This is a genomic window from Arcobacter caeni, assembly GCF_003063245.1.
Classification (GTDB): Bacteria; Campylobacterota; Campylobacteria; order Campylobacterales; family Arcobacteraceae; genus Aliarcobacter; species Aliarcobacter caeni.
In genome coordinates this window covers 1-57,671 of record NZ_MUXE01000002.1, presented here as the reverse complement: position 1 = coordinate 57,671, position 57,671 = coordinate 1, and the positions used below count along the sequence as shown (strand labels likewise).

57 protein-coding genes (1 of these 57 running past the window's edge) are annotated in these 57,671 nt (G+C 27.9%); 39 read left to right on the top strand and 18 right to left on the bottom strand.

Going from position 1 to position 57,671, the window contains the following annotated elements; all coding sequences use genetic code 11:
* From B0174_RS01595 to B0174_RS01585, 3 genes are all read right to left on the bottom strand, one after another.
* Positions 1-1,086, bottom strand: partial view of a hypothetical protein gene (locus B0174_RS01595; protein WP_108557894.1) — the 5' portion only. It extends 147 nt beyond the left edge of the window; 1,086 of the gene's 1,233 nt are visible here — the first part of the coding sequence; it begins with the start codon at positions 1,084-1,086; the stop codon falls past the left edge of the window.
* A gap of 25 nt (positions 1,087-1,111) precedes the next feature.
* Entirely contained in the window at positions 1,112-1,726 is a 615-nt protein-coding gene (locus B0174_RS01590) for a hypothetical protein (protein WP_108557893.1), read from the bottom strand.
* Positions 1,727-2,158: 432 nt separating this feature from the next.
* Positions 2,159-3,052, bottom strand: a complete 894-nt coding sequence (locus B0174_RS01585; protein ID WP_108557892.1) for a glycosyl transferase — start codon at positions 3,050-3,052, stop codon at positions 2,159-2,161.
* Between the two features lie 142 nt (positions 3,053-3,194).
* Here B0174_RS01585 and napA point away from each other — a divergent pair, with 142 nt between their 5' ends.
* From napA to B0174_RS01545, 8 genes are read left to right on the top strand one after another with little or no spacing between them, the layout of a single operon-like run.
* Positions 3,195-6,005, top strand: a complete 2,811-nt coding sequence (napA, locus tag B0174_RS01580) for a nitrate reductase catalytic subunit NapA (RefSeq protein ID WP_108557891.1) — start codon at positions 3,195-3,197, stop codon at positions 6,003-6,005.
* 29 nt (positions 6,006-6,034) lie between these two features.
* Complete coding sequence (gene napG, locus B0174_RS01575; RefSeq protein ID WP_108557890.1) at positions 6,035-6,847, top strand: ferredoxin-type protein NapG; 813 nt, start codon at positions 6,035-6,037, stop codon at positions 6,845-6,847.
* Positions 6,848-6,855: 8 nt separating this feature from the next.
* A complete protein-coding gene (gene napH, locus B0174_RS01570; RefSeq protein ID WP_108558066.1) occupies positions 6,856-7,677 on the top strand; it encodes a quinol dehydrogenase ferredoxin subunit NapH in 822 nt (273 codons plus the stop codon).
* Positions 7,664-8,269 (top strand): nitrate reductase cytochrome c-type subunit, encoded by a 606-nt coding sequence (locus B0174_RS01565; protein WP_108557889.1) that lies wholly within the window; start codon positions 7,664-7,666, stop codon positions 8,267-8,269. Before napH ends, B0174_RS01565 begins: the two co-directional genes overlap by 14 nt.
* Positions 8,269-8,748 carry a ferredoxin-type protein NapF gene (locus B0174_RS01560; protein WP_108557888.1) on the top strand — a complete coding sequence of 160 codons (480 nt, stop codon included), beginning with the start codon at positions 8,269-8,271 and terminating at the stop codon, positions 8,746-8,748. Before B0174_RS01565 ends, B0174_RS01560 begins: the two co-directional genes overlap by 1 nt.
* 10 nt (positions 8,749-8,758) lie before the next feature.
* Positions 8,759-9,718, top strand: a complete 960-nt coding sequence (locus B0174_RS01555; RefSeq protein ID WP_108557887.1) for a hypothetical protein — start codon at positions 8,759-8,761, stop codon at positions 9,716-9,718.
* 17 nt (positions 9,719-9,735) lie between these two features.
* A complete protein-coding gene (locus B0174_RS01550) occupies positions 9,736-10,122 on the top strand; it encodes a chaperone NapD (RefSeq protein ID WP_108557886.1) in 387 nt (128 codons plus the stop codon).
* A 1-nt stretch (position 10,123) separates the two neighbouring features.
* Positions 10,124-10,567: a PAS domain-containing protein gene (locus B0174_RS01545; RefSeq protein WP_108557885.1), complete on the top strand. Its 444-nt coding sequence runs from the start codon at positions 10,124-10,126 to the stop codon at positions 10,565-10,567.
* Between the two features lie 25 nt (positions 10,568-10,592).
* Here B0174_RS01545 and B0174_RS01540 read toward each other — a convergent pair whose 3' ends face one another.
* From B0174_RS01540 to B0174_RS01530, 3 genes are read right to left on the bottom strand one after another with little or no spacing between them, the layout of a single operon-like run.
* On the bottom strand, positions 10,593-10,892 hold the full coding sequence (locus tag B0174_RS01540) for a metal-sulfur cluster assembly factor (RefSeq protein ID WP_108557884.1): 300 nt from the start codon (positions 10,890-10,892) through the stop codon (positions 10,593-10,595).
* 4 nt (positions 10,893-10,896) lie between these two features.
* Positions 10,897-12,132, bottom strand: a complete 1,236-nt coding sequence (locus tag B0174_RS01535) for a hypothetical protein (protein ID WP_108557883.1) — start codon at positions 12,130-12,132, stop codon at positions 10,897-10,899.
* A gap of 3 nt (positions 12,133-12,135) precedes the next feature.
* Positions 12,136-12,480, bottom strand: coding sequence for a hypothetical protein (locus B0174_RS01530; protein ID WP_108557882.1), 345 nt, complete (start codon positions 12,478-12,480; stop codon positions 12,136-12,138).
* A 119-nt stretch (positions 12,481-12,599) separates the two neighbouring features.
* Between B0174_RS01530 and B0174_RS01525 the strand changes: the two genes are divergently transcribed.
* The gene (locus B0174_RS01525; protein ID WP_108557881.1) at positions 12,600-12,977 is read left to right on the top strand and encodes a hypothetical protein; all 378 of its coding nucleotides are present in this window, start codon (positions 12,600-12,602) and stop codon (positions 12,975-12,977) included.
* A 316-nt stretch (positions 12,978-13,293) separates the two neighbouring features.
* Here B0174_RS01525 and serS read toward each other — a convergent pair whose 3' ends face one another.
* From serS to B0174_RS01510, 3 genes are all read right to left on the bottom strand, one after another.
* The gene (gene serS, locus B0174_RS01520) at positions 13,294-14,532 is read right to left on the bottom strand and encodes a serine--tRNA ligase (protein ID WP_108557880.1); all 1,239 of its coding nucleotides are present in this window, start codon (positions 14,530-14,532) and stop codon (positions 13,294-13,296) included.
* A gap of 75 nt (positions 14,533-14,607) precedes the next feature.
* Positions 14,608-14,814 carry a hypothetical protein gene (locus tag B0174_RS01515; RefSeq protein ID WP_108557879.1) on the bottom strand — a complete coding sequence of 69 codons (207 nt, stop codon included), beginning with the start codon at positions 14,812-14,814 and terminating at the stop codon, positions 14,608-14,610.
* 64 nt (positions 14,815-14,878) lie between these two features.
* The gene (locus B0174_RS01510) at positions 14,879-15,820 is read right to left on the bottom strand and encodes a cation diffusion facilitator family transporter (protein ID WP_108557878.1); all 942 of its coding nucleotides are present in this window, start codon (positions 15,818-15,820) and stop codon (positions 14,879-14,881) included.
* A gap of 95 nt (positions 15,821-15,915) precedes the next feature.
* Here B0174_RS01510 and B0174_RS01505 point away from each other — a divergent pair, with 95 nt between their 5' ends.
* Both B0174_RS01505 and trpS read left to right on the top strand, forming a co-directional pair.
* Positions 15,916-16,455, top strand: coding sequence for a manganese efflux pump MntP (locus B0174_RS01505; RefSeq protein ID WP_108557877.1), 540 nt, complete (start codon positions 15,916-15,918; stop codon positions 16,453-16,455).
* A 43-nt stretch (positions 16,456-16,498) separates the two neighbouring features.
* Positions 16,499-17,461 carry a tryptophan--tRNA ligase gene (trpS, locus tag B0174_RS01500; RefSeq protein ID WP_108557876.1) on the top strand — a complete coding sequence of 321 codons (963 nt, stop codon included), beginning with the start codon at positions 16,499-16,501 and terminating at the stop codon, positions 17,459-17,461.
* A 61-nt stretch (positions 17,462-17,522) separates the two neighbouring features.
* Here trpS and B0174_RS01495 read toward each other — a convergent pair whose 3' ends face one another.
* Genes B0174_RS01495 through B0174_RS01475 form a run of 5 tightly spaced genes read right to left on the bottom strand, consistent with a single transcriptional unit; the run spans position 17,523 to position 20,409 of the window.
* Positions 17,523-18,122 (bottom strand): FmdE family protein, encoded by a 600-nt coding sequence (locus tag B0174_RS01495; protein WP_108557875.1) that lies wholly within the window; start codon positions 18,120-18,122, stop codon positions 17,523-17,525.
* Between the two features lie 57 nt (positions 18,123-18,179).
* Positions 18,180-18,878 (bottom strand): class I SAM-dependent DNA methyltransferase, encoded by a 699-nt coding sequence (locus B0174_RS01490; protein WP_108557874.1) that lies wholly within the window; start codon positions 18,876-18,878, stop codon positions 18,180-18,182.
* A complete protein-coding gene (gene hisG, locus B0174_RS01485; RefSeq protein ID WP_108557873.1) occupies positions 18,878-19,486 on the bottom strand; it encodes an ATP phosphoribosyltransferase in 609 nt (202 codons plus the stop codon). The genes B0174_RS01490 and hisG overlap by 1 nt, the downstream gene beginning before the upstream one ends.
* Positions 19,464-20,108: a type III pantothenate kinase gene (locus B0174_RS01480; RefSeq protein ID WP_108557872.1), complete on the bottom strand. Its 645-nt coding sequence runs from the start codon at positions 20,106-20,108 to the stop codon at positions 19,464-19,466. The genes hisG and B0174_RS01480 overlap by 23 nt, the downstream gene beginning before the upstream one ends.
* Positions 20,077-20,409 carry a hypothetical protein gene (locus tag B0174_RS01475; RefSeq protein WP_108557871.1) on the bottom strand — a complete coding sequence of 111 codons (333 nt, stop codon included), beginning with the start codon at positions 20,407-20,409 and terminating at the stop codon, positions 20,077-20,079. Before B0174_RS01475 ends, B0174_RS01480 begins: the two co-directional genes overlap by 32 nt.
* Positions 20,410-20,515: 106 nt before the next feature.
* Between B0174_RS01475 and B0174_RS01470 the strand changes: the two genes are divergently transcribed.
* A complete protein-coding gene (locus B0174_RS01470) occupies positions 20,516-21,289 on the top strand; it encodes a threonine/serine exporter family protein (protein WP_108557870.1) in 774 nt (257 codons plus the stop codon).
* On the top strand, positions 21,290-21,760 hold the full coding sequence (locus tag B0174_RS01465) for a threonine/serine exporter family protein (protein WP_108557869.1): 471 nt from the start codon (positions 21,290-21,292) through the stop codon (positions 21,758-21,760).
* Positions 21,761-21,783: 23 nt separating this feature from the next.
* On the opposite strand, the gene B0174_RS01460 is transcribed toward B0174_RS01465, so the two are convergent.
* Entirely contained in the window at positions 21,784-23,595 is a 1,812-nt protein-coding gene (locus tag B0174_RS01460) for a menaquinone biosynthesis decarboxylase (RefSeq protein WP_108557868.1), read from the bottom strand.
* A 92-nt stretch (positions 23,596-23,687) separates the two neighbouring features.
* Between B0174_RS01460 and B0174_RS01455 the strand changes: the two genes are divergently transcribed.
* From B0174_RS01455 to B0174_RS01360, 20 genes are all read left to right on the top strand, one after another.
* Positions 23,688-24,863 (top strand): MalY/PatB family protein, encoded by a 1,176-nt coding sequence (locus B0174_RS01455; protein WP_108557867.1) that lies wholly within the window; start codon positions 23,688-23,690, stop codon positions 24,861-24,863.
* A 129-nt stretch (positions 24,864-24,992) separates the two neighbouring features.
* Complete coding sequence (locus B0174_RS01450; protein ID WP_108557866.1) at positions 24,993-25,355, top strand: NADH-quinone oxidoreductase subunit A; 363 nt, start codon at positions 24,993-24,995, stop codon at positions 25,353-25,355.
* Positions 25,346-25,861 carry an NADH-quinone oxidoreductase subunit B gene (locus B0174_RS01445; RefSeq protein WP_108557865.1) on the top strand — a complete coding sequence of 172 codons (516 nt, stop codon included), beginning with the start codon at positions 25,346-25,348 and terminating at the stop codon, positions 25,859-25,861. The genes B0174_RS01450 and B0174_RS01445 overlap by 10 nt, the downstream gene beginning before the upstream one ends.
* Positions 25,854-27,488 (top strand): NADH-quinone oxidoreductase subunit D, encoded by a 1,635-nt coding sequence (locus B0174_RS01440; RefSeq protein ID WP_108557864.1) that lies wholly within the window; start codon positions 25,854-25,856, stop codon positions 27,486-27,488. The genes B0174_RS01445 and B0174_RS01440 overlap by 8 nt, the downstream gene beginning before the upstream one ends.
* Positions 27,488-27,967, top strand: a complete 480-nt coding sequence (locus B0174_RS01435) for an NADH-quinone oxidoreductase subunit NuoE family protein (RefSeq protein WP_108557863.1) — start codon at positions 27,488-27,490, stop codon at positions 27,965-27,967. The genes B0174_RS01440 and B0174_RS01435 overlap by 1 nt, the downstream gene beginning before the upstream one ends.
* Entirely contained in the window at positions 27,964-29,214 is a 1,251-nt protein-coding gene (nuoF, locus tag B0174_RS01430) for an NADH-quinone oxidoreductase subunit NuoF (RefSeq protein WP_108557862.1), read from the top strand. Before B0174_RS01435 ends, nuoF begins: the two co-directional genes overlap by 4 nt.
* A 26-nt stretch (positions 29,215-29,240) precedes the next feature.
* On the top strand, positions 29,241-30,527 hold the full coding sequence (locus tag B0174_RS01425) for a citrate synthase (RefSeq protein ID WP_108557861.1): 1,287 nt from the start codon (positions 29,241-29,243) through the stop codon (positions 30,525-30,527).
* A 32-nt stretch (positions 30,528-30,559) separates the two neighbouring features.
* The gene (locus tag B0174_RS01420) at positions 30,560-31,996 is read left to right on the top strand and encodes a 2Fe-2S iron-sulfur cluster-binding protein (protein WP_108557860.1); all 1,437 of its coding nucleotides are present in this window, start codon (positions 30,560-30,562) and stop codon (positions 31,994-31,996) included.
* Entirely contained in the window at positions 31,993-33,276 is a 1,284-nt protein-coding gene (locus B0174_RS01415; RefSeq protein ID WP_108557859.1) for a complex I subunit 1/NuoH family protein, read from the top strand. Before B0174_RS01420 ends, B0174_RS01415 begins: the two co-directional genes overlap by 4 nt.
* Position 33,277: 1 nt before the next feature.
* Positions 33,278-33,784 carry a NuoI/complex I 23 kDa subunit family protein gene (locus B0174_RS01410; RefSeq protein ID WP_108557858.1) on the top strand — a complete coding sequence of 169 codons (507 nt, stop codon included), beginning with the start codon at positions 33,278-33,280 and terminating at the stop codon, positions 33,782-33,784.
* Positions 33,777-34,304, top strand: coding sequence for an NADH-quinone oxidoreductase subunit J family protein (locus tag B0174_RS01405; protein WP_108557857.1), 528 nt, complete (start codon positions 33,777-33,779; stop codon positions 34,302-34,304). Before B0174_RS01410 ends, B0174_RS01405 begins: the two co-directional genes overlap by 8 nt.
* Positions 34,301-34,615 (top strand): NADH-quinone oxidoreductase subunit NuoK, encoded by a 315-nt coding sequence (nuoK, locus tag B0174_RS01400; protein ID WP_108557856.1) that lies wholly within the window; start codon positions 34,301-34,303, stop codon positions 34,613-34,615. The genes B0174_RS01405 and nuoK overlap by 4 nt, the downstream gene beginning before the upstream one ends.
* A complete protein-coding gene (nuoL, locus tag B0174_RS01395; RefSeq protein ID WP_108557855.1) occupies positions 34,612-36,498 on the top strand; it encodes an NADH-quinone oxidoreductase subunit L in 1,887 nt (628 codons plus the stop codon). Before nuoK ends, nuoL begins: the two co-directional genes overlap by 4 nt.
* A gap of 1 nt (position 36,499) precedes the next feature.
* Entirely contained in the window at positions 36,500-37,987 is a 1,488-nt protein-coding gene (locus B0174_RS01390; protein WP_108557854.1) for a complex I subunit 4 family protein, read from the top strand.
* Positions 37,984-39,504: an NADH-quinone oxidoreductase subunit N gene (locus tag B0174_RS01385; protein WP_108557853.1), complete on the top strand. Its 1,521-nt coding sequence runs from the start codon at positions 37,984-37,986 to the stop codon at positions 39,502-39,504. The genes B0174_RS01390 and B0174_RS01385 overlap by 4 nt, the downstream gene beginning before the upstream one ends.
* Before the next feature lie 210 nt (positions 39,505-39,714).
* Positions 39,715-40,515, top strand: coding sequence for a fumarate reductase cytochrome b subunit (locus B0174_RS01380; protein ID WP_108557852.1), 801 nt, complete (start codon positions 39,715-39,717; stop codon positions 40,513-40,515).
* On the top strand, positions 40,515-42,500 hold the full coding sequence (locus tag B0174_RS01375) for a fumarate reductase flavoprotein subunit (RefSeq protein WP_108557851.1): 1,986 nt from the start codon (positions 40,515-40,517) through the stop codon (positions 42,498-42,500). Before B0174_RS01380 ends, B0174_RS01375 begins: the two co-directional genes overlap by 1 nt.
* Positions 42,500-43,231 (top strand): fumarate reductase iron-sulfur subunit, encoded by a 732-nt coding sequence (locus B0174_RS01370; RefSeq protein ID WP_108557850.1) that lies wholly within the window; start codon positions 42,500-42,502, stop codon positions 43,229-43,231. The genes B0174_RS01375 and B0174_RS01370 overlap by 1 nt, the downstream gene beginning before the upstream one ends.
* 101 nt (positions 43,232-43,332) lie before the next feature.
* Positions 43,333-45,687 carry a dynamin family protein gene (locus tag B0174_RS01365; RefSeq protein WP_108557849.1) on the top strand — a complete coding sequence of 785 codons (2,355 nt, stop codon included), beginning with the start codon at positions 43,333-43,335 and terminating at the stop codon, positions 45,685-45,687.
* The gene (locus B0174_RS01360; RefSeq protein WP_108557848.1) at positions 45,687-47,714 is read left to right on the top strand and encodes a dynamin family protein; all 2,028 of its coding nucleotides are present in this window, start codon (positions 45,687-45,689) and stop codon (positions 47,712-47,714) included. The genes B0174_RS01365 and B0174_RS01360 overlap by 1 nt, the downstream gene beginning before the upstream one ends.
* 24 nt (positions 47,715-47,738) lie before the next feature.
* Here B0174_RS01360 and B0174_RS01355 read toward each other — a convergent pair whose 3' ends face one another.
* Positions 47,739-48,812 (bottom strand): GGDEF domain-containing protein, encoded by a 1,074-nt coding sequence (locus B0174_RS01355; protein ID WP_165790373.1) that lies wholly within the window; start codon positions 48,810-48,812, stop codon positions 47,739-47,741.
* Between the two features lie 56 nt (positions 48,813-48,868).
* Between B0174_RS01355 and B0174_RS01350 the strand changes: the two genes are divergently transcribed.
* The 4 genes from B0174_RS01350 to B0174_RS01335 all read left to right on the top strand — a co-directional run bounded on the left by B0174_RS01350 (position 48,869) and on the right by B0174_RS01335 (position 51,517).
* Entirely contained in the window at positions 48,869-49,360 is a 492-nt protein-coding gene (locus B0174_RS01350; RefSeq protein ID WP_108557846.1) for a YgjP-like metallopeptidase domain-containing protein, read from the top strand.
* 84 nt (positions 49,361-49,444) lie between these two features.
* The gene (locus B0174_RS01345) at positions 49,445-50,557 is read left to right on the top strand and encodes a glycosyltransferase (RefSeq protein WP_108557845.1); all 1,113 of its coding nucleotides are present in this window, start codon (positions 49,445-49,447) and stop codon (positions 50,555-50,557) included.
* A 71-nt stretch (positions 50,558-50,628) separates the two neighbouring features.
* Positions 50,629-51,192 carry an HPP family protein gene (locus B0174_RS01340; protein WP_108557844.1) on the top strand — a complete coding sequence of 188 codons (564 nt, stop codon included), beginning with the start codon at positions 50,629-50,631 and terminating at the stop codon, positions 51,190-51,192.
* Between the two features lie 97 nt (positions 51,193-51,289).
* Positions 51,290-51,517, top strand: a complete 228-nt coding sequence (locus tag B0174_RS01335) for a hypothetical protein (protein WP_108557843.1) — start codon at positions 51,290-51,292, stop codon at positions 51,515-51,517.
* Positions 51,518-51,572: 55 nt separating this feature from the next.
* On the opposite strand, the gene recQ is transcribed toward B0174_RS01335, so the two are convergent.
* Both recQ and B0174_RS01325 read right to left on the bottom strand, forming a co-directional pair.
* Complete coding sequence (recQ, locus tag B0174_RS01330; protein WP_108557842.1) at positions 51,573-53,678, bottom strand: DNA helicase RecQ; 2,106 nt, start codon at positions 53,676-53,678, stop codon at positions 51,573-51,575.
* A 4-nt stretch (positions 53,679-53,682) separates the two neighbouring features.
* Positions 53,683-55,020 (bottom strand): L,D-transpeptidase, encoded by a 1,338-nt coding sequence (locus tag B0174_RS01325; RefSeq protein WP_108557841.1) that lies wholly within the window; start codon positions 55,018-55,020, stop codon positions 53,683-53,685.
* Between the two features lie 167 nt (positions 55,021-55,187).
* Between B0174_RS01325 and B0174_RS01320 the strand changes: the two genes are divergently transcribed.
* Both B0174_RS01320 and B0174_RS01315 read left to right on the top strand, forming a co-directional pair.
* Positions 55,188-56,411 (top strand): MotA/TolQ/ExbB proton channel family protein, encoded by a 1,224-nt coding sequence (locus tag B0174_RS01320; protein WP_108557840.1) that lies wholly within the window; start codon positions 55,188-55,190, stop codon positions 56,409-56,411.
* Between the two features lie 6 nt (positions 56,412-56,417).
* Positions 56,418-57,428, top strand: coding sequence for an OmpA family protein (locus B0174_RS01315; protein ID WP_108557839.1), 1,011 nt, complete (start codon positions 56,418-56,420; stop codon positions 57,426-57,428).
* Positions 57,429-57,671 lie beyond the last annotated feature (243 nt).

Sequence of the window (57,671 nt, the reverse complement as noted above, 5' to 3'; positions counted from 1 at the left end):
ATTTATGGCAACTTCAAGCAAATCTAATAAAGTAGTCCAAAGTTTTATTACATTTTCTCTATTTGGTATTATTCCATCATGTAAAAGATTATTTCTGTCTGTTCTATTACTTTTTAAAATTTGAAAGCTTTGTTCATTTATAATTTTTATTTCATGTAAAATATCATGTTTTGTTTTTATATTGATATTTTTTGGTAATGCTCTTTTCAAAATTTTTGATATAGAAGAGTCTATTTTATTTTGATATAAAAAGTCTGTTATTTGCTCCATAACTATCCATAGATTACTTAAAGATTCAGCTATTTTTCCTTGATTTAAATAATGATATCCCAATGCTAAAAAGATAGGCGAGAAATTCACTTTATTGATTATATTGATGCCAAAGTTATAAGCTTCTATAAATTCTTCTACTTGTATATGGTTGGGATACAGTGCTTTTATTCTTTCTGTTATGCTTGAAGATTTATTTCTAAAGTCATTATTCGGTGATGGTATATAAGAAAAATTAGAACCTCCATTTTCTATAATACAACCTTGTTGTAGTTTAGTTAAATCAATAGGTTTTACTAAAATTCCCCCTAAAAACAAAGCTCCTATTATTTCGTTGAATTTACTTACAGCTTTTTCAGTTGTATTGTAGTTTTCATCTATTGGTAACATAATTGAACCATCAAATGTAACTAGAATATCTAATTGAGATTTTTCATCATAATTTTTTAGTTTAGTAACAAACTTTGATAATATTCTTGTGTCATATAAATTACTATTTATTTCATCTAATGTAACTACAAAATCATCTTTGTTTTTAGAAATAATTACAAGTGCTTCAAAAAGAAAAGTTATCCAAGCTGGATCATAACTAGGTATTTCAGAAATTGGTTCTTTATAATCTTTTGGCAAAAAACTTTTTTCAACCCAATTTTCTTCAAACCACATACAATTTTCATTAGGCTTTTGTTTTATATTTTCACTTAAATCTTTTGGAATATTTCTATTGTTTTCCCAAACTTTTTGTTTTACTTGGAATGGTGAAAAAGAAAAAAATTGTCCAGTTTTTTTATCTTGAAGTAATATATCTTTTCCCATATTATAATCCTAGATTTTTATATAATCATTTTTTTGATTGTTGTAATTCATCAATAAATTCTTTATAAATATTTTCATAATCTATAAACAAATAAAATCTTTCTCCTAAAGTAGTAAGTTTATATTTACTTTGATTAAACTGATTATCTATTTTTTCAATTAATCCATAATTTTCTAAACTCGTTAAAGAATATTTTTCATGATCTTTTAAATCTGTAAAATAATGTACATTCTTGTAAACAATTTCACTATGACTTATCATATGTAAAAAATAAAATTGGTGAGTTATTAAATCTTCGATTAATTTTATAAATAATTCTGTTTCCAAATCAACACTTTGACTATTAATCGCAATATTTTTTAAAACAATGCGAAATATTTTAGACTTTATCACATTATTTTCTACCATAGCTTTATTGAATATCCTTAAAAAAGTTAAGGTAAAATCTTCACTTTTTAAAAAATCATCATCTATCTTGTTTTTTATTTTTTCTAAATCATTAAGTATATTTTCTAATAGTTGATTTTTCTTCTTTTGAAGATTATCAGGTATATATTTATCTATTAAAACAGATATTCCTCCACCAAATGGTAAAGTACTAATTCCAGCTACAATGGTATTTTTTAAATGCAAATTCATTTATTGCCTTTTTTTTGTGTTCTAAATTCTCTTTGTACTAAAAATAGAATATTTGAAGATGTAGAATATAAATCATAATCTACAAGTGATTTATCTAGATTTTTTATAACTCTTTTTTTATGAAACCCTTCATAATTTCTTAAATTTAGAAATAGATAAAAGTACTTTTATTAGTTCATTTAAAATCTCGTTATTATAATTTTTTATAAAACCTTTTATTTTTTAGTATATCAATTAGTTTTAATAGAATTAATTTAAATCGTAAATAATTTTCATTGTAGATTCAAATACTTTTGAAACAACGACCATCTAAGAACTACTAAACTCTCATCTTGAGAAAAACTTTTTAATACTGAACTTTGAAACATAGACATAAAACTTAACCTTGGATATTTATTTGTGTTAATAATATCCAAAGTATAATAAAAATCGTTATTCAATCATTTCAAAAGCTATCTTTATATCATCGGCTTTTTGGGCAGCTACAAGAAACATTGCTGCGTTTAATTTTGCTAATTTTTCTAGTTCATCACTTGGATTTTTTGTCATATTTAATGACTCCTCAGGTGGGATTATATCTGTTGATTTTTTGTAATTTATTCCGAAATATTCAGGGTCGATTATATATTCACTAATTTTTCCATCTATTGTTTGCCAATATTTACATTTTGAAAAGATTTCGGGTGTTCCTTCATTTCCTTTTACTATGATTAGGTTTTTATAGTTGTTACCAAATATTTGATTATATTTTGCAACATAAGGTTTATGAAAAGCTGCATTTACAGCATAATCAGAAGTTCCTGGATTTAGTAGTTTTTCAACTGTGTTAAATGCAGTTCTTAGTCCTAAAATATTTCTTATTTTAGTTAAATCATTTAACTCTTTAAAATAATCAGCCCTATCAAAATAGAAAATATTATCATCAAATTCTATGTTTTCATAAAGTTGTTTTATTGTTAAACCTTTTTTTGCAGGTTGGATTTCATCGCCACTTACCACAAGATTTAAATCAAACTTTTTCAAATATTTAGGAATCAATGGCAATAAATATGGATTATCAGCTTTTCCATCAAAGGGATAACCTAGTTCTATTGAGTTTTCTATTTTCACTCTTTTTATATATTTATTACAAACTTCAAGAGTTGTTTTTAACTCCTCAACCGTTTCAAGTCTAACACGCCAACCTAATAAAAAAGCTGCGATTTGTTCACTATGAACACTTTGATTTAAGATTGATTCTATCGCATCAATTGTTTCATTTTTTGTTAATTCTCTATTTGATTTAGGACCAGTTCCAACTGCTCTTATATAACTATGAAATCCCATTTTTTATCCTTTTCTTCAACTATTTATATAGGAAGATTTTATCTTAATGAAGATTTCATGGTCTTGATGCAGGTCAACCGTAAATTTGGGCTTAAGTGTTACAATTCAGAGTAAAGAATTATATTTCAAAAAAGGAGAAAAGATGTCGCTTTCAAGAAGAGACTTCCTAAAAAGTTCAGCAGCAGCAAGTGCAGCAGCAGCAATTGGTATGAGTGTACCAGCTGATTTACAAGCACAAGCAGATACAGCTGAAGGTGGTTGGAGATGGGACAAGGCAGCTTGTCGTTTCTGTGGAACTGGTTGTGGTATTATGCTTGCTACTAAAGAAGGTAAAATTGTTGCCGTAAAAGGGGATCCAGCAGCTCCTGTTAATAGAGGACTTAACTGTATTAAAGGTTATTTTAATGCTAAAATCATGTATGGTGCAGATAGATTAAAACAACCTTTATTAAGAGTTAATGCAAAAGGTGAATTTGATAAAAAAGCTGATTTTGCTCCTGTTTCTTGGAAAAGAGCCTTTGATGAAATGGAAAAACACATAAGAGTTGCCCTTAAAGAAAAAGGTCCTGAGGGAGTTGCAGTTTTTGCATCTGGACAACATACAATTATGGAAGGATATGCAGCTCAAAAAATGATGAAAGCTGGATTTAGATCAAATGCAATTGATCCAAATGCTAGACATTGTATGGCTTCTGCGGTTGTTGGTTTCTATCAAACTTTTGGTATTGATGAGCCAAGTGGTTGTTATGATGATATTGAACTTACAGATACAGTTGTAACTTGGGGTTCAAATATGGCAGAAATGCACCCTATTTTATGGTCAAGGGTAACAGATAGAAAATTATCTAATCCAGACAAAGTTAGACTTGTAAATATTTCAACTTATAGACATAGAACTTCTGATATTGCTGATATTGAAATCATTTTTACTCCAAATACTGACCTTGCTTTATGGAATTATATAGCTAGAGAAATTGTATATAATCGTCCAGAAGCTATTGATTGGAATTTCATTAAAGAACATATTGTATTTGCAGCAAGTCCTGTAAATATTGGTTATGGTATGAGAAGAAGTGATGAAAAATCTATCGTTGATGGAAAATATTCAGATTTAGAAATGCAAACTATTTCTAAAGAAATGGAAAAAATCGTATCTGAAAATGAAGCTCCTGCTCTTGCTCCTTATGGATATAAAGCTGGTGATAAATTAGTAAATAAAAATACAGGTTTAGCACACTGGGAAATTTCATTTGAAGATTATAAAAAAGCATTAGAACCTTATACTCTTGATTATGTAGCAAAAATTTCAAAAGGAAATCCTGATGAAGATATTGAAGAATTTAAGAAAAAACTTCAAGCATTAGCTGATTTATATATTGAAAAAGATAGAAAAATTGTTTCATTCTGGACAATGGGAATGAACCAACATACAAGAGGAACATGGGTAAATACACTTTCATATAATGTTCACTTCTTATTAAATAAACAAGCAAAACCAGGTTCTGGAGCATTTTCATTAACAGGACAACCAAGTGCTTGTGGAACAGCTAGAGAAGTTGGAGTATTTGCACATAGACTTCCAGCTGATATGATGGTAGATAATCCAAAACATAGAGAAATCGCTGAAAATGCATGGGCAATTCCTGCTGGAACTTTAAATCCAAAAGGTCACCAACATATTATGAAAATCCATAGAGATATTGAAGATGGAAATATCAAATTTGCGTGGGTAAATGTTTGTAATCCATACCAAGATACAGCAAGTGCAACACATTGGATTAAAGCAGCAAGAGAAATGGATAACTTCATTGTAACATCAGATGGATACCCAGGAATTTCTGCAAAAGTTTCTGATTTAATTTTACCAACTGCCATGATTTATGAAAAATGGGGAGCATATGGAAATGCAGAAAGAAGAACACAACATTGGAGACAACAAGTTTTACCAGTTGGTGATGCAATGTCTGATACATGGCAATGGGTTGAACTTTCAAAAAGATTTACTGTAAAAGATTTATGGGGTGAACAATCACTTTTAAGTTCAAAAGGTGAAATCAAACTTCCAGATGTTATAGAAGCAGCAAAAGCTATGGGATATAATGAAAACACAACTATGTTTGATATTTTATTCGCAAATAAAAAAGCTAAATCTTACAAATTAGACCAAAAAGACCCTGTTCAAGCTGGATATGATAATAGTGAAGGATTTGGTGACTCAAGAAAAGTTCTTGGAAGTGATGGAAAAGTATTCAAAGGTTATGGATTCTTTATTCAAAAATATTTATTTGAAGAGTATGCTGGATTTGGAAGAGGTCATGGACACGATTTAGCTGACTTTGATACTTACCATAAAGTAAGAGGATTAAAATGGCCAGTTGTTGATGGAAAAGAAACACAATGGAGATTTAACACTAAATATGATCCTTATGCTAAAAAAGCAAGTCCTGATAGCGATTTTGCATTCTATGGAACATTAGCAAAAGAGTTAGCTCAAGGTGATTTATTAGGTGTTAAAGACCAAACTAAAAAATCATTAAAAAACAAAGCGAAAATTTTTGCAAGACCATATATGGATCCACCGGAAGTTCCAACAGCTGAATATCCAGTTTGGTTATGTACAGGAAGAGTACTAGAGCATTGGCATTCAGGAACTATGACTATGAGGGTTCCAGAACTTTACAGAGCTGTTCCAGAAGCATTATGTTATATGCATCCTGAAGATGCTGTTACATATGGTGTAAAACAAGGTGCATTATGTTGGGTTGAATCAAGAAGAGGAAAAGTAAAAGCAAGAGTTGAAACAAGAGGAAGAAATAGACCATCAAGAGGTTTAGTATTTGTACCTTGGTTTGATGAAAAAGTATTTATCAATAAAGTTTGTTTAGATGCAACTTGTCCACAATCAGGTCAAACAGACTTTAAGAAATGTGCGGTTAAAATTTATCAAGCGTAAAAGTTTAAACAGAAATAAAAGAAGAAAAGATGAAAACAGAAAAAAACCTACCAATAACTGAAAGAAGAAAATTTTTTCTAACAATTGCACGAGCTACTGGCTTAGCAATTCTTGGAGGTTTAACTTGGAGTGCTTTCGTTGATGAAGTAAAAGCTACTTCATTAATATTAAGACCTCCTGCTGCACTTAAAGAAGATGATTTTTTAGCAACATGTATAAAATGTGGGATGTGTGTAGAAGCCTGTCCATTTGATACTTTAAGATTAGCAAAACCAGGAGATAACAAACCTCTTGGAACACCATTTTATATTCCAAGGGAAATACCTTGTTATATGTGTGTTGATATTCCATGTGTTCCTGTTTGTCCAACAGGAGCATTAAATATAAAATCAGTACAAAATGAAGAAAAAAAACTAGACATAACAAAAGCTCAAATGGGAGTGGCTGTTATTGATGATAGTTCATGTATTGCTTTTTGGGGTATCCAATGTGATGCTTGTTATAGAGCCTGTCCACTTTTGGGAAATGCTATTAGTATTGAATATACAAAAAATGAAAGAACAGGAAAACACGCCTTTTTAAAACCGGTTGTTCATACAGATGTATGTACAGGTTGTGGATTGTGTGAAAAAGCCTGTGTAACACAAAAAGCAGCAATTTTTGTACTACCACGAGATGTAGCTTTAGGAAAAGTCGGAGATCATTATGTGCAAGGTTGGGATAAAAAAGACGAAAAAAGAGTAGAAAATGCTACAAGCACAACTACAAAAACAAAAATAAGTAAAGATAGTGCAGTTGATTCTTTAAATAATAGCAATGATATGGAGGATTTATTAAAATGATAAATAATATTTATAAAAAATATAGATTCCTAATTGCTAGAAGAATTTCGCAAATATCTATTATGGTTTTATATGTAATTGCAAACTTATATGGAATAAATATTTTAATGGGGAATTTAAGTTCTTCATTGGTAGCAAAAACTATTCCATTAAGTGATCCTTATGCTGTTTTACAAATGTTTTTTGCAGGTGCAGTTATATCGTTTGATATTTTGCTGGGAGCTTTTTTTATTCTTATATTTTATATGATTGTTGGTGGTCGTGCTTTTTGTTCTTGGGTTTGTCCTGTAAATATGATTACAGATTTAGCAAACTATTTACGAAGAAAATTTGGATTTAATCAAATCCAAAAAAAACAACCAGCTTCAAGAAGTATAAGATATTGGGTAATAGCAATTAGTCTTGTAATATCTTTTTTTATGGGTGTTGCTGCTTTTGAATTAGTATCTCCTATTTCTATGGTTCATAGAGGAATCATATTTGGATTAGGATTTGGTTGGGCTGCAATACTTGTAATCTTTCTTTTCGATTTATTTGTTTTAAAAAATGGTTGGTGTGGTCATATTTGTCCTCTTGGTGGATTTTATTCACTAGTTGGAAGATTTAGTTTAATAAGAGTGCATCACAATGCTGATAATTGCACAGCTTGTATGAAATGTAAAGAAGTTTGTCCTGAAAATCAAGTTTTACACATGGTTACAAAAACTTCTATTCCTGTATTAAGCGGGGAATGTACAAACTGTGGAAGATGCGTAGAAGTTTGTGATGATGATGCTCTTAATTTTTCAATAAAAAATTTAAAAAAGGAAAACAAAAATGAAGTTAGGTAAATTAGCTTTAGCAATAACAGTAGCAACAACAATATTATTTGCTGCAAGTGCACCAAAAACAGTGACGGAAGATTCGTTAGGTTTAAGAAAAGTTGACATATATTCAGAAGACAAAGCTGCTCCTGATGAGACAAAATATGGTACTTCACAACCAATGAGTGGATATAAAATAGAAAGAGCTTACCAAAATGCTCCTCCTATGATTCCACATGATGTTGAGGGATTATTAGAAATTACACCTGATAATAATGCGTGTGTTGGTTGCCACGATGCAGCAGTTGCTGAATCTATGGGTGCAACTGCTATTCCAAAATCACACTATATTAATTTTAGACCAAAAAATACAGTTCAAGAAGATGGTAGTTTTGTAAAAGAAGTTGATAATATGAAAAATGAAATTTCAATAAAACCTATTGACACATTATCAAATGCAAGATTCAATTGTACTGCTTGTCATGCTCCTCAAAGTACTGGAGGTTTAGCTGTTGAGAATACTTTTAAATCTAACTTTACAAGAAAAGATGGAAAAAGTCATTCAACTTGGAATGAAGTTATGACTGATGATTTAGATACTCTAAAAAATAAAAAATAATGAAAAGAAGAGAACTCTTTAGTTCTCTTGTTTCATCATTTAAAAAAGATGAGAAACAAGAGAAAATAATAAGACCTCCTTACTTTAAAGATGAAGATATTTTCTTTACAAACTGTAAAGATTGTGAAGGTATTTGTGCTACAGTTTGTGAAGAAAATATAATATTTATTCAAGAAGATTTTACTCCAAAACTTGATTTTTCATCAAGTGGATGTACTTATTGTGATAAATGTGCAGAAGCTTGTCCTAATGAAGTTTTAACTATTGAAGATAAAAAAAGAATAAATATAAAAATAGAAATAGATGTTTTATCTTGTTTATCATGGAATAAAACAATGTGTTTTTCTTGTAAAGACCCATGTTTAGATGATGCAATAGATTTTTTAGGTATGTTTAGACCAAGTATAAATGACTCTTGTACTTCATGTGGATTTTGTATAAAAACATGTCCTACAAATGCCATAAAAATTGTTAGTTAAAGGAAAATAAATGAGAAAAATCATATTTACATGTTTAACTATTTGTTTATATTTATCTAGCTCTTGGGCAAAAGATTTAATTCCAAACTATTCTTTAACCACAAGTGGTGGAGTAACTGATTTGGTTTTAAAAAATGAACATTTATATGTGGCAACAGCTGCATCTAGTGTTGATATTTTTGATTTAAAAACAAAAGAAAAAGTTGATTCAATTAAAGTTCCAAAAATCAAAGATTTTATGAATGAAACTATAGATGCAAGGATTTATAGTGTTGATATTTTAGAAAATGATTTACTAATTTTATCTCAAGGTGAAAATGGTGGAAGAAATATCGATATTTATAAAGATGGAAAATTAAATAAAATCATAGAAGATAAAGATAGATTATTTATTGCATATGCAAAATTTATAGATGAAAATCACATAATTTATGCCCTACTTTCAAATCAAATTTATCTTTATGATCTTAAAAATAAAAAGATAATAAACGAGACTCAAATATCTCAATCAAAATTTTCAAATTTTAAATTAAATGAAGATAAAACAAAAGTTGTAGTTGCGGATGAAAGTGGTATTTTAACTATGGTTAATACAAAAGATTTAAGTCAAATAAAAAAATTTGATACTTTAAATCTTGATAATGTTTTCCAAGTTGACATAAAAAATGATATTATTATTACAGCTGGACAAGATAGAAGATGTGCGATTTATACTTCAGACAAAAAAAACTCTTATTATAAAGAAGCCTCTTTTTTAATATATAGTGCAGCTTTAAGTCCAAGTGCTAAATTAGGCTCTTTTGCAAGTGATGAAGAGAATAATGTAACTGTTTTTAATATAAATACAAAAGAAAATTTATATAAATTAACACAAAATAGAAGTACTTTAACAAATATTTTATTTATAAATGAAAATGAAATTTTTGTATCAAGTGATGATAAAAAGATAAATTATTATAAAATTGATTAAATTAAAAGGATTATAAAATGAATATTTCAAGTATCGTTGTAAAAACATTGCCAAAACATATAAACGAAGTTGTTGAATCTTTAAAAAACTGTGATGTATGCGATTATCATATGCATGATGAGTTAGGAAGAATCATTATTACAATTGAGGGAAGAGGTGTTGCTGAGGAGCTAAAAAAATTAAAAGTTATTGAAGCCATTCCTCATGTAATGAGTGCTGATATGCAAATGGCTTATAGTGAAGATGAATTAAATTCTCATATGGAAGTATTGGAAAATGCAGATGCTGTGCCAAAAGTTTTAAATGACCATACAATTGATGCTTCAAATATAGTTTATAATGGAGATTTAAGAAAAAAAGATTTAGAGGGATTTGCTGAATCGTTTGATAAAACAGGAAGATAATATGGAATTTTTATCAGGAAATTTTTTGTGTGAAACGATTGTTCCTAAAGAAGAATTAATAGTTTCAAGAACAGATTTGAAAGGTAATATTACTTATGCAAATGAAACTTTTGCAGAGATTTCAGGTTATACAGCTGATGAACTAATAGGAAAACCTCACAATATTGTAAGACATCCTGATATGCCAAAATCTATTTTTAAAGAACTTTGGAAAGATTTAGATATAAAAGGTTCATGGAGTGGAGTTGTAAAAAACAAAAGAAAAGATGAAGGTTTTTATTGGGTTTATGCTGAAGTTTCTGGAGTTTATAAAGATGGAGTTTTAATTGAATATAAATCAATTAGAACACCTATTTCTTTTGATGACAAAGTTAAATATCAACTGCTTTATGATCAACTTAAAAAAGATGCAAATGAAACTACAAGAAGAATTATTTATAGTTAGATTAAATTAATCTAACTATATTTACTTAAGAAAGTTTTTGTTTTACTTCATCACTCGCCATTGAAATATTCCAAGCTGGTTCCCAAACTAAATCAATTTCAACATGTTCAACTTTTTCAAGCTCTCTCAAAACTGCTTCTTCTACCCATTGTAAAATCATTTGATGTAAAGGACAAGCTTTTGTACTTAAAGTCATTGTTACAACTACATTCATTTTTTCATCACAAACACCATCATAAATAAGACCCATTTCTACTAAATTAAAGCCAACCTCTGGGTCATTTACAGTTGAAACTGCTTTAAAAATCTCTTCTTTTGTGTACATAAAATTATCCTTTAAAATTTATGATATAAAAAACATCTTTTACAATAAAAGACGCTCCAACAAATAAAAAACTAACTGCTGATTTAAATAAAATATCACTAGTAAAAATAAAAGCTATTAAACTTAAAACAAATCCTAATAAATAAAAAACAAAACCAAAATCTGAACTTTTAACAGGCACCATATCAGCTAACATGGGAACTTTTTGTTTTCCAACTAAACTTGAAAATCTATGAAACCAAACCAAAAAAGGAATGATTTTATATAAATGTGCTGTAATAATTGGAGTTAAAAAACCTAATAAAAATATAAATCCAGCAACAAATAATAAATAATCATTTGATAATACGAAATAAAAACAAACTAAAACTAAAGCAATAATAAAATTTGTAATCGAAAATACAATATATCTATAATAAATATCTTTTTGTTTTCTAACTTTTGTTTTAAATATTAAATATAATTGATAAATAAAAAAAATAAATCCAATTAAAACTTCAAAATATCCTAAATATTCAAATATATAAAGGTCAAATATTTGACTAAAAACGACTAAAACCACACCAAAACTAATCTTATAAAATGCTATTTTTAGATAAATATTGTTAAATGAATGTGAAAGCCAAAACATAGGAATCAAAATATAACTCATCGAAATAATCGTAATTCCTAAATATCCCACAAAAACTAAATATATATGAGATAACATCAAAGCTTTTATATTTAAAAATAATACTCCTGAATAAACAAAAGATAAAATAATAGCAACAACTAATCCTAAAAATAAAAATATATTTGCAACTAAAACTGTACTTGATAAAAAATTTAATTTTTTTACTTTTTTAATAGTTAAAAAACTTTCTAATAAAAAAATGAAAAATGAAATAAAAACAACTACTCCACCATAAGATAAAACCATAGGATATTTATAAAAACCAATAAATATTATTGTAGTTCCAATAAAAAGTAAGGGATTAACAACATAATATAAATCGATAGAAAAGTGTTCAACTTCCAAAACTACAGGTAAAAGTTGTGCCATGGAAGCAAAAATACTCATCATAACAAAACCTAATAAATATAAATGCACCCAAGATAAAACTAAACTATTTTGAGTATGAATCATATTTATATCAAAATTAAAAAGCAATAATATACTTATAAAAAATATAATCATAGCACTAATAAAGAAACTTCCTACAAGTTTAAAAGGTGGGGCAAATTGTTGTGATATATTCATTTTTTAGTGCATACATCCAGAACCACTACAAGAACTATCTGTATCTTTTAGATTTACACTTGTATTAGTTTTTTTTATAAAAATTACTTTAACTTTATCATTAGGTAATTCAACTATTTCATAATTAAATGAATCTTGTATTTTAGGAAATAATCCCATTGGAGGCTTGTGATTTATCATTACTAATTTGTGTTTGTCATCAAGTAATTGAAGTCCAACCATGGCATTTACCATAGGTTCAGGAGGACCTGTTAAACTTGAATCAAAATAATAAGCCTCTTCATCTTCAAAAAATGGTACCGTTGCACCATTTACTTCTATTTGTTTTGCATTTTCTGGAATACCCATTTTCTTCTCCTTAAATTATAATTAAAATAATAACCCTTAATTGTAAATAATTCCTTGATAGCTATCAATATAACTATACTTTTATACAAAAATTACACTAAATCATTGTAATATTTCTCATGAGAATAATTATATATATACTTTTAACAAGCTTTGCACTTTTTGCATCAAATTCAGAGATTCAGGCATCTTATGCAGTAGGAGTTTTCCATGAAAATGGGAATGGTGAAAATATTCAACACAAGAAAATTACAGACCAAGATTATAATGGAATTTGTTTTTCAAAAATAGTTGTATTTGGTGAAATTAGAAATAAAAGAATTGAAGTAAAAATAGGAAACTCTTTAGGTTATTTTGAAAGCTCAATTCCTATTTATAATAAACAAAATATTTTTATTGCAGAAGAATTAACTTTTAAACATTACAATGTTTCAAAAGGCTATTTTGAAGTAAAAATTGATAATAAAATTTATGATACCAAAGTTTTTGTAAAGTAATTCTTTTAATTTTATAAATTAATTGTTAAATTTAAATAAATTTTTATAATCGTAGCATTAAAATAGCATTCTTTAAGTTTTAAGTATGTATAATTTTACAAATAAGAGGTTTTGTCTACTTTCTCTCTCCTTAGTTAAGAAATTTTGTTTTTATAAGATTTTTTTTTAAGATGAAACTTCTTTTTTATTCCTTCCAAAAAAAAATTAAAAGTTTTATTGTATATATTCTATAAACTATTTTTATATAAAACTTAAAGTCCAAAAAAAAAGGGAGAAGTTATCTAACTTCTCCCTTTTTTATTTGCTCTTATTTTTATTACATATATTTTTTAAGAACTTCTGGAATTCTTACACTTCCATCTTCATTTTGATAATTTTCCATAATAGCCACAAGTGTTCTTCCAACAGCTAAACTTGAACCATTTAAAGTATGAGCCAAAGTATTTTTTTTACCATCTTTAAATCTAATTTTTGCCCGTCTTGCTTGAAAATCAGCAGTATTAGAAATAGATGAAATTTCTCTAAATTTGTTTTGTCCAGGTAACCAAACTTCTAAATCAACAGTAACAGCGGCACTAAATCCTAAATCGCCTGTACAAAGTTGAACTTTTTGGTGAGCTAAACCTAAAGAAGTTAATAAATCACTAGCGCAATTTACCATTTTTAGAAAAACCTCACTTGATTGTTCAGGAGTTGTAATTGCTACCATTTCAACTTTATCAAATTGATGTTGTCTAATTAATCCTCTTGTATCTCTTCCAGCACTTCCAGCTTCTTTTCTAAAACAAGGAGTATAAGAAGTAAGTAACATTGGAAGTTCTTCTATTTCTAAAATCTCATCATTAAATAGGTTTGTTAAAGATACCTCAGCAGTTGGAATTAGGTATAAATCTTCACCTTCAATTTTAAATAAATCATCAGCAAATTTGGGAAGTTGCCCAGTTCCTTGAAGAGTATTTGAGTTTGCCATAAAGGGAACATACCATTCATTAAAACCTCTTTCTCTGTTAAAATCAAGCATATAGTTGATTAAAGCTCTCTCCATTCTAGCACCATCACCTCGAAGTGCTGCAAATCTTGATTTTGCGATTTTTACACCTCTTTCAAAATCAATCCAACCATTAGGTAAATCCCAATGTTCTTTTGGTTCAAAAGTAAAAGATGGTTTTTGTCCAAGAACTTCTAAAACTACATTTTCATCTTCAGAAGCGCCAACAGGAACTGATTCGTCTGGCATATTTGGAACACCTAAAATAATAGAATTTAACTCTTCTTCTAAAACTCTAACTTCTTCTTCTAATTCTTGTTTTTTGTTTTTTAAATTATTTATATTTTCTTGAAGTGTCGTAATATTTAAGTTCTCTTTTTTATATCTTCCAAACTCTTTTGAAAGAACATTTTGCTCAGCTGTTACATCTTCCATCTCTTGTCTTTTTTGTTTTGAAGTAGATGCAAGAATTTTTAAGTTATTTAGGACAGAGTTATCAACACCTTTTTTTTGTAAAGCTGTTGTAACATAGTCAAAATCTTTTTGTAGTAGTTTTATATCTATCATCTTTGGCTCTTTGTATTATTTTTTGTGCATTGTAGCCAAAAAAACTCTACAAAGAGATTAGATGATAAGTTAAATTTATCCGTTCATTTCCATTTTTATCATTACATTACCATCAACATATTGTGTTTTAAATGTGTGTTTGTGACAAAAATCTTCATTCATAATTATACACATTTCATTTGCTTTTTCCAAAGCTTCATCTACATTATCATAGTGTGTTTCTTGCTCGAAATCTGAATTTCTAAAACAACCACATGCTTTTTCAACTATTACAGCTGCCATATTATCTCCTTTTAAAAATTTCGGCAATTGTATCATAAACAAATTGAACTTTCTTTTGATAAGTTTATTCCCATTCAAACTGAAAAGTCGTATGAACTATTTTATATTTCTCTTTTAATTCATGGTTTATTTCATGTAAAAGTTGTTCATAATTTTCTAATGATTCTTTATTTATTTTAACATGAGCTGTCATATTATACATATCTTGAGTTATTTCCCAAATATGAACATCGTGTAATTCCAAAACTTCTTTATGTTTTTCAATAAATTCTTTTACTTCATTTATATCCAAAGGTGAACTTTCCATCAAAGTATTAATTGAATTTCTCAAAATATCAATCGCCCATTTCCCTATGACAATTGAAACAATTACAGCAAGAATCATATCTATGAAATACCAAGAAGTAAAATAAATAACTACATATCCCAAAATAATTGCAACCGAAGATAAAGCATCACTTAACATATGAACAAATGATGATTTTAGATTAATATTGTTTTTATCACCTTGCATTAAAATAAAACCTGTAATTATATTTATAATTAAACCTACGATTGCCACAATCATTGCAGTTTTTATATCAATAATTTGAGGATTGAAAAATCTTTCAATTGCTTCATACACAATCCAAATAATTGATAACATAATAGTAATTCCATTCACAAACGCTGCTATTACTTCCGTTCTATAAAAGCCAAATGTTTTTGATATTGGAGCTTTTTTACTAGCAATTACAATTGCAAGAAGTGAAACAATCAAAGCAAAAGAGTGAGTAAACATATGAATTGCATCTGAAATAAGTGCTAATGAATTTGATAAAAAGCCATAAAAGAACTCCAAAAACATTGTGATTAGAGTAATTCCTAATGCCCATTTTAAAACTTTTTTATCTGTTCCTCTGTGGTCATGAGAATGTTCATGATTATGCTCGTGGTTATGATGATTGGTATTTTCATCCTTTAAAAAAGGTTTATGATCATTTAATCCAAATTTACAATTTTCCATTTTATTTCCATATATTTTATAATTTTCAGCATAGTATATGAAGAATGCTTAATATTTTTAGTTACAATCCCACCTTTATATAAAATAGGAGAATTATGTTAGAAGTTTTTATTTTATCAATAGCACTTAGCATGGATGCTTTTGCTGTATCTATTGGACTTGGAATAAAAAATAAAGGAAATATAAAAGTTTTGGCTTTGAAAGCTGGATTATTTTTTGGTATTTTTCAAGCTTTAATGCCTTTTATTGGCTACCTTGGAGGAATTGGACTAAAAGAGTATATTCAAGGATATGATAGCATTGTTGCTTTTGTATTATTAGTCATTATTGGTGCAAAAATGATATATGAAGCACTTAATGAAAATATTGAAGAAGAGATAACAAAAATTTCAAATAAAATTTTATTAACTTTAGCAATTGCCACAAGTATAGATGCCATGGCAGCTGGGTTTACTTTGCATTTATTTAATTTAAATATTTATCTTTCTTTATTTATTATAGGAATTACTACTTTTATATTTAGTATTTTAGGTGTTTATCTAGGAGAAAAAGGTGGAGCTAAATATGAAACAAAAGCTGAACTTCTTGGTGGAGTTGTTTTGATTCTTATTGGCTTTAAAATACTAATCTTTTAGTTACTTTTGATATAATATTTCCAAAAAAAACAAGGATTATGATTTGAGAATTTTATCAGGTATTCAACCATCAGGAACAATTCACATAGGAAACTATTTTGGAATGATTAAAAAAATGGTTGAATCTCAAAATGATGGAGAACTATTTGCATTTATAGCTTCTTATCACGCACTAACATCTGTAAAAGATAAAGAATTTTTAGAAAAAAATATTTTTGAAGCTGCTGTAAATTTCTTAGCTTTAGGAATGGATCCTGAAAAATCAACATTTTGGGTTCAACATGATGTAAAAGAGGTTTTAGAACTTTATTGGCTTTTATCAAATCATACTTCTATGGGATTATTAGAAAGAGCTCATTCATATAAAGATAAAACTGCAAAAGGTTTTCAAGCAAGTCATGGATTATTCTCATATCCAGTTTTAATGGCTGCTGATATTTTACTTTTTGATTCAAATATTGTACCTGTGGGAAAAGACCAAATTCAACATGTGGAAATGACAAGAGATATTGCAACAAGCTTTAATCACATATATGGAGATTTATTAGTTCTTCCTGAGTCAAAAGTAGATGAAGATGTGGCAACAGTTCCAGGAACTGATGGAGCTAAAATGTCTAAATCTTATGGAAATACTATTGATATGTTTGGTACACCTAAAACTATCAAAAAACAAGTTATGGGAATAGTAACTGATTCAAGAGAGTTGGACGAACCAAAAGAGTGGGAAAATTGTAATATTTATACTTTATGTAAACTATTTATGAATGAAAATGAATTAACAGATTTAAGAAAAAGATATGCAACTCCAGGTGAGGGTTATGGACATTTTAAAATGACTTTATTAGATAAAATAAATGCACATTTTGAACCCTTTGCACAAAAAAGAGAACATTTTTTAAATAATCCAAAAGAAGTAAAAGAGATTCTAGCATTTGGTGCTTCAAAAGCTAGAAAAATTGCGGCTGCTAAAATGGAAATTATTAGAGATGCTGTTGGTTTAAATTAGTTTTTTTAGTTTTATCAAGATTCAAGATTTTAATCTTGAATCTTGAATTAGTTAGTTTTGTTTAGCTTTTTACTTTTATAACTTTTTCAATATTATTTGAAATATCTTCAACTCTTTGTTGCCAAAGTTTACCAAACTCAATTCTTTCTTCTTTTGTTGCACTTCCTTGAACAGATTTTTGCATTAAAAAATTCATATCAGAATGAGCAGAAATGCTACTTGCATCATAAAAAACATCTACACTTTTTTGTGTATCAAGTCTTGTAAATCTAACACTTGCACCATCTATGTTTTTCTCAAAATTCATTAAATGATTTCTATCATATTTTCCAGCAAGTCCTTTAAAACCATTCGTTGTAGTTGAACCTGTGATATTTGTCATTACACTTCCGATAACTCCAGCAACGCCTGTTGTTTGGCTTTCTTTAAACTCAATTAAGATATTTCCTCTTTTTGGGATTTCATTTTCATGTAAAGCTTTTAATCCCTCAAGAACCATAAGATACGCTCCTAAAACTGTTGGACAACTATGCCCTGCACTTTTTACGCTATCTAAATATGAATATTCTATAAATCCATCTTCAAATGCACCTAAAAGCTGTGCTAAATCATCTTGTAATTTTATTTTTGGGATATTATCAAAAAATTGTGGGTAAGTCATTTTAAACCTTTGTATTTTAGTATTATTACTCTAACACAAAAGTTTAAATATTTTGTGTTAGGCTATTTTTTTACAAATAAAGATTAATTTATCTGCAGTTTCATCTGTGTGTAAATTAAACTCTTTTATCTCTTTTATTTCAAAACCTGTATCTTCTAAAAGTTTTATTAAAAACTCTTTTGTGTGATATTCTTGGATTATAGAATCACTTTGTTTAGAAAACAATCCATTTTTTTGTTTCTCAAAAAGTGTAATATCTGTTTGAAGTTTGTTATCTTCAAAGTTTGCATCAATAGCTATAAATCTATCTTCTAAATCAATAGTAATACATCCTTGAGCAACCTCATCAAACCCAAAATACGAGTTTACATCAAAAATAAAATAAGCTCCTTGATTTAGGACAATATTTGTCGTAAGAATAAATGCTTTTAAATCTTTTTTGGGAATATAATTTAATACATCAAAAATAGCAGTTGCGCAATCAAATTTTTCTTTTACATCTTTTAAATCTATTGCTTTTGCATTTAAGTTTTTCTCTTGGCAAACTTTTATTTGCTCAGCACTTAAATCAATTCCAAAATATTTCTTTTTATTTACTTTTAGATTTTCTAAAAAATACCCTTGTCCACAACCAATATCAATGATATTATCTAAATCTTTAGTCATTACAAATCGTAAAAATTCTCTATGTAAAGTATAAATCTCTTCTTCAAAATCTAAATAAGGTTCAACTTTTGCGTATAAATCTAATCCCATTATAATGTTACTTCTATTTTTTCTTTTAATTTTAAGATTAAATCTTTTTTAGCATAAAAAGAGTTTTTATTTGCAATTAAATGAGCGCTACTTTCCATAATTGTAGGTCCGATTTCTAAACCATTTTGTTTCATTGTTTCACCAGTTTCAACAATATCAACAATACAATCACAAAGTCCAACAAGTGGTGCTAATTCAATAGAACCATATAGTTTGATAATCTCAACAGCCATTGCTTTTTGTTCAAAAAACTTTTTAGCAATCACTTCGTGTTTTGTAGCAATTGTGATTTTACTTTTATTAAAATTTAGTTTTTCACCCTTTCTTAATCCAAAAGCAACTTTACACTTTCCTAGTTGTAAATCTAAAAGTTTGATTAAGTCGTACTCTTTTTCTTCAAGAACATCCAAACCAACAACACCTAAATCAGCAGCGCCATGCATTACATAAGTTGGTACATCTTGATTTCTAACATTTAAAAATCTAAATCCAGCTTTTTCAAGTATTAATTTTCTATCTTCAAAAATAAACTTTTCACCAAAAGCTTTTTCAAATTTATCTAAAGTTTCCTCAGCAATTCTTCCCTTAGGCAATGCAATTGTTAGCATCAATAATCCTTTTCATGTTCTCAAATATTAAATCTTTTTTATATATGCTATTTTCAAAATACTTACTCAAAAGTTTTCCATCGCCACCTGTGAATATAATATTTTTATTTAAACTTACTTCTTTGATTGGTAAAATGATAGATTTTAACATAGCAAATAAAATAGCATCTTTCGTTTCTAGCGGTATTTTATCTAAATTTATATTTTTTTCAAACTCAAATTTTAGTTTTTTTGATATTTTTGGATAACTTTTTATAAAACTTTGAACTCCAAGAAGTATAAATCCACCCATGTGAATGCCCTCTTCCATAATATCAACTGTTATTGCACTTCCCGCATCAACTATTACACAATTATCTTGAAAAGAACAAGCAAGAGCTCTATCTATTCCTAAACCTAAATATTGGGTTTCAAAGTTTAGAAGTTTGTTTATATTTTTTGCATGAGGATTTTTTTTCAACAGTTTTTTACTTGCTTTTTCATTTACAGAAACAAAATAAATATCATCATCAAACTTTGGAACTTTTTCATCTAAAAAATATTTTTTATGTTTACCCTTTATCAAAAAATGATAAGTTGTATTTCCAATATCACATAAAATCAACTCTAACACTCCAATCATTTTGTTTTAAGTACTCTTTTGCTTTTGAACAAAGTGGACTACTTATAAGTAATTCTTTTTTCTTAAAATTATGGTCTAAAAAAGTAGCTAATTTTTCACAAAGTTCCATCAAATCATTGGCATTTTTTCTTATAAATCTACTTTTTGAATCTACTATAAATATTGCATAAAATTTAGCATCAATAGTTGTGGCACAATAAATATCTATTTTTTTTCTTGATTCTAACTCTTTTGGGAAAATTTGTTTTATCTGTTTAAATAATATATCTTTATTCATATAATATGTTGTTAATTTTTTCAATTTTTACCTTTGTATAAATATTATATCAAATATAGACTTTTTTCTATTATTTTTTCTAACTTATTTTGATATACTGCAAAAAAATTAATTAGAAATATAAAGTAAAATGAAAGATTTAAATTACCAAAAACAATCCCTTATTACAAGAACAATTATCAAAGCTGCTGTTTTGATGTCAGAATTTGGAGCGGAAAGTATTTTAATAGAACAAACAGCTCAAAGATTAGGCAAAGCTTTAGGCATTGATTCAGTTGAAATATCGTTAATCCCATCCGCAATAGTTTTAACAACACTTTACGATAATCAATGTGTTACTACAACAAGAAGAGTTCATCACAAACCTATTAATATGTCGATAGTTTGTGATATTCAAAAAATAGTAATAAACATGGAAAAACAAAAATATGATGTAACTTATTTAGTAAAAGCATTAAAAGATATTCAACCAAATTATTACAATAGATGGCTTGTTATTTTTATGGTTGGAATTGCTTGTGCTTCATTTGCATATTTACAAGGAAGTGATTGGAGTGCATTTTTTATCACTTTTTTTGCTTCTTCTATTGCTATGTTTGTTAGACAAGAATTATCAAAAAGAAGATTTGTTTTAATTATAACCTTTGGAGTTACTGCTTTTGTGGCAACCATAATTGCAAGTATTTCTCAAATAAATGGTATTAGTTCCACTCCAAATATAGCCCTTGCTTCAAGTGTTTTATTATTAGCCCCTGGATTTGCTTTTATTAACTCTTTTTTAGATTCTTTAAAAGGTTATCTAAGTATGGGTTGGGGGCGTTGGCTTGATGGAATTCTTTTAACAATTGCTACATCAATTGGAATAATTATAGCCATGGCTGTTTTAAATATAAAAGGTTGGTAGATGTTAGATTTTATTTTCAAACTACTTATTGAAGGACTTTTTGCAAGTATCGCATCAACAGGTTTTGCGATGGTTTTTAATGTCCCAAAACATACTTTGATTTATTGTGCAATTGGTGGAGCTATTACTTTTATGATAAGAACTATTTTATTAGATTTCGGTTTTGGTGTTGAATTATCAACATTTATTGCTGCAACATTCATAGGAATAATTGCTCTTTATTGGTCAAGAAAATATCTCATTCCAAGACCTGTTTATACAGTTGCTTCAATTATTCCTATGATTCCAGGAACTTATGCATTTGCAGCAATGATAAATTTAGTTGATATGAATTCACATGGAGTAACACCTGAATTAATAGAATTATTTGTTCATAATGGTTTAAAAGCAGTTGCAATTTTGGGAGCTATTAGTTTTGGTTTAGCTTTACCATCTTTATATTTTATGAGATTAAATCGACCAGTTATTTAAGAAAAGAGAATTTTTCTCTTTTCTTATAAATAAAATTTATTAATAAATTCATCACTTACATCAATTATTTTTCGCTCGCGTAAAGACTCTATAACTTCTTTTGTACAATCAACATCATCAGGCCATCTTCGTTTGAAATTATCATGTGCATTTTTATCTGTGGCATCCAAACAAATAGTATGTCCATCTATAAATAAATCTCTGTTTGAATCAATATTGTTACAAACTCTCCAAACAAGCATATATGGATTATTTACATCATTTTTAGCTACATCAACAATCATTAAAATTTTAATATGTTCAAAAAGTGGTTTTAACTCTTCAAATAAATATTTTTGATTTCTATTTTTTTCTACACTTATTATTGTAATTGGATTTTTTGTATCTTTAAAATATTGTTTTAAAGCTTTTATTTCACTTGAAATATTTTGCATTTTAGACAATAAAACCTCATCATCTAAAAGAGTGATTCCCAACTCTTCTATTTCCTCTCCCGTACAATCAAGTCCTAGTTTCCCACCAACTGCGAATTTTGGACTTGAGTGATCAAGGGCATCAATAACACCTTTTGAGATTAACATATCATCAACATTTATTCTATTTAAGATATGTTTTATTATTTCTTGATGATTTGTAAGTTCTGGTGCATCGTCATTTACAAAAATAGCATGTTTAACAAAACTCATTTGCCCTACTCCCCAAAATGCGTGCATCATTTGTGAAGCGTGACCTGGATAAAATGTTTTAATTTTAGCCATTATAAGATTATGAAAAACTCCATTTTCAGGCATATAATAATCAATTAAATCAGGAGCAGTTGTTTTTAATAATGGTAAAAATATTCTCTCAGTTGCGTGTCCCATATATTTATCTTCAAGTGGTGGTTTTCCAACAACTGTTGCTAAAAATGTAGGTTTTTCTTTACTTGTAATTGCTGTAATTTCCATAAATGGATACTCTTCTTCAAGTGTATAATAACCAGTATGATCTCCAAAAGGTCCCTCTATTTTTATTTTTGATGGGTCCACAAATCCCTCAATAATAAAGTCATTATCTTTTGGAACCCAAATATCATTTGTAATCGATTTTACAAGTTGCGCGTTTTTATTTTTAACAAATCCATAAAGCATAAGTTCAAAAACACCAATAGGAAGTGGTGCTTGTCCACACCAAATATACATAGGATCACCACCAATTCCAATACTTACTGGCATTTTTTTACCAGCTTTTTTATATTCATGGAAAAAATGATTTGAGTCTTTATGAATTTGCCAGTGAAGCCCTAAAGTATTGTCTTCATAAACTTGAAGTCTGTACATTCCTAAGTTTTTCAATTCTCCATTTAAAGATGTTGTGTAAACTTGCCCCATTGTAATAAAAGGTCCGCCATCTTGCTCCCAAGTTGTAAGAATTGGTAAATCAGAAAGTTTTGCATCTGAGCCTAATTTTATTATTTGTTGACATTCACCTTTTCCTTTATTTTTTTTAGGAATTGTATTTTTTAAAGCAAATAATTTCCCAAAAGTTGAAAGTTTTTCACTAAAAGTTGTAGGTGGTTTCATTTTTAATAAAGACTCTATTTCTTTTCCTATAACATCACCATCGCCAATAAATAATTTTACGGCCTTTTCATTACAAAATACATTCATTAAAACTGGAATATCAAATTTTTTATTGTTTTTTCTATCAACTGGATTTGTAAATAAAATTGCTTTTGAGTTTTCTGTTTTTACCTCAATATAGGCAATATGCGGGATTTCTAAATAAATATCAAGTTCATCATCAATAATTTTTAGTAAATCATGTTTTTTTAATAGTTCAATTGCTTCTTTCATTTTTCCCTCAAATTATACCTCTAATGAGGTAATTAGTATAAATCTTATATCATTTTATCAATAAAAAATAGTTTATAATAGGGGTTTTGAATATGCTTAATAAAGTTAAATACAATTTTGATGAACAGATTAATAGAAAAAATACAAATTGTGCAAAATACGATGGTTTAAAAAAATATTTTGGTTATGAAGATTTAAATCCACTTTGGGTAGCTGACATGGATTTTAAAACTCCAGCTTTTATAAATGATGCAATAATAGATGCTGCAAAAAATTCACTTTATGGATATAGCATTGATAGTGATGAAATTTATCAATCAATAATCAACTGGCAAAACACACAACACAATTGGCAAATAAATAAAGAAGATATTTATATGATAAACGGTGTAGTTCCTGCATACAGTGCTTGTATTGAAGCATTTAGTGAAGAAAATGATGAAGTAATTGTTCAAACTCCAATTTATCCACCACTTTTTAAATGTGTAATTTCTAATAATAGAAAAGTCGTTGTAAATGAACTAAAAAAAGATGAAAATGGTTATTACACTATGGATTTAGAAGATTTAGAAAAAAAAATCACTCCTAAAACAAAGATATTAGCTTTATGTTCACCTCACAATCCAGTAGGACGAGTTTGGAGTAAAGATGAACTTGAAAAACTTGCAAATATTTGCATAAAATACAATATCATAATTGTTTCAGATGAAATTCATTCTGATATTACATTTAAAAAATTCACACCACTTGCATCAATTTCAAAAGAGATAGCAAATCAAACTATTACTTTAAATAGTGCTGGAAAAACTTTTAATATTGCAGGTTTAAATAGTGCTTATGCGATAAGTAAAAATCAAGAAATTTTAGATAAGTTTAAAAAAATTGCTCAAAAAAGAGAAATTCAATCAATAAATTTTTTTGGATATATAGCTACAAAAGCAGCTTATGATAATGGTGCTTTATTTGTGGAAGATTTGAAAAAATATCTTTTATCTAATATTGAGTTTACAAAAAATTATTTCAAAAAGAACAATATGAAGATTGATTTTCACATTCCAGAAGCAACTTATCTTTTATGGCTAGATTTTTCTAAATACAATTTTTCACACAATGAAATAAAAAATATTTTACTAACAAAATCAAAAATAGCTTTAAATGATGGTGTTTCTTTTGGTAACAATGGCAATGGATATTTTAGATTAAATCTAGCCCTTAGTCAAAATGCCCTAGAAATAGCATTATCTCAGTTATCTAAAGAGTTTTTATAGCAAGAAAATAGCAAAGTATTACATTTTTTCTCACTATGTTGATTAATGCTTATAATTATTCGGAAAACTTTATGATGTACTACAAATTTGTGTACAATTGTTTCATAATTAAAATCAATAGGAGGAAAAATGTCAACTGAACTAATTCTGGCCTCTGCTATTTTTGTGGCTATCGGACTTATACTCACTTGCGTATTTGTACTTAGTAGGTTTGTTGGTCCTAAAAATGAAAATTCTGAAATGAAAAATAGTGTTTATGAAAGTGGGGTTACAAATCCTATTGGAACAACAAATATCAGATTTTCAGTAAAGTTTTATTTGGTTGCTATTTCCTTTTTATTATTTGATGTGGAGATAATTTTTATGTTTCCATGGGCTATAAATATTTTAGAATTAGGTTATTTTGGACTTTTTAAAATGTTTATATTTATGGGATTATTATTTGCTGGATTAATTTATCTTTATAAGAAAAAGGCATTATCATGGGATTAGGCGTTGAATCTAAATTAGGTGACTCTATTGTTACAACAAGACTTGATCATGCTATAAATTGGGGAAGATCTTATTCTTTGTGGCCAATGGTTTTTGGAACTGCATGTTGTGGAATTGAGTTTATGGCGGTTGCTGGTTCAAGATATGATATATCAAGATTTGGAGCAGAAGTTGTAAGATTTTCTCCAAGACAAGCAGATTTATTGATTGTTGCTGGAACTATTTCGTATAAACAAGCTCCTATTTTAAAGAAAATTTATGAACAAATGTGTGAACCCAAATGGGTTATTTCTATGGGTGCATGTGCTTGTTCTGGTGGATTTTATGATAACTATACAACTTTACAAGGAATAGATGAGATTATTCCTGTTGATGAGTATGTAGCTGGTTGTCCTCCAAGACCTGAGGCTGTACTTGATGCAATTATGAGAATTCAAGAAAAAGCAAATGATGAATCAATTTTAAAAGATAGAATCAAAGAGTATAAAGGAATTTTAGATGTTTAAATGCGATTTATTAATTGATTCTAAAGATATTAAATCTACTCTTGCTAAACTAAAAACTGAAAAAGAATTCACAATTTTATTAGATATAACAGTAATTGATTATTTAACTTTTCCTGATATTACTCCATCTAGATTTGCAGTAGTTTATATACTAAGAGATAGTTCATTTAAAAATCAAATTTCTGTAAAAACTTTTGTAGATGATTCAACATTAGAAGTAGATTCTGTTTGTTATTTATTTAATTCTGCTAATTGGGCTGAAAGAGAAGCTTATGACCAATATGGAATAACATTTAAAGGTCACACTAATTTAAAAAGATTATTAAATCATCATCAATTTATAGGTTATCCTTTAAGAAAAGATTATGAGATTACTAAAGGTCAAATTTGTACTCATACAGAAGATTTGATGGACGAAATGGATCCTTTATTAATTTCAAAAGGTTATACACCTGAAGATATAAATGATTTAATGCTTTTAAATGTTGGACCATCACATCCAGCATCTCATGGAACAATAAGAAATTTCATGGCACTTGAGGGTGAAACAATCACTGCTTGTGTAACAGAAATTGGTTATTTACATAGAGGGTTTGAGAAATCATGTGAAAATCACACTTATTCTCAAGTTATTCCTTATACTGATAGATTAAACTATTGTAGCGCGATTTTAAATAATATCGGTTATTCAAAAGCTGTTGAAGAGATGTTAAATATTGATATAACTCCAAGAGCTAAAATGATAAGAATCATTATTGGAGAATTAAGTAGAATCATCGACCATTTAGTTTGTAATGCTGCAAATATGGTAGATTTAGGTGGACTTACTAACTTCTGGTATTTATTTGCCCCTCGAGATATGGCATATGATTTATTATCAAAACTAACAGGAGCCAGACTTACTAATACATACACAAGAATTGGTGGTTTAGAGTTTGATTTATATGATGGATTTAGTGAAGATTTAGCAGTATTTTTAAAAGAAACTGAAATAGCTATAAATGATGCTTTGTCTCTAATAGCGCATAACAAAATTTTCTTAGATAGAACACAAGATGTTGGTGTTATAAAAGCAGATTTTGCAATGCAATATGGAATAACAGGACCAAATTTAAGAGCTGCTGGTGTAGCTCATGATTTAAGAAAAGACAAACCTTATTATGGTTATGAAAATTTTGATTTTGATATTGTTGTAGGAAGTCATGGAGATGTTTATGATCGAATGATGTGTAGATTTGAAGAAATGAGACAATCTATGAGAATTATTAAACAAGCAATGAATGAGCTTCCAACTGGGGCTATAAATGTAATTGCACCTGGGATTTTGTTACCAAGTAAAAAAGATGTTTACGGAAATATTGAAGGTTTAATGAATCAATTTAAACTTACATTTGAGGGAATAAAAGTTCCAAAAGGTGAATATTATTCATCAACAGAAGCTGCAAATGGAGAATTAGGATTTTTTATAGTAAGTGACGGAAGTGGAAGACCTTACAAAGTAAAATGTAGACCGCCATGTTTTTATGCACTTTCAGCATTCTCAAAAATTGTTGAGGGTGGAATGTTAGCGGATGCTGTTGTAACAATGGCAAGTATGAATTTTATTGCAGGGGAGTTTGATAGATAATGAGTAATTTTGAATATTCAAGCGAAAATGAAATCAAATTTCAAGAATATGTGAGTAGATACCCACTTATTGATTCTGTAATGCTACCAGCATTATGGTTAGTTCAAGAACAACTAGGTTGGGTTAGTCCAGAAGCAATGATTTATGTTGCAGATAAATTAGGAAAAACTCCAATTCAAGTATATGAAGTAGCAACTTTTTATACAATGTTTAATCTAAAACCAATTGGAAAGCACCATATTGAATTATGTAAAACTCTTTCTTGCATGTTATGTGGTTCACAAAAAATTAAAAATCATATAAAAGAAACGATAGGAATAGAAGCTGGACAAACAAGTGCTGATGGTTTATTTCATTTAAGTGAAGTAGAATGTATGGGAGCTTGTGGTGGAGCTCCGATGTTTGCACTAAATGGTGAATATCATGAAAAACTAACTATTGATAAAGTTGATGAATTAATTAAGGAGTGCAAAAAATGATAACAAAAATTGTAAGCAAAAATTTTGACATTCCAAATTCTCATAAATTAGAAGTTGCTCTTGCAAACGGAAGATATTCTTCTATTCCTAAACTTTTTTCTATGACTCCTGATGAAGTTACAGCAGAAGTTACAGCATCTGGACTTAGAGGGAAAGGTGGTGGTGGAGCTGCTTGTGGACCGAAATGGGAATTAATGCCAAAAAATGATCCAAGACCAGCATATTTAATAGTAAATGGTGATGAATCAGAACCGGGAACTTTTAAAGATAGACAAATTTTCCAGTATGACCCGCATTTATTAATTGAAGGTATTATTTGTACTTGTTATGCAATAAATGCGCATCACGCTTATATTTATATAAGAGGTGAATATAAATTTTTTATAGATAGATTAAATGAAGCAATAAAAGAAGCTTATGAAGCTGGAATCATTGGTGATAAAATCATGAATACACATGATTTTAAAGTTGATATTACAGTTCATAGAGGAGGAGGTGCTTATATTTGTGGTGAGAAATCAGCACTTATTGAATCTCTTGAGGGCAAAAGAGGACATCCACGACTTAAACCTGCAGGTAAAGAGTGTGAATGGTTCTTTGATAATCCAGCAACTGTAAATAATGTTGAAACAATAGCTAGTGTTCCTAATATTGTAGAAAATGGTTCTATTGGATACACAAAATATGGAACACCAAAATCACCAGGAACAATGCTTTTTGCAATTTCTGGACCTGTTAAAAATCCAGGTGTTTATGAAATGGCTTATGGAAATAAGATGATTGATTTTCTAAACATTCTTGGTGGTGGAATGATTGATGGGAAAAAATTAAAAGCAATTATTCCAGGAGGTTCATCTTGTCCAATTTTAACAGCTGATGAAGTTCATAAGGCTGTATTGGATTATGAATCTATGTGGGATATTGGTTCAACTTTAGGTACAGGAGGAATGATAGTTATTGATGAAGATACATCTATGGTCGATGTAGCTAAAAATTTGATAGAGTTCTATCACCATGAGTCTTGCGGTCAATGTACACCTTGTAGAGAGGGTACTGGCTGGATTGATAAGATTTTGAAAAAAATCTTAAAAGGTGAAGGTTCAAAAGAAGATTTAAATACAATACTTGATGTATGTAGCACTATGAATGGAAAAACTATTTGTGTTTTTGCACCAGCGGTAAAAGATATTATTGAAAGTATTGTAAGAAAATTCCCTCATGAATTTGATATACATTTTAAAAACTAAATTAACTAAAATAACAGGAGAAAATTATGACTAAAAATACAATGACATTAACTGATAACAGAAATGGAAAATCATTTGAATACAATATTATTGATGGTACAAGAGGACCTAGCGTTGTAGATATTTCTACATTCTACAAAGATTCTGGAATGTTTACTTATGACCCTGGTTATACTTCAACTGCTTCTTGTGAATCAAAAATTACATTTATTGATGGTGAAAATTCAGAGTTAAGATATAGAGGTTATGATATTACAGATTTAGCTGGAAAACACTCTTTCTTAGATGTTTCTTATTTATTAATGAGAGGAAAACTTCCAACTCCTGAGGCTTCTAAAAACTTTGATTTAGAAATCAGACATAGATCATTTTTAAATGAAGGAATCATTAGATTATTTGAAGCTTTACCAGATGGTGCTCACCCAATGGCAACTATGGGAGCTGCAACAATGGCTCTTGCTGCATTTTATAAAGATCACTTACATTTAGAAGACGAAGATGCATTTAAAATGATGAGAAGAAGAATCCTAGCTAAAATGCCAGTAATTGCAGCTATGGCTTATAGAAATTCAATTGGTACACCACTTATTTATCCAGATGTAAATAGATATTTTACAGAAAACTTCTTATATATGCTAAGAGCATATCCAGGTGGAAGAATGAAATATTTAGGTGATGGTAAAAATGATGAGATTAAACAAGTTGAAATTGATGCACTTGATGCAATTTTAACTTTACATGCAGACCACGAACAAAATGCTTCTACAACAACTGTTAGAAATGTAGGTTCAACAGAAGCTCACCCTTATGTTGCAATCGCATCTGGAATCTCTGCTTTATGGGGATCAGCACATGGTGGAGCAAATGAAAAAGTTATGGATCAATTAAAATTAATTGGTGATGTTAAAAATGTTCCAACTTATATTGCAAAAGCAAAAGATAGAAATGACCCATTCAGATTAATGGGATTTGGACACAGAGTTTATAAAAATAGAGATCCAAGAGCTGAAACATTAAAAGCTTTACAAGATAAATTAAAAGAAGAGTTAAATCTTGATTCTAAATTACTTGATATTGCACATGCTGTTGAACAAGCTGCATTAAGTGATGATTACTTTAAAGAAAGAGGTTTATATCCAAATATTGACTTTTATTCAGGTGTAATTTTAACTGCTCTTAAAATTCCTATTGAGATGTTTACTCCAATTTTTGTTATTGGTAGAACTCCAGGATGGTTAGCACAATGGTCAGAATTAAAACAAGATCCAAAACATAAAATTGCAAGACCAAGACAATTATATACAGGTAACTAAGAAAAATTTTAACAAGTGTAAGGGGACAATTAATGGGTGAATTGATTAATATAACAGTAAATGGAGCGCAAATGCAAGCTGCTAAAGGTAGCTTGCTAATTGATAAATTGCTAGATGAAAATATACATATTCCTCATTTTTGTTATCACCAAGCACTTGGCAAAGATGGTAACTGTAGAATGTGTATGGTTGAAATTGAGGGTCAAAAAAGACCTCAAATTGCCTGTGATACTCCTGTAAAAGATGGAATGGTTGTAAGAACGATTGGTGAAAATATTGAAAAAGTTAGACGGGACATTCTTGAACTTGAACTTATAAATCATCCAATCGATTGCCCAACTTGCGATCAAGCTGGAGAATGTAAACTTCAAGATTATTATATGGAATCAGGATTTTATGAATCAAGAATAAATCTTGAAGCTAAAAACCATGCAAGAAAAAGAGTTGATTTAGGCTCAAATGTAATGCTAGATGAAGAAAGATGTGTACTTTGTACAAGATGTGTAAGATTTTGTTCTACTATTACAAAAACAAATGAACTAGGAGTTATCAATAGAGCTGATCATTCAGTTATTGGAACTTTTCCTGGTCGACCATTAAATAATCCATATGCTATGAATGTTATTGATATTTGTCCAGTTGGAGCTTTAACAAATAAAGATTTTAGATTTAAACAAAGAGTTTGGTTTTTAGAAACTTTTGATGCAATTTGTAATGGTTGTTCAAAAGGGTGTAATATTTATGTTGATCACAGAAAAGAAAAATATAAAGATGACCAAATTTTTAGATTTAGACCAAGAGTTAATAGAGCTGTAAATGGTTGGTTTATGTGTGATGAGGGAAGATTATCTTATACAAATGAGAGTGAAAATAGATTTGAAACTCCATTTATTAATAATACTCCAACACTTATTGATAATACTATTACAAATGTTTTCAAAGAACTCACAACAAATAAAAATATATTATTTGTATTAAGTGCAAATCTTTCTTATGAAGAGATGTTAAATGTAAAAAATTTAGCAACAAAATTAAATATTCAAGTTTCTGGTTATTCTCCAAATACAATAGATGAAAACTTTGGGGATGATTATTTACGAACAAATGATAAAACTGTTAATAGAAATTCATTTAAAGAGTTAGAAATAAATGAAACAAAAGAATTTTTTGAGATGGCTTTAAATAATACTTCATTAGTAATAATTATAGAAAATAATTATTTTGATAATAACACAAATTTATTAAAAGACAAAAAAGTAATCTCTTTATTTAGTCATAACTGTGTAACTATTGAACATTCAAATGTTGCAATACCTGTTGCTTCATTTTATGAAAAATCTGGAACTTATATAAACACTGCTGGAATTAAACAAAAAGTTATATCTAAAATGAATAAAAATAATTCAATGAAAACTATAACAACAATAATAGAAGATTTAAAATCAATGATTGAGAAAGGAACTCTATGAGTACTTCATCTATAATCATCATAATTGCGAATATAGTTATAGCTGTTATTTTAGCAGTTGGACTAACTCCAGTTTTTGTATGGTGGGAAAGAAGAATATCAGCATTTATGCAAGATAGAAGTGGACCAAATAGATGTCATATTGGACCATTTAGATTAGGAGGAGTAATTCAAAGTTTTGCAGATATGCTAAAACTTATTTTTAAAGAAGACTTTACTCCTTCTCATATCAAATACAAATTTTTCTTTACAATAGCTCCTGTTATTGTATTTATGTGTTCATTTTTAACTTTTGCAGCTATTCCTTTTGCTGATGTTTTAGTAATTGATGGAAAAGAAAATATTATGCAAGCTATTCCGAATAAACTGGGAATAATGTGGTTTTTAGCATTTGCTGGATTATCTGTTTATGGAATAATTCTAGGAGGTTACTCATCTGGAAGTAAATATGGACTTTTAGGTTCGATTAGAGCTTCAGCTCAAGTTATTTCTTATGAAGCCGCAATGGGATTGGCAATTATTTCTATGCTTTTATCTTATGGTTCAATTCACTTAACAGATATTGTAAATGCTCAAACAGGAACTTATTTTGGAATAGTTCCAATGTGGGGAATATTTATACAACCTCTTGCTGCGATTATTTTTATTATTTGTGCATTTGCAGAAACAAATAGAGCACCTTTTGACTTAGCTGAGGGAGAATCAGAATTAGTTGCTGGTTATCATACTGAGTATTCAGCAATGAGATTTGGACTTTTTCAAGTTGGTGAATATTCTGCAATGAGCGCATCAAGTGCAATAATTGTAACTCTATTTTTTGGAGGTTATCAAATTCCTTGGTTAGACACACAAGCAATTCAAGGAAATATGAATTATGTAATTCTTGCAATTATTATACTTCTTCCAATAAAAATATTTTTTCTTACAAAATGGATGAAGAAAAATAATAAAGCAGTAGGTTCAAATAAATCAAGAGAAAAAGAGACAAAAGTCTTAACTTTTATATTTTGGGCTTTAGCTATTTCTATAATGGCTATATTAATCTCTTTTTTAGTTGTAGGACTTGGAACAAATGGTGTTAATATTGCAACTGCTGTAATTCAAATTGGAACTTTCTTAGTAAAATTCTTTATGATGTCATTTGTTTATATTTGGGTTAGATGGACTGTGTTAAGATTTAGATATGACCAATTACAAATGTTAGGTTGGAAAGTTCTAATTCCATTAGCTCTTTTAAATATTGTAATAACAGCAATCTTTGTTGTAGTAAGAGGAAGTTAAAATGGGAATAAAAGTAGTACCAAGATATGGTAAATCATTTAAAGATAAATTATACCTTCCAGCAATTGCTGGAGGAATGAAAACAACTTTTAAACATTTTGTTAAAAATTTCAAAGATATAGATAATTTAAAAACTATGGCTTATCCAGAGGTTCAGCCAACTGATTTAAATGAGAGATACAGAGGTGTTCATAGACTTACAAAACATGAAAATAACACAGAAAAATGTGTTGCTTGTTTTATGTGTGCAACTGCATGTCCTGCTGATTGTATTTTTATTGAAGCTGAAGAAAGATTTGATGGATATGATGAAAAAAGACCAAAAGAGTTTAAAATTGACCTTTTAGAGTGTGTATTTTGTGGATATTGTGTTGAGGCATGTCCTTGTGATGCAATTAGAATGGATACTGGAATTTTTTCATTTACATCTAGTAAAAGAGAAGATTTTGTATTAGATAAAAAAGCTTTAATGGCAAATGAAAGATCAAAGGATTTGAACAATGGCTGATTTAGTTTTTATTGCTTTAGCATTTTTAGCAATTAGTGGAGCAATTGCTATGATTATATATAGAAATCCTATGTATAGCGCACTTGGAATTTTAATTACAATGTTAAGTGTTGCTGGAATGTTTGCTTTGTTAAATGCAACATTTTTATTTTTAGTACAAATTATAGTTTATGCTGGTGCAATTATGACTCTAATTTTATTTATATTAATGTTCTTAAATATAAAAGAAGAGGATTTACCAAAAGAACCAAATAAATACAAATTTATGGTTCTTGGCGCTTTTATTATGATCCCATTAAATGTACTTGTACTAAAAGCTGTTTCAAAATTACCTGCAAAAGATTTAAGTATTAGTGACACAAATTTTGGAGATATAAAACCAATAGGACTTGAACTTTATAATAATTGGTTTATCGCTTTTGAATTAATTTCTATTTTATTATTAATTGCCCTTATAGGTTCTGTTGTACTTGCAAAAAAAAGAAAATCAAAACTCAATAACAAAGGAGAGCAATTATGATTTCATTAACATCTTATGCTTTTGTTTCAATGATGTTGTTCTCTATTGGAGTAATTGGAGTAGTTTCTAGAAGAAATATCTTTGTTATTTATATGTCAATTGAACTAATGTTAAATGGAGTAAATCTATTTTTAGTTACATTTGCAAGATACCATTTTAACATGGATCCACAAGTTATTACTATCATGGTTATTTCAATTGCTGCTGCTGAAGCTGCAATATTTTTATCTGTAATAATCTTATTATATAGATCAAGAAAATCTTTAGATACAGATATTTTCACAACTCTTACACAAGGTGAGAAATCATGAATACACAATTATTAGTATGGATTATCTTAGCACCATTATTGGGTGCAATTGTAAGTGGTTCACTTTATTTTTATCATATAAAAAAAGCGAAAGTTGCTGATATTTATTTTTCTTTAATTGGAACAATAACTCCTTTTATCTCTTTTGTAATCACTTTTTGTCTATTTTTAAGAATGTATAATGAAAAAATTATATTTAAACAACAACTTTTTACTTGGCTTAATGTTGATAAATTAAATATTGAAATGGCCTTTTTAGGGGATAATCTTTCAATATTTATGTCAATGTTTGTGACTTTTGTTGGTTGGCTAATTCATATTTATGCAGTTGGATATATGAAAGGTGATAGTGGATATGGTAAGTTCTTTGCTTACTTTAACTTATTTTTAGCTTCTATGTTAATTTTAGTTCTTGCTAATAATCCAATTATTTTATTTATTGGTTGGGAAGGTGTTGGAGTTTGTTCATACCTTTTAATTAAGTTTTATTATGGAAAGTCTGAAAATGTACTTGCAGCAAATAAAGCTTTTATTGCAAATAGAGTTGGGGATTTTGGTTTTTTATTAGGGGTTGTAACACTATTTTTTGCTTTAGGACAAGTTGATTTATCATTTGATTCTATTGAAGCAAATTTGGGTAATGTATCTAATGAATTATTACTTCTTTCAGGCTTTTTATTATTTGTAGGAGCAATGGGAAAATCTGCACAAGTTCCACTTTATGTGTGGCTTCCAGATGCGATGGCAGGACCTACTCCAATTTCAGCTTTAATTCACGCAGCTACTATGGTTACTGCTGGGGTTTATATGGTTGCAAGATTTCACTTTTTATATGTTGGAATCGAGCAAGTAGGAATATTTATAGCTTATATTGGTGCATTTTCAGCTTTATTTGCTGCAATCATTGCAACTAGACAAACAGATATTAAAAAAATTCTTGCTTATTCAACTATGAGTCAATTAGGATATATGTTTATAGCTGTTGGACTTGGTTTTTATTCAACTGGACTTTTCCATGTATTTACTCACGCTTTCTTTAAAGCAATGTTATTCATGGGTGCAGGTGGCGTTATTATGGCACTTCATCATGAGCAAAATATCTTTAAAATTGCACAACATAGAGCAAATCTACCAATTATTGGAACAACATTTTTAATTGGTGTTATTGCAATTTCAGGAATTCCACCATTTTCTGGATTCTTTTCAAAAGATGCAATATTAGCTGCTGCTTTTCAAGAGGGACAATATTTAATTTGGGCAATTGCAATGTTTACAGCATTTTTAACAGCATTTTATATGTTTAGAATGTATTTTATAGTTTTCGTAGCACCCAACCATCATGATGAACATTATGTTTATACATCAAAAACAATCACTATTCCATTGTTAATTTTAGCAATTGGAGCTATTGGAGCTGGTTTTTTAAATCTTCCTACAATATTTGGAGGAAATCATTTTGTGGACTCTTGGTTAGGACAATTACATTCAAAACATATTCATATGGATTATATAACAGAATATGTATTAATGGCTTTATCAGTTATTGTTGCTGCAACTGGAATTATGGCGGCTTATTCTAAATATGCTAATTTTGATGTAAATAAACCAGAAGATGAAACTGGATTAATTGGAAATAAATTTTATATTGATGAGATTTATAATGTTTTATTTGTTCAATCATCGAAAAAATTATCAACATTTATAGATAAAGTTATTGATGAAAAAATAATAGATGCATTTATTATGAATTCATCAATCGGTTTTGTAAATATTGGGAAAAAAGTTGCCATGATACAAAATGCAAATGTTAGATTTTATGCTGCCTTCATGCTAATTGGTATGACTTGTGTATTTATCTACTTATATATCACATTAGGATTATAGTATGAGCTCAGATATACTTTCATTTATTATATTTTTACCAGCAGTTGTAGCACTTGGTTTGATGCTTACAACAAGAGATGTAAATACTATTAGAAATATTGCTTTTTTAACTACTACAGTTATTCTAGCACTTGTGTTAAAAATTTATATTGAATTTGTTCCAAGTGCTGGAATGCAATTTGTTACAAATGTTCCTTGGATTGAAACTTATGGAATAAGTTATTATATTGGATTAGATGGATTTTCTCTTACTATTTTAATGATGATTGCTATTTTAATTCCTACAGCATATTTATTATTATGGGAAGGTAAAACTAAAGGTTATTGGATAAATATGCTTTTAGTACAATCAGGTGTTACTGGAACTTTATTCTCTTTAGACATTGTTCTTTTTTACTTCTTTTGGGAAGTTATGCTTTTACCTGTTTTCTTAATGATTGGTTCTTACGGATTTGGGGACAAAGTATTTACTACAATTAAAGTAACTGTTTATACAATGGCTGGTTCGTTATTGATGTTTATAGCTATTTTATATTTAGGTGTTGCACACTTCAAACAATTTGGAGAATGGTCATTTGCATATGATAGTTTAATGCAAATATCTACAATTCCTTATGATACAAAAGTTTGGTTATTTTTAGCATTTTTAGCAGCTTTTGCCATTAAAATCCCAATTTTTCCACTTCATACTTGGATTATGGAAACATATAAAAATGCTCCAACTGGTGCAGTATTTTTATTATCTTCAATAATGGCAAAACTTGGAGTTTATGCAATTGTTAGATTTATGATTCCAATTTTTCCAGAAATTTATGTTGAGTTTTCAACTTGGTTTGTAGCTATTGGATTATTTGGTTTAGTATACTTTGGAATTGCAGCACTTATGCAAGATGATATTAAAAGAATGTTTGCTTATTCATCAGCATCCCATTTAAGTTTTATTGCTGCTGGTATTTTTTCATTAAATGCTTATGGTATAAATGGGTCTTTATATTTAATAATTGCTCACGCAATTGCAACTGGAGCATTATTTTTACTTGTAGGATTAATGCATGAACAAACAGGATTTAAAACAATTAAAGATTTAGGTGGAATTGCAAAAAAAGCTCCAATCTTTACATTTATTTTTGCAGTTATGTTATTTGCAAATATTGGACTTCCTGGAACTAATGGTTTTGTTTCAGAATTATTAATAATTTTTGGTATATATGAATTTAACCATACATTAGGATATATAGCAGCATTAACTGTTATTATTGGAGCTACTTATATGTTATGGATGTTTCAAAGAGCAATTTTACAAAATAGACCTGAGGGTTCTGTTGAACTTAAAATGAGAGATTTAAAAATAAAAGAAATTATAGGATTAGCTCCTTGGGTAGTTTTAGTATTTTTAATGGGATTTTATCCAGAGATTTTTATGAATAAATTTGAACCAACGGTAACTTATTACTTAAATGATATTTTACACATAGGAGCAGCAAAATGAGTCAATTTTTCTATTTAATACCAGCTTTAACTGTATTAGCTGGTGCTTTAGTACTTATGTTTATGAGCATGTATGAAAAATTTACTGTAAAAAGCTTCATAGTTGTTTCTTCATTTTTTTTATTAATTGCTTTAGGTTTTTCTTTAAGCAATATTAATAGCTCTTATTCTGTGCAACCATTTGAAAGTTTGTTAAATAATGTTTTAACTTTTGATACTTTTTCAAACTTTTTTAATATTTTATTAATTGCAGGAACTTTATTAACTTTATTAATAGGAGAACATTATTTCCAACATAGAAGTTATTTTAAAGGTGAGTTTTTTTCTATTTTATTATTTGCTTTATTTGGAATGATGATTTTAGCTCACGCGAATGAATTAGTTACAGCTTATATTGCACTTGAAATTGCTTCTTTTTCTATTTATATTATGGTGGGATACAATAGTGATGATTCAAAAAGAGTTGAAGCTATTTTTAAATATTTAGTATTAGGTTCGTTTATTGGTGCTTTTTATCTTTTAGGTGTAGTTCTAATTTATGGAGCAACTCAAAGCACAAATTTAGCTACTTTATCAGCATTTATTTTAACTGCTAATTCAGATCAAATGATACTTGTTTATATTGGATTAACTTTAATTTTATTTACATTCTTATTTAAAATAGCTGCATTTCCATTCCAATCTTGGGTTCTTGATGTTTATCGAGGTGCACCAATGGTTATTACTGCTTATATGGCATCAACATTTAAAATTGCTATATTCTCATTCTTTTTACGAATGATATTAAGTTATATTGCTCCAATCATTGATTTCTGGGATGGTATTATTACTATAATTATTGTTTTAACTTTAGTATTTGGTACATGGCTAGCAATTACTCAACAAATCATAAAAAGAATGTTAGCAGCTTCTTCAATTGTTCATACAGGATATGTGCTTTTAGCATTTATTGCTTTAAGTTACAAAGATGGGCAAATTATTAATATTGATTCAGCATATGCAACAATGTTTTATTTAATTGCTTATTTATTATCAGCGCTTGGAGCTTTTGGATTAGCTTCACATATTATTTCAGAAACAAATGTAAAAGTAACTTATGATGATTTTAAAGGTTTAGCAAAACAAAGACCATTTTTAGCAGCAATGATGACCATATTCTTATTTTCACTTGCTGGAATTCCATCAACAATTGGATTTATCGGTAAATTATATGTATTTACTGAAGCTATAAATGCGGGTTACATTGGACTTACAGTAATTGCAATAATTGCAACTATTATTTCTGTTTATTATTATTTTAAACTAATTGCAATGATGTATTTTTATTCTCCACAAGAAGCTTGCATTAGTGAAGAATTTAATGACAAAAGAGTTTCAACTTATGCAATTGCATTTGTTGCTATTCTTACACTTTTAGGTGGAATTGGTTCTGCTATTGTGTTTTTTATTCCAGCAATGAATATTGATGAAATAATAAAATTAACTCAATTTGCAGTTCAATCACTATTTATAAAATAGGCTGTGTTAATAAGTAACATCTGCGTTTCTTATTAATTAATTTTTTTCATAAAATTCTTCTTTATAGAAACCCCTTGACAGGGGTTTCCTCAGATTATTTCCTCTTTTTTTTAACATCATTTTTCATAAAAATATAAAGACATTTGAAGTAGATTTAAGCTATTATATCGCTATTATTCAAAAAAATCTAATTCGCAGAAAGGATAGCAAATGAGTGACCTAATAGAAGGTTATTTGGGGAAAACAGAGGAAGGGAAAAAAAGTAGATTACCTGCAAAACTTGATTTTATGCAAAGTTTTACGGGTGGTTTCTTAGCTTTATTTATGTGGGGACATATGCTTTTTGTCTCGTCAATTTTAATCAGCAAAGATTTTATGTATACAATTACAAAATTCTTTGAAGGTAGTTTTATTTTCAATGAAGGGCAACCAATCATTGTTTCTATTATTGCTTTTATAGTATTTGTAATTTTTATTGTTCATGCAGCTTTAGGAATGAGAAAATTACCTAGTAATTTTAAACAATACCAAGTAATGAAAGCTCACTCTAAAAGTATGAATCACGATGATACAAAACTTTGGTTTATTCAAGCCTTTACAGGTTTTGCAATGTTCTTCATGGGTTCTATTCATTTATATATTATTATGACACATGCAGATGCAATTGGACCAAATGCTAGTTCAGATAGAGTTTGGTCTGAATATATGTGGCCTTTATATATTCTTTTATTATTAGCTGTTGAATTCCATGGAACAATTGGTCTTTATAGATTATGTGTAAAATGGGGATGGTTTGATGGTGAAAATCCAAAAGCTACTAGAAAAACACTTAAAAAAATCAAATGGGCATTAACAGTATTCTTCCTAGTATTAGGTTTTGCATCACTTGCAGCTTATATGAAAATTGGAATGGAAAATGCAGCAAATGGAACAGTTGGTCAAAAATATACTCCAACTGCATGTGTAATAGAATATAAAATTACAAATAAAAGTGTTGGGGGAATTGCATAATGAAAATTAATTACTGTGATGCGTTAGTAATCGGTGGTGGATTAGCTGGTTTAAGAGCTGCTGTTGCTGCGCAAAAAAAAGGTTTAAATACAATCGTTTTATCTTTAGTTCCTGTTAAAAGATCACATAGTGCTGCTGCACAAGGTGGTATGCAAGCATCTTTAGGTAACTCAAAAATGTCTGATGGTGATAATGAAGATTTACACTTTGCTGATACTGTAAAAGGTTCAGACTGGGGATGTGATCAAGAAGTTGCAAGAATGTTTGTACACACTGCACCAAAAGCTATTAGAGAATTAGCAGCTTGGGGGGTTCCTTGGTCAAGAGTTAAAGAGGGATCAAGAGAAGCTGTTATTAATGCTAAAAAAACAACAATTACAGAAGATGCTGATAGACATGGATTAATTACATCAAGAGACTTTGGTGGAACTAAAAAATGGAGAACTTGTTATACAGCTGATGCAACTGGTCACACTATGTTATTTGGTGTTGCAAATGAAGCATTAAGACACAATGTTGATATTAGAGATAGAAAAGAAGCACTTTCACTTATTCATGAAAATGGTAGATGTTATGGAGCAATCGTAAGAGATTTAATTACAGGTGAATTAGAAGCTTATGTTGCAAAAGGTACATGTATCGCAACAGGTGGATACGGAAGAGTATTTAAACAAACTACAAATGCTGTAATTTGTGAGGGTATTGGTGCTGCTATTGCACTTGAAACTGGAATTGCAACTTTAGGAAATATGGAAGCTGTACAGTTTCACCCAACACCAATCGTACCATCAGGAATTTTATTAACTGAGGGTTGTAGAGGAGATGGTGGAATTTTAAGAGATGTTGACGGACATAGATTTATGCCAGATTACGAACCTGAGAAAAAAGAACTTGCTTCAAGAGATGTTGTTTCAAGAAGAATGATTGAACATATTAGAAATGGGAAAGGTGTTCCTTCACCTTATGGTTACCATGTATGGCTTGATATTTCTATTTTAGGTCGTGAGCATATTGAAAAAAATCTAAGAGATGTACAAGAAATTTGTATGATTTTCAACGGTATAGATCCAGCTGATGAGGGTAAAAAAGGTTGGGCGCCAGTTCTTCCAATGCAACATTACTCAATGGGTGGAATTAGAACAAAACCAACAGGTGAATCTCAAAACTTAAATGGTTTATTCTCTTGTGGTGAAGCTTCTTGTTGGGATATGCATGGATTTAATAGACTTGGAGGAAACAGTGTTTCTGAAACAGTTGTTGCAGGTATGATTGTTGGAAATTATTTTGCTGATTATTGTTTATCAAATGATGTAACAATTCCAACTTCTACTGTTCAAAGATTTTTAGATAAAGAAGATAAATATTTAAATGATATTTTAGATTATACTGGAAATGAAGATATTTTTAGAATCAAAAATAGAATGCAAAACTTAATGGATGAAAAAGTTGGAATCTTTAGAGATGGTGTTAACTTAAAAGCTGCAGTTGAGGAACTTGAAGAGTTATTACTTAAAACTAAAAAAATCACTGTTAAATCTAAAGAAAGAGCTGGAAATCCAGAACTTGAAGAAGCTTATAGAGTTCCTAGAATGTTAAAAATAGCACTTTGTGTTGCTAATGGTGCATTATTAAGAACAGAATCAAGAGGAGCTCATTATAGAGAAGACTTCTTAAAAAGAGATGATGCAAACTGGTTAAATAGAACGCTAACTTCTTGGCCAAATGAGAATCAAACTCTTCCAACAATTTCTTATGAAGCATTAGATATTATGACTATGGAATTACCTCCTGCATTTAGAGGATATGGGGCTAAAGGTATGATTATAGAACATGATTTATCAGAAAAAAGACAAGCGCAAGTTGATGAAATTACAGAAAAAATGCAAGCAGAAGGTAAAGATAGACATGAAATCCAACATGCCTTAATGCCATTTGATTTACCTATGAATTATAGAGAAAAAAATGAAAGAGCAGGAGATTTATAATGAGTATTGAAAAAGGTAGAGATATAACAATATCAGTTTTAAAGTTCAATCCAAGATCTAAGGTTTCAAAACCTCATTTCGTGGATTTTCATTTAGAAGAAACTCCTGGTATGACTCTTTTTATTGCATTAATGAAAATTAGAGAAGAAATGGATGCAGATTTATCTTTTGACTTTGTATGTCGAGCAGGAATTTGTGGAAGTTGTGGAATGGTTGTAAATGGTAAACCTACACTTGCATGTAGAACTTTAATTGCAAATTACCCAACAGGTAAATTACAATTAATGCCTATGCCTGCATTTGAACTAATCAAAGATTTATCTGTAAATACAGGTAAATGGATGGATGGGATGTCTAAAAGAGTTGAATCATGGATTCATAATGACCACGAAGCTGATATTACTAAATTAGAAGATAGAATTGAGCCAGAAATTGCTGAACAAACTTTTGAATTAGATAGATGTATTGAATGTGGAATTTGTGTTGCTTCTTGTGGAACTGCATTAATGAGACCTAATTTTGTGGGACCTGTTGGACTAAACAGAGTTGCAAGATTTGAAGTAGATCCTCATGATAAAAGAACTGCTGAAGATTTCTATGAATTAATTGGTGATGATGATGGAATTTTTGGTTGTATGTCTTTAATGGCGTGTGAAGACCATTGTCCAAAACATTTACCATTACAAAATAAAATTGCTTACTTAAGAAGAAAATTAGTAGCACTAAGATAATTTTTACGAAGGATTTCCCCTTCGTAATAAAAATATAAAAAGTTAAATATCATTGGTGATATTTAACTTTTTATATTTTAGGGCAATAATGGAGTGACAAAATGAGTTTAGCAAATGACTATTTCTTACTGTATCACGGTATAACTTTTGAAGTAAATTTAGATTTAGAGCCGATTGAAACAGAAGTAAATGAAGAAATATTTACAATTTATGCTTTAATAATTAGTGCAACAAGAAAAAATTTTGATAAATATTTACCATTAACATCATTCAAAACTTTATGCCAACAATTAAAAGTTAAAAGTCCTTCAAATATAAATGAACTAAATCATTTACAACATATGATAGTAAAGTCTATATTATCGAATAAATCAAAACAAAATATTTCAGTTTTACATTCATCATTTGAATATTTGAAAAGCGAAAATATAATCAATGGTCAAAATTATCATAAATTAATATCTTTATTTGATTATAAAGAGCTGGATTTAGTAGATGAATACACTATAACTTCAAGTAATAAAGTTGATACTGAACTTGAAAAATCATCATTTAAAGAGTTAAAAACAACTGTTGAAGAACTAATATCTCAATTACAAGAGGATATTATAAATGAAGAAATTTCAAAAGAGATTAACGCTACAAAAAACTATTTAAATACTCAAAAATTCTCTATTGGAATTACAGGTGTTATGAATGCTGGTAAATCTACAATGTTAAATGCTTTAATGGGAAGAGAAATCCTAGGAAGTGCTGTTGTTCCAGAAACTGCAAACTTAACTATCGTAAAACATAATCCAACTGATACTGCAAAAGTATATTACTGGAATACCAAAGAATGGGATAGAATTCTAAAATCAGCGGAACAATTAGAATCTATGAGAGAATTTGTAAATGAAACAAATAAAATCTTTGGAGATGATTTAAAAAATTATATTAGACCAACTTCAAGATTTGATGAAATAGATATTAATGATTTATCATCTTATACCTCAGCTGCTGCTAGTGGAAAAAAATGTAACTTAGTAAAGTATGTAGAATTAGGTTCTAAATTAGATTTTTTATCTGATGGAATTGAGATAGTTGACACACCTGGACTTGATGACCCGGTTATTCAAAGAGAAGAGATTACAAAAGAATATATTAGTGCTTGTGATATGATGTTACATCTTATGAATGTATCACAAAGTGCAACTTTAAAAGATGTTGAGTTTATAATTGATGCTGTTTTATATCAAAATATTTCAAAACTTTTAATTGTAATTACAAGAGCAGATACTGTTTCAAAAGAACAATTAGATGAAGTAATTAAATATACAAAATCATCAATTGAAAAACAATTAAAAGCTCAAAATAAAGATTCTCAACTTGATTATATTTTAAAAACTATTAAGTTTATTCCAATTTCTGGAAGAATGGCACTTTTACACAGAACAGGTCATGAACAAGAAGCACTTGATGCTGGATTTACACTTGAACAAACAGGTATTTTAGAAATAGAGCAATATTTAACTGAAACTCTTTTTGGTTCAAACTCACAAAAAGGTGAACTTGTAATTCAATCAGCTAAAAACCAATTACAAAAAATTATTGAAAAACAAATCTCATTTTATAACTATGAATTACAACTTCTTTCAAAATCAAAAGATGAATTAGAAATAGAACTTCAAGAGTTTAATAAGAAAAAATCTGTAAATACAAGAATTTTTCAAGCGATGAGTGAAGATATAACTTATTACAGAAATGATACAAGAGATTACACAAACTCATTAGAAACTTTTTTACAAAGTGAACTTATAGATTTACAAACTGTTATAAAACAAAGAGTTGTGGGAGATGTTCGATATTCTTTTGAAAAAATTAAAAAAAGACCAGAAAACACAAGAATAAGAGTAATTGTTGAAACTGCAATAAAAGATGGAATTATTGATGTAATTAGAGATTATAGATATAAATTTATCAAGAAATCTCAATCTATTGGGGAACAATGTGAACAAAAATATCAAGATTTAGGTTTCTCAATAGGACATAAAAATGAAAATTTTGATGCAAGAGGATTTTTTCAAGATGATTTTAAATCTGGATTTTTAACTTCAAATAATGAAGTTTTAATTTCACAAATAATAGATGCTGTATCAAAATCGAAAGATACTAAATTAAATGAATTAGATAGAGAAATAGAGTTACTTATTAAATATCAATTTACTTCAATAGAAGAAGATATAAAAGCAAAAGCAAAAAAAGTAAGTAGTCTTTTAATTGAATCATTTTTTATGACACTAAATGCTCCACTAAAATCATTTGAACAAAAACTTAAAAATGATGAGGAATTACTTCAAAATCAAATTAGTTCGTTTGAAGAAAATGATAAAAATAGAGCTCAATTATCAATTGATATTCACAAAAATATTAAAAAATTTGAAAATATTTCAACAACAATAAAAGGATTATACTAATGAGTGCAAATTTAAATATCCTAAAAAGTTTTGTTAATGAATATAAAGATACTTACTCTTTACAAGAAGTTGTTTATGAAGATGGTTTAGTTGGGGATATTAAAAAAATTCAAACAAAATTACTTGATGAAAAATTTCTGCCATCAAATCAGCTTGAAAGTATTTTAAAAAAACAAATAAGACGAGCAAGATACCCAATGGAAATTGCAATTACAGGACAATTTTCTTCTGGGAAATCAACTTTTTTAAATGCCCTACTTTCAAGAAATATTTTACCAACAGGAATTACTCCTGTTACTTCAAAAGTAAATTTTATAAATTATGGGGAAGAGTATAAACTAAAAATTACTTATTATTCAGGCGCTCAAGAATTTGCTCCAATTGAATCAATTGCAGATTTTACAGACCAAAGACAAGATGAAATGAAAGATATAAAATATCTTACACTTTATGCTCCAATGGATATTTTAAAAGATATTTCATTTGTTGATACTCCAGGACTTAACTCTCAATCTCAAAGTGATACAGAAACAACACGAAAAGTTTTAAGAGATGTTGGAGGAATTATTTGGCTAACTTTGATTGATAATGCAGGAAAATTATCAGAAGCAGAAGTTCTTGATGAATATATGCAACACTTTAAAAACAAATCTTTATGTGTTTTAAATCAAAAAGACAAACTTACTCCTGAACAGGTTGAGACTACTACAAATTATGTAAAAGAAAAATTTGGGAAATATTTTGCACAAGTTACTCCTATTTCTGCAAGAATGGCACTTGAATCAAGAGCTTTACAAAAAAATGTATTACTTAAGGATTCTTTTGATGCAATTACAAAAGAGTTTAAAAAAGAATTAAATAATAACATTGGTGTTTCATCATTGGAATTTTTCAAAGATTCATTTGAAGAATTTCACAAAAAAGTTGAAGAAATTAATTCAAAAGATATGTCAAATGATATGAAACTTTTAAAAGAATCAAATATCAATGAAGTTTTATCATTTATTGAAAACACGATTAGACCACAAGCTGCTGAAGCAAAAGAGTTTGCAATTAAAAAAGATTTAAGAGGTATTTGTGATATTTTAATAAAAGAGTATGAAACTATTACAAAAATTTATGATGCATTAATTGAAGTTTTAAAAAATTGTGAGAATAATGTTATTGAACATTTTGAAAATATTTATAAGAAAAATTCAAAAGAACTATTTAATATTTACAATTCTCTTGAATCTATTATGGAAAAAATTGCCCATGAAACTTATAAGGGAATAAAAAAAAGAACAAATAACAGATTTGAAGAAACAAAAAGTTTTATAGGTTCAAAAATTGAAAAATATGATTATGAAACTTACTGGATTGATTCAGATAGTATTTATAAAAAGCTTTTTTATGACGACCAAACTGTTGATAAAATGTTCAAAAGATCTATCAAACTTCTAAAAAATATCGAACTTGATACAGATGAAGCATTTAGAGATGCTTATAATATTATCAAAAACGAAGTTACCAAATGGCAAGAACCTTATGAACTTATTAGAAAACAAAGGGAAATTAGTTCAGATTTAGAATTCTCAAATACAAGACACTTTGCTGCAAAAGTTTATGAAAATGTTTTAAAAACTTACCATACAGCTATTTTAGAAAATATTTCAGCGATTAGAAAAAAATTTGCTTATTTTAATGGAGCATTGTCATATTCATATATTCAAACAACACAAGCTACTATTGCACACTTTGAACAACAAATCTTAGAATCTGAAGAGTTATATAAAAAAGAACCAGCTAAATTTTCTATTACTCATCCAAGAGAAGATGAAATTGTTGTAAAGTTAAAAGCAAACTTTGGATTTGAAAAAATTGAAGATTTTTTAACTTCAAAAAGAAACTACTTATTCAAAATTGTAAAATATTCAAAAGAGCAATATTTAGAAATAAATGAAGATAGAATCAATTTTGTAAGATCAAGAAAAGAACAGTATTTAGAAAAAATTAAAGATTTAGAGAAGATTAAAGAAGAGATTTAATTCTCTTCAAATTACTTTTATACACTAAACTATTGTAACTTTATTTCTACCACTATTTTTTGATTGATAAAGTGCTTTATCAACCCTTTTAAAGATAGTATCTTTTGTATCATCTGGATTAAACATAGTAGCACCTATACTAATAGTAAATTTATGGCTTATCTTAGAATCAAAGGCTTCAACTTGAAGTCTAATTTTATTTGCTAGTTTTTCTAAATTTTCTTTTTTTATTTCTTTTACAAAAATTACGAACTCTTCTCCACCAATTCTAAAAAGCATATCAGTTTTTCTAATAGTTTCTTCTAAAATTAATACCAATTCTTTTAACACCAAATCTCCAGTATCATGTCCATAAGTATCATTTATATCTTTAAAAAAATCTATATCTAGAAATAAAAATGCTGTATTATTTTTAGCTCTTTTATTTAATTCCAATTCAAAACATAGTGCTTCATTGTACATGTTCCTATTTTTTATATTTGTTAAAGGATCAGTAGTTGATAGAATTTCTAGTTTATTTCTTATTTTTTTATTTATTAGATAAATTATAAATACTATTAAGAAAAAATCAATCAAAAAAATAAAAAATGTATTTTTTAACATATCTGTTTTTTTTGATGATAGTATTGAAACAGTGTACAATGCATCTTCTGAAAGATTCCAAATATACTCACTTTGTGCAATTAAGCTTGATTTATCAATACCTTGTTTTGTTAAGTGATAAGTAAAAATTAATTCTTTTAAAACTTTCCATTCTCTTTGTAATAACTCTAATTTTGAAACAAAGGTAATCATTTTATCATTTACTAATTTGTATTTTTCTTCCATAAAAAACTCATTAAATATAGAATCAATATTTGATATATATTCAGTAGTGTCTTTATTATCTAATTCAAGTTTAATGACTCTTTGTATACCACCTCTTATCATTCCACTTTTATTTATGAGCGTTGCATCATTTTCCATTTCAAGAATTGAATATTCTACAAAAAAAGAGTTTCCAATAATAATAAAAATATGAATAGATACTATTAATATTAATATAAGTCCAATACCAAGTTTTTTACCAATTTGATTAAAGATATATTTTAATTGCATAAAATTTCCTGATATTATATAAGGGCGCATTGTAGCACAATAGGTTATAATTATTTATGAAATATATAAACCATTACCCAAAAGATTTACAAGATAAAATCAGAGTTTTGATTGAAAAAGAAAAATTATCTTCTTATATTAAAACAAAATATCCAACAGCACACACATACACAAATGACAAATCTTTGTATTCCTATGTGATGGATTTTAAAAACGAATACTTTAAAAAATATCAAGTTTCAAAAGTAATGTACGATGGAAAAATAAATGTAATCAACAATGCTTTAGGAATGCACAGTATTATTTCAAGAGTTCAAGGTGGCAAACTAAAATCAAAAAATGAGATTAGAGTTGCCTCAGTTTTTAAAAATATGCCTGAAGAGTTTTTGGAAATGATTGTTGTTCACGAACTCTCTCACTTCAAAGAAAAAGAACACGATAAAGCTTTTTATAATCTTTGCACTTTTGTAATGCCCTCTTATCATCAAGTTGAGTTTGATTTGAGAGTTTATTTAACACATGTTGATTTATTTGGTAAACTTTATTAATTTTTATACAAAAATAACTAAAATGCTTTTTTGTTGCAACACTTAAATGTTAAAATGTTCGAAAGAATTTTAAAGGAAGTTATTATGAATAAGTTTTTATATATTACCGACCAAGATGAATATGCTGACCATAGTTTTATTGGTCCTTTATTTCAAAAGTATTTAACAAAACATTTTGATATAAATACAACTTTTTTCTCTAAAGAAAAAACGACTGTTGAAATAAAAGAAGATGGAAGAATCATTATTCCAGAAAAATCAAAAAGTCATATTCTTCAAGAATTAGAGAAAAATGGAATAAATCTAAATGAATATCAATTTATTGTAGTTAGAAATAGTATTGATTTGTTAAAAGAAGTATTAAAACAAAAACTAAAATATAACTTCAAAGTTGGATTTAGACTATCTTTTCCAAAAAGAATTGCAAAACTTGAAACAGATTTGGCAAATAATAAAAAATCAATTCTTGATATTATAAGTAATAAAATTCAAACATATAATGAAGTTAGTTTAATAAACGAATGTGATATTTTTCTTCCAACTTCTTTTCAAATGAAAAATGATTATTTCAAAGATGTAAAAACTAGAACATTTGTAATTCCATCTGCTATTGATCCTGATGTTTTACATGAAAACATCCAACATGAAGGAAATGAAAAAAGATTTTTTTATGCAGGAACTTTAGATAAATTGAGAGAATTTGAAACAATTTTAGAAGCTTTTAGTCTTATAAATACTTCAAATTTCAAACTAATGATTTCTACAAAAGATCCCGAATTTTTAGATAATTTACTAATTGATTTTCCAAACTTAAAAAATAATATTGAAATATATGATGCAAAAACAAGAAAAGAGTTATTAAACTTAATTTCACTTGCTGATGTTGGATTATCTCCACTTCCTGATATTGCATTATTTAGTAGTTCAACACCTATGAAAGTTTTAGATTATTATTCAAGTGCAGTTCCATGTATCATGAGTAACAATGAAAATAATGCTTCAATTTTTGAAGATAATACAAGTGCTTGGTTTACAAATTTTGATAAAAAATCAATTCAAGACAAACTAGAACATATTATCTCATTATCAAAAGATGAAATTACACAAGTTGGAATAAATGGTCAAAAAAGACTTTTAGCCGTAAGAAACTATGAAAGAATTGCAGCAGATTTAGCTCATCAATTAAATATTCTATAATTTGATTAAAATCAGGAAATAAATTCTATTTTTTTGTTAATATTTGACTTATTTAAATTTAAAGAAATAGAATGAAAAAATTTTTTAAACAATTCAAAAAAGTAAACTCAGAACCTTTAGAAAAAGCAAATATTATTTGGTCTTGGTTAGGTTCTTTTTTGGGAATATTAGCCATATCTTATTTTCATAGTGATTTTTTAGATGACACTGATTTAACTTTGGTTATTGGCTCTTTTGGAGCTAGTGCGGTTTTAGTTTATGGAGCAGTTAACTCTCCATTGGCACAACCTAGAAATCTTCTTGGTGGACATATATTATCTGCTATTATTGGTGTTATTTCATATAAACTCTTTTCTTCAAATATTTTATTAGCATCAGCGTTTGCTGTTGCTACTTCAATATTGGTAATGCAACTAACTTTGACACTTCATCCACCTGGTGGAGCAACTGCACTTATTGCTGTAATTGGAAGTACTCAAGTACATGAATTAGGTTTTTTTTATGTTTTAGTTCCTGTTACTTCAGGAGCATTTATATTATTAATAATTGCAGTAATTGTTAATAATATACCAAAACATAGGCATTATCCTGAGTCTTTAAAAGATTATAATAAGAAATGGTTTAGTGACGATTAGAAATAAGATAATTTGTATCCTATATTGATTTAAATCAAGACAATTATTGTCCTATTTATATATACTTTCTTTACAAATTACAAAAAAGGATTTAAATATGAAAAAAATAATTACAATTAGTTTATTAACAGTAGCTTTATTTAATATAGCAAATGCAAATGATAAGTTCGCAGATTTAAGTGAAGACTACCTAAGCACAAAAGCTTCATTAAATGTTAGAACAACTATTGCAAAAGACCCTCAAACAGCTGTTAGCGTTTTGAAAATTTTAGCTCAAGATAGCAATGATGAAGTAAGAGAATATGCAAAGAGAAATTTAAAATAATCAAATAAAAAAATACAATAGAATCGTTTTTCTATTGTATTTTATTCTGTCTATATCAACTTTTATTTGACAAATACTCGTATAAATATAAGTGTTGTCTCAATTGCTTTAAACTATCTAGCTTTATTCCATTTTCAATCCATGTTTTTATTTCATTTGGAATTTCAAGAGGTTTTAGTAATTCTTCTTTTTTTTCGTCTGATATTTTTTTATGCTCACTTAAAACTGTAATATGAGATAAAACAGAAGTAAGTGTCAAATCTCTTATTTGTGCAATTTCTTCAAGACTTTTCCCATCATTTAAAAGTTCATAAGTTTCCAAATATGTTTTTGTTAATTTTTTAGATGGTTCTTTTTTTTCTAATTTCTCACTAAACTCTTCTTTTATTTCTTTACATAAATTTAAAAAAATATCACCATATTTTTCATATTTTACAAGACCAACACCATTTATTTCTAACATTTGTTCTTTTGTAATAGGAAGTTTATTTGCAAACTCTTTTAAAGTTTTATCTCCAAATATCACATAAGCTGGAACTTCACTTTCAAGGGCAATTTCTCTTCTTAAAGTTTTAAATCTTTCAAAAATTAACTCATCAAAACTTAGTTCTATTTCTTCATCTTGAATTTTTGAAGCAATTCCTAATTTATCACTATCAATAAGAAGTTTTTCTTTCCCCTTTAATATTTCTAATCCTAGATTTGTAATCTTTAAAACTCGAAATTCACCCAAAGATAAAGCTTGAATATCAATCAATTTATCAGCAATCGCAACCCATTCATTTTTACTTTTATCAATTCCAAGATTATAAACACTCAGTTTTTCATGCCCAAACTCTAAAAGTTTTTGATTTTTAGAACCTCTTAAAATATCAATAATATGATTTAAACCAAATCTTTGTTCACTTCTGTAAATCGCACTTAAAAGTTTTTGAGCATCCACACTCATATCAACCTGTTCAACTTCACCTTTTGTGCAGTTGTCACATAAAGTTTTGCACTCATTTATTTCATCTTCAAAATAACCTGCAATCATCTTATGACGACAATTATTACTCACACAATATCTATACATAAATTCTAATTTATCAAGCCCTGTTTGTTTGTAAGCATTATCTATGGCTTCTTCAATTTGTATTTTTCTTTTTACCTCATCAGATTTTGAATAAAGCATATAAACATAAGACATTTCACCATCACGACCAGCTCGTCCTATTTCTTGGTAATAATTTTCAAGAGTTTTAGGCAATGAAGTATGAATTACAAAACGAATATTTGATTTATCAATTCCCATTCCAAAAGCGATAGTTGCCACAACAATATCAATCTTTTCATATACGAAATCATTAAAAACTTCGTTTTTTCTATCATTACTTAAACCCGCATGATAAGCTTTTGCACTATAACCGTTTTCACTCAAAAACTCAGCTGTTGATTCGGCTTCTTTTCGTGTAAAAGTGTAGATGATTCCACATAAACCTTTGTGAGTTTTTAGGAAGTTTATAATTTGTGTTTTACCATTTGCAATTCTGGGTTCAACTTTTATATCAATATTATCTCTAACTGTTTTTGCCCTAAAATGTCTTGGACTTTGAAGATTTAAACTCTGAACAATATCAGCTTCAACTTTTTTTGTAGCCGTTGCGGTAAATGCACAAATTGCCGTGTTTGGAAAAAATCTTTTTAATCTATCAAGGTTTCTATATTCAGCCCTAAACTCATGTCCCCAAGCCGAAACACAGTGTGCTTCATCGATAACAAAATAGTTAATATTTATTCGCTGTAAAACTGAGACAAACTCATTTGAAGTAAATCTCTCAGGAGCCACATAGATAAATTTCAATTCACCATTTAAAAGCTTTTGAAGAGTGAAACTATTTTCATCATTTGAAGTTGCAGAACTTATCATTTCAGCACTAATATTCAAATCATTTAAAGCTTTGATTTGGTCTTGCATCAAAGCAATTAAAGGAGAAATTACAACAGTAGTTCCATTCATAAGTAAAGTTGGAAGTTGATAACAAAGTGATTTTCCACCACCTGTTGGCAAAATTGTCAAAACATCTTGTTTATTAAGAATGCAATCAACAACTTCTTCTTGGAAAGAACGAAATGCATCGTGTCCGAAAATATCTTTTAGTATTTGGTATTTTTTATTCATATTATTATTTCAAAATAACTTTTACATCATCCAAACTTTTCAAATCTGAAAACTGATTTAACAAAGTTGCTAATTGTACAACATCGCCATTTTTCATTCTAATACATCCTGCTGATTCATTTGTTCCAATTGTTTTTTCATTTAGAGTTCCGTGAATTCTATATGTACTTTTTCCGTCTACTTCATGGGTAAGATTTATTTTTGCAGCGCCCATATAATTGTATTTGTCTCCAGGAAGAACTGCATTTGGAAGATTTATTCCTCTTTTTTTGAAACTTTGTTTAGTATTTTCAGTTGGATACCAAATTGGATTTAATGATATTTTAGAAACTTTTCCAATACCAAAAGGTTTTTCAATATTATCTTTTCCAGTTGATACAATATAGTTTTTTATCTCTTTGTATTCATTATCTATTTTTGCTTTTAAACTCATTGTGTTTTTTACAGAATCAACTTCTATTAAAATTTCTTCATATTTTGCCACATTTGAAAGAGGATTTGTATTATCTTCTTTTTTTATTTTAGTTTTTTCTACTAATTTTTCAAGCTTTACGGGTTTCTCAATCTTTTGTATTTTTTCTACTTTTTCATAAGTAGTTATTCTTTGAACTTTTTCAATAGTATCAACAAGTTTCTCAACTTTTGGAGCTTCTACAACTTTCTTGATTTCTTTAGGTTTTTCAGGCTCTTTTGGTTTTTCAACTTTTACAGAAGCTTTTTTTGACTCTTTTTGCTCATCTGCTTCATCAAACTCATCCATACTTATTTGTCTTAATTCTTCAATGTATTCTAACTCTTGTTTTGAATAAACAACTGGTTTTTTCCATTTTTTTACAGGTTCACCATTAAGTTTTTGTCCTTCTTCAAAAGGATATGATTGTACTAATTGTAGCTCTTCAGCTTTTGGATAAGTTGAAATTAAATCTATTACTTTTTCACTTTTTTTAGTTTTATTTTTTATAGGTTCATTATTCATCACCAGCTCCTCAATAGGAGTATTTAAATCAATAACTTGTTCATTTTTTAGCTTTGAAGTTATTACTTCATTTGATATTTTCTTTACAAAAGGCATTTGTTTTTTCACATATAATGATGCACTTTTTATAGCATATTTTGCTGTATTTTCATCTGCAAAAATCCCAATATTTGTTGAATATTTTTCATTTTCTTTTACTATAAAAACATCTAATTTTACATTTTCTGCTAAAACTTTATATTTACAAGTTAGTGCATTTTCAAGGCTTGAAGTTGCGCAAACTGCAATTGTATATTTTTCATTTGCTGCATAAACAGATGAAATACTGCTAAGCATAAATAATAAAGGTAAAACTTTTTTTATCATAATTTTACTTATTCCCTATTTGAGTCGTTTTGTTATTTTACCTTTTAATTCTTATAACTTGCAAAATAACTTATAATATTGAATAAAATAATAAAATCTTTGTGTTATGAAATAATAAATATGCTAAACTTGCAGATTAATTCAAACCAGTTTTATAAGGAATATTTATGTTATCAAACGACAATTTAATTGACTTAAGTTCAATTAAACATCAGACAACTTGCAAACCAATTTCAAGAATATTTACTCTACTTACAATTCCTACTGCTTTATTTGCAATAATTATTTTATGTTATTTAGGAAAATTACCACTAAAAGTAGAAATTCATAGCGTTATTTTAATAGGATTTATTTATTTTATTTATTTATTTTTTGTAATTCACAATGCTTATTATGTTTCATGCAAATTTAAAACTCAATATACTTCTATGTTTTTTTCTTTAAAAGAATATGTTGATAATAATTTATTGACAATTGAAAATTCTACAAAAGCAAATGGAAGTTTTGATGACTTTTTAAAAGACTACACAAGTAATTTAAGAAATACAAATTTTTCATCAATTGCATCAGGAATTTTCCCAACACTTGGGATTTTAGGAACTTTTATCTCTATTGCACTTAGTATGCCTGATTTTTCATCTGGGACTACAACTGCTCTTGAACAAGAAATTTCACATCTTTTAGGTGGAGTTGGAACTGCTTTTTATGTTTCAATTTATGGAATATTTTTATCTATTTGGTGGACTTTTTTTGAAAAAATTGGAATGAGTAGATTTGAACATGATACTTTTTTAATTAAAGAATCAACTAAATCATTTTTTTGGACAAAAATTGATATTGAATCAATTCATATAAAAAGTAATATTGATAATTTCTCTAAAATGTCAGAAATATTTGAAAAATTAACTTCTAGTAATATGATGGAAAATATAAATCATTTAATCGAAAAAAGAGTTGAAATATTAGATGAAATTCTAAAAAAAGAGTTAATTTTATCAACAAAAATTAGTGAAAATATTGATAATAATGAAAAATTATCAATGATGTTAAAAGATATGACTTTAAATATGAGCACAACAATTACAAATTTTGAACAACAAAAAGATTCATATACTCTAAGCGCTCAACTTTTAAATAATAATATTGGAAAATTAAATAGTCATATGGATAATCTAAGTTCAGATAATTTAAAAGCAATTTATACAAATATTGTAAAAAGTATTGAAACTATGAAAAATGATATGGAAAAAATTGAGTGGAAATTTAAACAAGGTTTAGATGAATATGATGCTAAATTTACAGATAAATTACAAAACTCTTTAGAATCAATAGATGAACAAACAGTAAAAATTATAGAAGATTTAACACAATTTAAAGAACTATCAAAGTAGATAAAAATGTACAATAATGAACAAAAAAACGAAGAAAACTTCTGGATTTCTTATGCAGATTTGATGGCTGGATTACTTTTTGTATTTATTTTAGTATTAGGTGCTATTGTAATAAAATATGTTTATACTCAAAGTAATTTAGAAAAAGAAAAAGTTGCATTAAATCAAAGTCAAGAAGAACTTACAAATAAAAATGAAGTATTAAATAAATTAAATGCTTTATTAAAAAATCTTGAAAATGAAAAAGCAGAACTATCTAATCAATTGTCAAAATCAAATGAAACAATTAATCTAAACAATCAAGAACTTCAAAAGTTAAAAGATGTATTACTTGATTATGAGGTAAAAGATAAAGACAAATCAACTGAACTTGAAAATACTAAAAACACTATTTCTTTAAAAGATGAAGAACTAACTGTTCTACTAAATAAATTATTAGAACAAGAAAAAGTTCATCAAAAAACTGTTGAAGAGTTTGATATTACAAAAGCTAAAATCAAAAGTTTAACGGGAATAAAACTAAATGTTATTACAAAACTAAAAGAAAAACTTGGGAAATCTATAAATATTGATGAAAAAAGTGGAGCTATAAAATTCTCTTCAAATATTTTATTTGACCAAGGTGCATATAAATTAAAAGAGGATTCAAAAAAAGAGTTAAATGTAGTACTAAAAAAATATATAACTACACTTCTTGAAGATAAAGAAATCAGAAAATATATTTATGGAATTACTATTGAAGGACACACAAATAGTGATGGTTCATATTTGGGTAACTTACAACTTTCACAACAAAGAGCCTTGGAAGTTATGCAGTTTTTATATGAATCAAATACGATAAATAAAGAATTATTAAATAAATATGTAAGTTCAAGTGGAAAATCATCTTCTGAATTAATTTATAATAAAGATGGTTCTGAAGACAAAGATAATTCAAGAAGAATTGAAATTAAATTTATCATCAAAAACGATGAAGCAGTAAAAGAACTTCAAAATTATTTAGGAGAAAAACAGTAGTGGAAATATTAAAAGAAACACTTTATAACCCTAAAAAACTTGAAACTCTAAGCGCTGATGTAAGGGAAAAACTAAAGAAGAAAAGTAGATTTTCTTTCTTTAGGAAAATTAAAAAGGGGATCGTTCAAAATTTTGTGTCAAACAGGTAAAATAAACAATACCAAAGGACACAAAGATGAAGATAGAAATAGATGTAGAGCAATTTGCTCGTGATATAAAAGCTGGTAAAAGTATCGGTGGAGC

What these genes read in the sequence shown, in the direction of transcription:
- B0174_RS01535 (WP_108557883.1), bottom strand. Translation starts at nt 12,132, where the DNA reads ATGAATATATCACAACAATTTGCCCCACCTTTTAAACTTGTAGGAAGT.
- B0174_RS01460 (WP_108557868.1), bottom strand. Translation starts at nt 23,595, where the DNA reads ATGAAAGAAGCAATTGAACTATTAAAAAAACATGATTTACTAAAAATT.
- B0174_RS01470 (WP_108557870.1), top strand. Translation starts at nt 20,516, where the DNA reads ATGAAAGATTTAAATTACCAAAAACAATCCCTTATTACAAGAACAATT.
- serS (WP_108557880.1), bottom strand. Translation starts at nt 14,532, where the DNA reads ATGATAGATATAAAACTACTACAAAAAGATTTTGACTATGTTACAACA.
- B0174_RS01550 (WP_108557886.1), top strand. Translation starts at nt 9,736, where the DNA reads ATGAATATTTCAAGTATCGTTGTAAAAACATTGCCAAAACATATAAAC.
- B0174_RS01565 (WP_108557889.1), top strand. Translation starts at nt 7,664, where the DNA reads ATGAAGTTAGGTAAATTAGCTTTAGCAATAACAGTAGCAACAACAATA.
- B0174_RS01480 (WP_108557872.1), bottom strand. Translation starts at nt 20,108, where the DNA reads ATGATTGGAGTGTTAGAGTTGATTTTATGTGATATTGGAAATACAACT.
- B0174_RS01490 (WP_108557874.1), bottom strand. Translation starts at nt 18,878, where the DNA reads ATGGGATTAGATTTATACGCAAAAGTTGAACCTTATTTAGATTTTGAA.
- B0174_RS01455 (WP_108557867.1), top strand. Translation starts at nt 23,688, where the DNA reads ATGCTTAATAAAGTTAAATACAATTTTGATGAACAGATTAATAGAAAA.
- B0174_RS01385 (WP_108557853.1), top strand. Translation starts at nt 37,984, where the DNA reads ATGAGTCAATTTTTCTATTTAATACCAGCTTTAACTGTATTAGCTGGT.
- recQ (WP_108557842.1), bottom strand. Translation starts at nt 53,678, where the DNA reads ATGAATAAAAAATACCAAATACTAAAAGATATTTTCGGACACGATGCA.
- B0174_RS01545 (WP_108557885.1), top strand. Translation starts at nt 10,124, where the DNA reads ATGGAATTTTTATCAGGAAATTTTTTGTGTGAAACGATTGTTCCTAAA.
- B0174_RS01375 (WP_108557851.1), top strand. Translation starts at nt 40,515, where the DNA reads ATGAAAATTAATTACTGTGATGCGTTAGTAATCGGTGGTGGATTAGCT.
- B0174_RS01315 (WP_108557839.1), top strand. Translation starts at nt 56,418, where the DNA reads ATGTACAATAATGAACAAAAAAACGAAGAAAACTTCTGGATTTCTTAT.
- B0174_RS01560 (WP_108557888.1), top strand. Translation starts at nt 8,269, where the DNA reads ATGAAAAGAAGAGAACTCTTTAGTTCTCTTGTTTCATCATTTAAAAAA.
- B0174_RS01505 (WP_108557877.1), top strand. Translation starts at nt 15,916, where the DNA reads ATGTTAGAAGTTTTTATTTTATCAATAGCACTTAGCATGGATGCTTTT.
- B0174_RS01425 (WP_108557861.1), top strand. Translation starts at nt 29,241, where the DNA reads ATGACTAAAAATACAATGACATTAACTGATAACAGAAATGGAAAATCA.
- B0174_RS01415 (WP_108557859.1), top strand. Translation starts at nt 31,993, where the DNA reads ATGAGTACTTCATCTATAATCATCATAATTGCGAATATAGTTATAGCT.
- B0174_RS01350 (WP_108557846.1), top strand. Translation starts at nt 48,869, where the DNA reads ATGAAATATATAAACCATTACCCAAAAGATTTACAAGATAAAATCAGA.
- B0174_RS01380 (WP_108557852.1), top strand. Translation starts at nt 39,715, where the DNA reads ATGAGTGACCTAATAGAAGGTTATTTGGGGAAAACAGAGGAAGGGAAA.
- B0174_RS01540 (WP_108557884.1), bottom strand. Translation starts at nt 10,892, where the DNA reads ATGTACACAAAAGAAGAGATTTTTAAAGCAGTTTCAACTGTAAATGAC.
- B0174_RS01465 (WP_108557869.1), top strand. Translation starts at nt 21,290, where the DNA reads ATGTTAGATTTTATTTTCAAACTACTTATTGAAGGACTTTTTGCAAGT.
- B0174_RS01530 (WP_108557882.1), bottom strand. Translation starts at nt 12,480, where the DNA reads ATGGGTATTCCAGAAAATGCAAAACAAATAGAAGTAAATGGTGCAACG.
- napG (WP_108557890.1), top strand. Translation starts at nt 6,035, where the DNA reads ATGAAAACAGAAAAAAACCTACCAATAACTGAAAGAAGAAAATTTTTT.
- nuoL (WP_108557855.1), top strand. Translation starts at nt 34,612, where the DNA reads ATGAATACACAATTATTAGTATGGATTATCTTAGCACCATTATTGGGT.
- B0174_RS01390 (WP_108557854.1), top strand. Translation starts at nt 36,500, where the DNA reads ATGAGCTCAGATATACTTTCATTTATTATATTTTTACCAGCAGTTGTA.
- B0174_RS01405 (WP_108557857.1), top strand. Translation starts at nt 33,777, where the DNA reads ATGGCTGATTTAGTTTTTATTGCTTTAGCATTTTTAGCAATTAGTGGA.
- napA (WP_108557891.1), top strand. Translation starts at nt 3,195, where the DNA reads ATGTCGCTTTCAAGAAGAGACTTCCTAAAAAGTTCAGCAGCAGCAAGT.
- nuoK (WP_108557856.1), top strand. Translation starts at nt 34,301, where the DNA reads ATGATTTCATTAACATCTTATGCTTTTGTTTCAATGATGTTGTTCTCT.
- B0174_RS01440 (WP_108557864.1), top strand. Translation starts at nt 25,854, where the DNA reads ATGTTTAAATGCGATTTATTAATTGATTCTAAAGATATTAAATCTACT.
- B0174_RS01360 (WP_108557848.1), top strand. Translation starts at nt 45,687, where the DNA reads ATGAGTGCAAATTTAAATATCCTAAAAAGTTTTGTTAATGAATATAAA.
- B0174_RS01555 (WP_108557887.1), top strand. Translation starts at nt 8,759, where the DNA reads ATGAGAAAAATCATATTTACATGTTTAACTATTTGTTTATATTTATCT.
- hisG (WP_108557873.1), bottom strand. Translation starts at nt 19,486, where the DNA reads ATGCTAACAATTGCATTGCCTAAGGGAAGAATTGCTGAGGAAACTTTA.
- B0174_RS01355 (WP_165790373.1), bottom strand. Translation starts at nt 48,812, where the DNA reads ATGCAATTAAAATATATCTTTAATCAAATTGGTAAAAAACTTGGTATT.
- B0174_RS01365 (WP_108557849.1), top strand. Translation starts at nt 43,333, where the DNA reads ATGAGTTTAGCAAATGACTATTTCTTACTGTATCACGGTATAACTTTT.
- B0174_RS01590 (WP_108557893.1), bottom strand. Translation starts at nt 1,726, where the DNA reads ATGAATTTGCATTTAAAAAATACCATTGTAGCTGGAATTAGTACTTTA.
- B0174_RS01515 (WP_108557879.1), bottom strand. Translation starts at nt 14,814, where the DNA reads ATGGCAGCTGTAATAGTTGAAAAAGCATGTGGTTGTTTTAGAAATTCA.
- B0174_RS01370 (WP_108557850.1), top strand. Translation starts at nt 42,500, where the DNA reads ATGAGTATTGAAAAAGGTAGAGATATAACAATATCAGTTTTAAAGTTC.
- B0174_RS01510 (WP_108557878.1), bottom strand. Translation starts at nt 15,820, where the DNA reads ATGGAAAATTGTAAATTTGGATTAAATGATCATAAACCTTTTTTAAAG.
- B0174_RS01445 (WP_108557865.1), top strand. Translation starts at nt 25,346, where the DNA reads ATGGGATTAGGCGTTGAATCTAAATTAGGTGACTCTATTGTTACAACA.
- B0174_RS01495 (WP_108557875.1), bottom strand. Translation starts at nt 18,122, where the DNA reads ATGACTTACCCACAATTTTTTGATAATATCCCAAAAATAAAATTACAA.
- nuoF (WP_108557862.1), top strand. Translation starts at nt 27,964, where the DNA reads ATGATAACAAAAATTGTAAGCAAAAATTTTGACATTCCAAATTCTCAT.
- B0174_RS01420 (WP_108557860.1), top strand. Translation starts at nt 30,560, where the DNA reads ATGGGTGAATTGATTAATATAACAGTAAATGGAGCGCAAATGCAAGCT.
- B0174_RS01325 (WP_108557841.1), bottom strand. Translation starts at nt 55,020, where the DNA reads ATGATAAAAAAAGTTTTACCTTTATTATTTATGCTTAGCAGTATTTCA.
- B0174_RS01320 (WP_108557840.1), top strand. Translation starts at nt 55,188, where the DNA reads ATGTTATCAAACGACAATTTAATTGACTTAAGTTCAATTAAACATCAG.
- B0174_RS01525 (WP_108557881.1), top strand. Translation starts at nt 12,600, where the DNA reads ATGAGAATAATTATATATATACTTTTAACAAGCTTTGCACTTTTTGCA.
- B0174_RS01335 (WP_108557843.1), top strand. Translation starts at nt 51,290, where the DNA reads ATGAAAAAAATAATTACAATTAGTTTATTAACAGTAGCTTTATTTAAT.
- B0174_RS01585 (WP_108557892.1), bottom strand. Translation starts at nt 3,052, where the DNA reads ATGGGATTTCATAGTTATATAAGAGCAGTTGGAACTGGTCCTAAATCA.
- B0174_RS01410 (WP_108557858.1), top strand. Translation starts at nt 33,278, where the DNA reads ATGGGAATAAAAGTAGTACCAAGATATGGTAAATCATTTAAAGATAAA.
- B0174_RS01340 (WP_108557844.1), top strand. Translation starts at nt 50,629, where the DNA reads ATGAAAAAATTTTTTAAACAATTCAAAAAAGTAAACTCAGAACCTTTA.
- B0174_RS01435 (WP_108557863.1), top strand. Translation starts at nt 27,488, where the DNA reads ATGAGTAATTTTGAATATTCAAGCGAAAATGAAATCAAATTTCAAGAA.
- B0174_RS01450 (WP_108557866.1), top strand. Translation starts at nt 24,993, where the DNA reads ATGTCAACTGAACTAATTCTGGCCTCTGCTATTTTTGTGGCTATCGGA.
- B0174_RS01345 (WP_108557845.1), top strand. Translation starts at nt 49,445, where the DNA reads ATGAATAAGTTTTTATATATTACCGACCAAGATGAATATGCTGACCAT.